This is a genomic window from Crenobacter caeni (assembly GCF_010435965.1).
GTDB lineage: Bacteria > Pseudomonadota > Gammaproteobacteria > Burkholderiales > Chromobacteriaceae > Craterilacuibacter > Craterilacuibacter caeni.
In genome coordinates this window covers 1-55941 of the sequence record NZ_JAAGAA010000013.1, presented here as the reverse complement: position 1 = coordinate 55941, position 55941 = coordinate 1, and the positions used below count along the sequence as shown (strand labels likewise).

The window sequence follows — 55941 nt, the reverse complement described above, 5'->3', positions numbered from 1 at the left end:
TGGTGTGCCTGTGCGCGCTGATGGGGTGGCCGCTGGCGGCCACGGCGGACGACGCGCCGCTGGCCTTGGTGGTGCTATCGCGGCACGGGGTGCGCGCGCCGACCCAGGGCGCGGACACGCTGGCGCGGTGGAGCGCGCGGCCGTGGCCTGTGTGGACGGTCGGGCGGGGCGAGCTCTCCGCGCGCGGCGCGGCGCTTGCCGAGACGATGGGCCGCGCCTACGGCGCGCGGCTTGGGCTTGGTTTGTGTCCGAAGCCTGGCGAAATATCGCTGTACGCGGACGTGGACGAGCGCACGCGAGCGACCGCTGCCGCGCTCGCACGCGGGCTGTCCGCCGCGTGCCCGCCGCGGGTGGTGTCGGCAAGTGGCAAGCTTGACGCACTGTTCCACCCGGTGAAGGCCGGCGTGTGCGCGCTGGATGTCGGCAAGGCCCGCGCCGCGATGCTGGCGACGGCAGGGGGTGACCTCGCGCGCTACGTAGACCGGCAGGCGGCGTCGCTCGTGCTGGTCCAGCAGGCGCTGGGGCCGACGCCCGACGCGCTGTGCGCGCGGGAAGGCGCCCGCGCGCCGTGCACGCTGACGCGGCTGTCGACGCACATCGCGCCGCGCCGCGACGACGGCCACGCCAATATCGCGCTCGCTGGCGGCCTCGCACTGGCGTCGGACGCGGCCGAGGTGCTGATGCTGGACGCGGTGGAGCGGCCGGGCTACTCGAGTGCCGGCGCGCCGGTGCTCTCGCGCATGCTGGACGCGCATGTGGCCGCCTTCGGGCTCACGCAATGGACGCCTTACCTCGCGCAAAGGCGCGGCTCGGCGTTGCTGTCGCGGCTCTTTGTAGAGCTTGCGCGCGCGGGCACACCCGGTGCACCGCGCCTGAGCGTGCTCGTCGGCCACGACACCAACCTCGCCAACGTCGGCGCCTTGCTCGGCGCACGCTGGCAGGCGGCTGACTGGCCGGTGCGCGCGACGCCGCCGGCCGGCGCGCTGGTGTTCGCGGTGTACCGCGGCGAGGGAGGCGCGCGCGAGGTAAGGGCCGAGTATTGGGCGCAGCCCCTGTCCGGCCTGCTCGCCGGCGGCAGCGATATTGCGCCCGAGCGCGCGCGCGTCACGCTAAACGCCTGCCCACACGGCGCATGTGACCTGGCCGCGCTGCTCGGCTCGATGCGGCGCGCGGCCGACCCGGCCTGCGTACCCTAGTGGGCTGAAAGCGCGGCGAAGAGCGCCGCCTCGTCGCAGAGGCAGCGCAGGTCGAGCCACAACCTACCGTCGCCCAGCCGGACGATTACCGGGGTGGCCTTGGCGCGCCAGCCGTCGGCCAGTTGCCTGAGCGTGCGGTCCTGATGGTCGGCGGCGCGCACGGAGACCGCCCAGCTCGGCAGCCGGTTCACCGGCAGCGAGCCGCTGCCGATCTGCGACGCGCAAGGCTCGGCCGCGACGATAAACGCGTCTCCCAGCAGCGACTGCAGCGCGGGGGCGACGCGCTCGGCCTGCGCACGCAGTTCGGCCTCGTTACGGGTGAGCAGGCGCAAGGTCGGCAGGCGTTCGGGGAGCAACTCGGGTTCGAGGTAGAGCCTGAGCGTCGCCTCCAGCGCGGCGAGCGTCATCTTGTCGCAGCGCAGCGCGCGCTTGAGCGGGTGCGACTGGATGCGCTCGATCAGTTCGCGCCGCCCGATGATCAGCCCGGCCTGCGGGCCGCCCAGTAGCTTGTCGCCGGAGAAAGTGACCAGATCCACCCCCGCGGCAATCATCGCCTGCGGCATCGGCTCGGCCGGCAGCCCGTAGGCGGCGAGGTCCACCAGCGCGCCCGCGCCCAGGTCGGTGATCAGCGGCAGCCCCTTTTCATGTGCGAGCGGCGCAAGTTCTGCCTCGGAGACGCTCTTGGTAAAGCCCTCGATCGAGTAATTGCTGGTGTGCACCTTCATCATCAGCGCGGTGCGCTCGTTGACGGCGCCCGCGTAATCTTTCGGATGGGTGCGGTTGGTGGTGCCGACCTCGGCCAGCGTGCAGCCGGCTTGCCGCATCACGTCGGGCATGCGGAACGCGCCGCCGATCTCGACCAGCTCGCCGCGCGAGACGATCACCTCGCGCCCGGCGGCGAGCGCGGACAGTGCGATCAGCACTGCCGCCGCGTTGTTGTTGACCACGCACGCCGCTTCGGCGCCGGTCAGCGTGCACAGCAGTTCCGCCACCGCCGTGTCGCGGTGGCCGCGCCCGGCACCGTCCAGGTCGTATTCGAGGTTGACCGCGCCCTGCATCGTGGCGACCACCGCGGCTATCGCCGCGTCGGCCTGCCAGGCGCGGCCAAGGTTGGTGTGCAGCACGGTGCCGGTCAGGTTGATGACCGGGCGCAGGCTGGGGCGCCGCTGCGCGGCAAGCTGCGCGGCGACGCGTTCGGCCAGCTGTTCGGGCGTTTGCGCCCACGCGGGCAGCGCCCCGCTTGTGCGGATTTCGGCACGCGCCGTATCCAGCGAGTCGCGGGCGGCGGAGATGACTGCGCTGCGGCCATGGCGTTCTATCAGTTGCGCGAAAGCGGGGTCGGCGAGCAGGCGGTCGGTTTGCGGCAGGGCGCGGAAGAGGTCGGCAAGCGGCATGGTCAGGTCAGATCGAGTAGCCAGAACACAGGCATCAACAGGAAGAGGACGATCAGCACCGCCAGCGCGGCGTGCAGGAACAGCCACAGGGGCGGCGCGACCAGCCGGTAGAACAGGCGATCTGGCAGCGGCAGCCGTGCGCGGCGGCGCGCAGCGCGATGGCGCAGGCGCGGGTTCTGGGCGAGGCGCCAGCCGGCGCGCATGAAGCTGCCGGGGTCGAGCAGACGGTGGTGCATGTAAAGGCGATCGTCCGATAGCAAAACATGCGAGGATGCCAGCGCAGGGCAGGCGCAGCAAGCACGCCGGCGCTTATAATCGGCGCATGACCGAATCCCTGCACCCCTTCGCCCGGCTGACGCCGGACTTCCTGCTCGACGCCGTCGAAAGCGTCGGCGTGCGCGCCAGCGGCAGCCTGATGGCGCTTGGTAGCTACGAGAACCGCGTCTACCAGGTCGGCCTCGACGATGCGCCGCCGCTGGTCGCCAAGTTCTACCGCCCCGGGCGCTGGCGCCGCGAGGCCATCCTCGAGGAGCACGCGTTCTCGCTGGAGCTCGCCGAGGCGGAAATCCCGGTGGTGCCGCCGTTGGTCTTCGGCGGGCAGACGCTGTTCGAGCACGACGGCTTCCTGTTTGCGCTGTTCGAACGGCGCGGCGGCCGCCCGCCCGAGCTGGGTGACGCCGACGTGCTCGAGTGGCTGGGCCGCTTTCTTGGCCGCATCCACGCGGTCGGCGCCTGCCGCCCCTACCAGGCGCGCGGCACGCTTAACGCCGACAGCTTCGGCGACGCGGCAGTTGAAACGGTGCTTGCAAGCGGCCTGCTGCCGCCCGAGCTTGTCGAGCCGTGGCAGACGATCGCGCGCCAGTGCGTGGACGCGGTGCGCGCGGCGTACGCGCGCTCAGGGGACGTGCGCCTGTTGCGCGTGCACGGCGACTGCCACGCCGGCAACCTGATGTGGACCGACGCCGGCCCGCACTTCGTGGATCTGGACGACAGCCGGATGGCGCCGGCGATGCAGGATATCTGGATGCTGCTCTCGGGCAGCCGCAGCGAGCAGCAGGCGCAACTGGCCGCCGTGCTCGCCGGCTACGAAGACTTCGCAGAATTCGACGAGCGCGAGCTGCATCTCGTCGAGCCGCTGCGCACGCTGCGCCTGATCCACTACTCGGCGTGGCTCGCCGCGCGTGTGGACGACCCGGCCTTCGGCAGTGCATTCCCGTGGTTCGGCAGCCAGCGCTACTGGGAAGAACAGGTGCTCACCCTGCGCGAACAACTGGGCGCGCTGTCCGAGCCGCCGCTGTGGGGCGTGTGAGGTAGGGTGGGTTAGTGAGGTAGGGTGGGTTAGGCCGCAGGCCGTAACCCACCACCCGGTCACCCCCCGGCCACCACCGGCACCCACCAACACCCCGCCGTCCGCCAAAGGCCACCCGGCCCGGCCGCTCCCGGCTGCGCCCGATGGTGGGTTACGGCGCCTGCCGGCGCCTAACCCACCCTACCCGATACGCGAGCAGCTCGGCGTGCTGTCCAGGCGGCCGCTGTGGGAGGCGTGGGTTAGGCCGCAGGCCGTAACCCACCATCCGGTACTCGCTCAGGGGGAAACCTTGCGCTTTTCAAGTGGCCAATTGCGCGAGCTTGAAGAGTGCGAAGGCTGCCAACAGCAGGCCGGCGGCACGGTTGATCCGCACCCGTAGCGACACATCCAGCTGCCGGCCAAGCACCGAGCAGCCTGCGCTCAGCAGCGCCCACCACAAGGCCGAGCCGGCGAACACGCCAAGCGCGAAAAGCAGGCTGCCTGTGCCCGTTTCCTGCCGCACGCCAAGCGTCGCGAAGATGGCGATAAACGAGGACACCGTCAGCGGGTTGGTCGCTGTCAGCGCGAGCACCGATGTGTAGGCGGCCAACAGTCCGCCACCATCGCGCGCTCCGGCCGCTTTGACCGTAGAGGGCGCGCGTAGCATGCCCAGCGCCAGCCACAGCATGAAGGCGGCACCGGCCGCAGCAAGCCAGTTCTCCCAACCCACGAACACCCGCACCAGCGCACCGGCACCCAGTGCGCCCAGCAGCGCGTACAGCATGTCGGCGCTGGCCGCGCCCAGCCCGCTGACGAAGCCGCGGCGCGCGCCGGACTCGAGCGAGCGTTGCATGCACAACAGGCCGATCGGCCCCAGCGGCGCGGCGACCGACAGCCCGACCAACGCCGATTGCCAGAACAATGTAGCCGACGACATCGTTTGCTCCTTTTCTTGTGGAGTTTTTATTTTCAGGGTGCGCGCCTGCTGCGGGAATGCGATTATTCCGGTGATTTTTTTATTTGCCTGAAAAAACGTTGGTCAATGCAGAGGTAGCCTAAAAATGGAAATAGATGGCAAGGCGTGGGCGTTGCTGCAGGCGATCCAGCAGGATGGCCGGCTCTCGTTGACCGAACTGGCCGCACGGGTCGGGCTTTCGGTGCCGGCGACCTCGGAGCGACTCAAGCGGCTGGAAGAGGCTGGCGTGATCCGCGGCTACCGGGCGGTCGTCGACCCGGTTGCGGTCGGTTATGGGGTGCAGGCGCTGATCGGCATGACGACGCCGCAGCCGGGCAAGCAGAAGCTGCTCGCGAAACTGCGTGAAATGCCGGAGGTGATCGAGTGCGTGCACGTGACCGGGCAGGACTCGTACATGTTGAGGGTGGTGACCCGCGACATCGCCCACCTCGAGGCGCTGGTCGGCGCGATCAACCACTTCGGCGAGACGCGTACCTCGATCGTGATGTCGACGCCAATCCCGCTGCGGCCGCTGTCGCCGCCGGTTAAGTGATGGTGGTTGGGTCGGGTGGGGGGAAGACCGCAGGCTGTAACCCACCATCCGGCGCTCGCCCGGTTCCCCTGCGGTGAGTTACGCCGCTTTGCAGCGGCTGACCCACCCTACTATGCGCTTACTTACTTGACGTTGCTCAATACGATTTTGTAATCATTTTCAAAGCTTGAAAGCCACTTAGGGTCATCTCTGAACTTGATTCTGAAATCGGCTGGACCTTCGCTTTTTATCTCGAATGTTTTGTGAAATGTTGATTTTTTGTTGACAAAGACTGGGTCAATTTTATAGCTAGTGAATTGGTCTGCTGTGATGTCGATGATGAAGCCTGAGCACAGTAGCCATACATGACTTCTCAATTCTTTATGTTTGCCGCCATTTACGCCGCTGACTCTTGTGCTTCCAATAACCCCATTGTCGTTGAGGTACGCTGCAAGTAATAGCGATGCATCATCGCAGCAAGCACTTGGAAAATCCGTGCAGCCGAGAGTTGTGCGTAGACCGTTTCGTGGAGTGCTTTCTAAGGCTGCTCTAAATTTTTTGACCAGTTGCTCAGTTTGTCGTTGCACACAGGCTTTCTGCCGTTAGAAACACCGGCCCCCCCTTTCAGGTAGCCGGCGTTTTGTTTAACTACTGGGGAACAGGAACGGGTTGATCGCGCTGCGCGCGTAGCCCTGTTCCTCGACCGCGGCGTCGAGCGCGAGGGTGGCCAGGTCGTCGGCGACCGGCTCGAGCGTATGGTCGATGTCGAGCGCCATCAGCTTGAGGTAGCTGTTGCACTCGCCGCAGGTCTCGGCGCGCACCGCGGCGCGCGCGTCGTCCAGCGTCCACAGGCCGATGTCGCGGCTTGACTCGCACGCGCTGCACTGCGCGCGCACGTAGTGCCACTCGCTCTCGCACAAGGTGCAGTGCAGGTAGCGCAGGCCGGCCTTATCTCCAATACGCACCACGCTGGCAACCGGCGCCTGCTGGCAGACCGGGCACAGTTCGCGCGCGTCGCCCGGCTCGGGCTTGGCGGTCACCTTGAGCTGGCTTGCCTGCGTGCTGTAGTAGACCGACAGCGCAGCCCAGATGAGCGGTGCGGCGGCCGGGTCGGCGTCGACAAAGCGGCCTGCCTGCAGCGCGTCGGCCATCGTTTCCACTTCGGCGTGGTCCATCGCCTGCAAGCGGGCGACGGCGTCGGCGGCAGGGCCTTGGCAGACGGGGGCGATGTCGGCGAGCAAGGCGGCGAGGCCGTCCTGCCAGCGCGCGTCACGCGCCCAGCCGGGCGGGGCGAGCGGCGGCAGCGCGTGTTCGGCGCATTGCGCAAGGTAGGTGTCGCGCGCGGGCAAGGGCAGCGGCTTGGCGGCGAGCGCGTGCTGCGCGCGTGCGATGCGGGCGCAGAAACGCAGGTAGTCGGCCATGGCGTGGCCGTCGGCCAGCGTATCGAAGCGCTCGGCGCGTTTGAGGTACAGCGTTTTCGGGTCGGGCAACAAAAGCGGCGGGATGTCTCCCGCCGCCGATTTGAGCTCGCCCTCGGGGACGATGCGGATGCTCATTTACTTTTCCTGCTCCTGACGGGCTTTCACTTCACGGAACCAGCGCGGGTGGTGCTTCTTCGCCCACGCCTCGGTGACCACGCCTTCGACCATCGCGCGGATGGTGCCGCGCACCCAGATCGCCGCGTAGACGTGGATGATGATGCCCGCGATCAGCGCCAGCGCCGCCCAGGCGTGCACGAACAGTGCGACGCGGATCAGCTCGATCGGGAAGTACTGGGCAAAGTACGGGCGCCAGATGACGATGCCGGTGGAGATCAGCCCCAGCATGCACAACGTCATCATCCAGAACATGCCTTTCTGGCCGCCGTTGTACTTGCCGGTGTCGCCGACTTCGTGGCCGCTCAGCACTTCCTTCACCGACTTCATCCACTTCACGTCCTCGCGGTCGATGAAGTTGTGGTGCCAGTAGCGCAAGAACTGCACGAAGAAGCCGACGAACATCACCACACCGACGAAGGGGTGGACGATGCGCGCGAGCTGTGGCGTGCCGAATACGCCGGTCAGCCAGAAGAACGCCGGGTAGAAGAAGGCCAGCCCCGAGATCGCCAGCACGATGAAGCACACCGCGACGATCCAGTGGTTGACGCGCTCGGCCGCGTTATAGCGGCGGATCAGCTTTTCCTTCATGCCTTGTCCTCCTTGCTGTCCGGCTTATCCTTGCCCGCACTTGCCGGCTTGGCTTCGTCTTCGTCGTCATCGGCCTTGTTCGGACCGACGCCGATGTAGTGGAAGAAGCCGAACAGCACCGATACCGCCAGACCAATGGTCGACAGCGGCTTGAGCACGCCCTTCCACAGGCCGACCGTGGTGCTGATCGCCGGGTCCTTCTTCAGGCCGGCGTACAGCTCGGGGCGGTCTGCGTGGTGCAGCACGTACATCACGTGGGTGCCGCCTACGCCTTGCGGGTCGTACAGGCCCGCTTGCTCGAAACCGCGCGTCTTCAGCTCGGCGACACGTTCGGCCGCATGGACCTTCATGTCTTCCTTGCTGCCGAAGCGGATCGCACCGGTGGGGCAGGTCTTCACGCAGGCCGGCTCCTGGCCGACCGTCACGCGGTCGGAACACAGGGTGCACTTGTACGCCTTGTTGTCGCGTGCGTTGATGCGCGGCACGTTGAACGGGCAGCCGGCGATGCAGTAGCCACAGCCGATGCAGTGCTCGGACTGGAAGTCGACGATCCCGTTGGCGTACTGGATGATCGCGCCCGGCGACGGGCACGCCTTCAGGCAACCCGGGTCGGTGCAATGCATGCAGCCGTCCTTGCGGATCAGCCACTCGAGCTTGTCGCCTTCCTCGTGCTCGCTAAAGCGCATCACCGTCCAGCTCTGCGCGGAGAGGTCGGTCGGGTTGTCGTAGGTGCCGTTGCAGCTGCCCACTTCGTCCCTGAGGTCGTTCCATTCCGAACACGCGACCTGGCAGGCCTTGCAGCCGATGCAGGTGGTCACGTCGATCAGCTTGGCGACCTCGGTCTGGTGTGCGCGTGCGATCGGCGGCTGGGTCGGGCTCGCGGAGCGGCGCAGGATGTCTTGCGATTGCATATGCGTCTCTCCTTAGGCTTTCTCGATGTTGACGAGGAAGGACTTGAACTCCGGCGTCTGCGTGTTCGCGTCCCCGACAAACGGCGTCAGCGTGTTGGCAAGGAAACCCTTCTTCGCCACGCCTTCGTAGCCCCAGTGGATCGGGATGCCGACGTGGTGGACGTCCTGGCCGTTCACCTTCAGCGTGCGGATCCGCTTGGTCACCACCGCGCGCGCCTTGATGTAGCCGCGCTTGCTCGACACCTTGACCATGTCGCCGTGGGCGATGCCCTTCTCCTTGGCCAGACCCTCGCCGATTTCGACGAACTGTTCGGGCTGCGCGATCGCGTTGAGCAGTACGTTCTTGGTCCAGTAGTGGAAGTGCTCGGTCAGGCGGTAGGTCGTCGCCGCGTACGGGAAGTCGGCCTTGCTGCCCAACTGCTCGGCATCCTTCTTGAAGATGCGTGCGGCCGGGTTGTGGACCACCTTCGGGTGCAGCGGGTTGGTGCCGATCGGGCTCTCGAACGGCTCGTAGTGCTCGGGGAACGGGCCTTCGGCCATCTTGTCCAGCGCGAACAGGCGGCCCAGACCCTCGGCTTGCATGATGAACGGTGCCATCTTGCTGCCCGGCGGCTCGTCGGCCTTGAAGTCGGGCACGTCGATGCCAGCCCACTTCTCGCCGTTCCACTTGATCAGCGTGCGCTTGGCATCCCACGGCGTGCCGTCCGGCTTGTTCGACGCGCGGTTGTACAGGATGCGGCGGTTGGCCGGCCACGCCCACGACCAGCCCGGCGTGTTGCCGAGGCCCGACGGGTCGGCGTTGTCGCGGCGCCCCATCTGGTTGCCCGCCTGCGTCCAGCTGCCGGCGAAGATCCAGCACGCGCTCATGGTGCTGCCATCGTCCTGCAGCGCGGCAAAGCCCGGCAGCTGCTCGCCCTTCTTGGCCAGGAATTCGCCCGGCTTTTTCGGGTCGGGGATGTCGGCCAGTGCCTTGCCGTTGAGCTCCTTGGCCAGTTCCTCGGCCTTCGGGTCGTGCGCGTCGCGGTACGCCCACGACAGCTTCATGATCGGCTCGGGGTAGGCGCCGCCTTCCTTGGCATACAGCGCCTTGAGCTTGCTGAAGATGCCGGCGACGATCTCGACGTCGGTCACCGCCTCGCCCGGCGCGTCGGCGCCTTTCCAGTGCCACTGCAGCCAGCGGCCGGAGTTGACGATCGCGCCTTCCTCTTCGGCGAAGCAGGTGGTCGGCAGGCGGAACACCTCGGTCTGGATGCTCGCGCTGTCGACGTCGTTGTGCTCGCCGTGGTTCTTCCAGAAGGTCGAGGTGTCGGTGACCAGCGGGTCCATCACCACCAGGAACTTGAGCTTGGAGAGCGAGGCGACGACCTTGTTCTTGTTCGGGAACGACGCGACCGGGTTGAAGCCCTGGCAGAAGTAGCCGTTGACCTTGCCGTCGTTCATCATCTCGAAGTACTGCAGGACGTCGTAGCCCTTGTCCCACTTGGGCAGCCAGTCAAAGCCCCAGCTGTTTTCCGCCGTGGCGTTGTCGCCCCAGAACGCCTTCATCAGCGACACGTGGAACTTCGGCGTGTTCTGCCAGTAGTTCATCTGGCCGTCGGCCAGCGCCTTGGGCGTGGTGGCTTCGAGGAAGGTTTCTAGCGTGGTTTCCTTCTCCGACGGCAGACGCAGATAGCCCGGCAGGCTCTGCGACAACAGGCCGACGTCGGTGAGGCCCTGGATGTTCGAGTGTCCGCGCAGCGCGTTGACGCCGCCGCCGGCCATGCCCATGTTGCCGAGCAACAGCTGGATCATCGCCATGGTGCGGATGTTCTGCGAACCGATCGAGTGCTGGGTCCAGCCCAGCGCGTACAGGAACGAAGTCGTCTTGTCGTGCGCGCCGGTCTCGGCAATGTACTCGCACACCTTGAGGAAGGCGTCCTTCGGCGTGCCGCAGATCGTCTCGACCATCTCGGGCGTGTAGCGCGAGACGTGGGTCTTGAGCAGGTTGATGACGCAGCGCGGGTCTACGAGCGTGTCGTCACGCTTGGCAAAACCGTCCTCGCCCAACTGGTAGCTCCAGCTTGCCTTGTCGTACTTGCGCTTCTCGGCGTCGTAGCCGGAGAACAGGCCGTCGTTGAAGGCAAAGTCCGGGTTTACCAGAAGCGCGGCGTTGGTGTACGCGAGCGTGTATTCCTTGTTGTACGCACCCTTTTCCAGCAGGTAGCGGATCACCCCAGACAGGAAGGTGATGTCGGTGCCGGTACGGATAGGTGCGTAATAGTCGGCCACCGACGCCGTGCGCGTGAAGCGCGGGTCGATGACGAGGATCTTCGCCTTGTTGCGGGTCTTCGCTTCGAGCGCCCAGCGGAAACCCACCGGGTGTGCTTCGGCTGCGTTGCCGCCCATGACGACGATCAGGTTCGCGTTCTTGATGTCAACCCAATGGTTGGTCATCGCGCCACGGCCAAATGAAGGGGCAAGACTTGCCACCGTCGGGCCGTGTCAGACGCGCGCCTGGTTGTCGACTGCCAGCATGCCCAGCGAGCGCACGAATTTCTGCGTGAGCCAGCCGGTTTCGTTGCTCGAGGCCGACGCGGCGAGGAAGCCCGTGGTCAGCCAGCGGTTGACGGTCACGCCGTCGGCGTTCTTCTGGACAAAGTTGGCGTCGCGGTCCGCCTTGATATGGCGGGCGATGCGGCTATACGCCTCATCCCACGAGATGCGCTTGAACTCGTTGCTGCCCGCCTCGCGTACCTCGGGGTACTTCAGGCGGTTCGGGCTATGGATGAAGTCGACGAGGCCGGCGCCTTTCGGGCACAGCGCGCCGCGGTTGACCGGATGGTCGGCGTCACCTTCGATATGGAAGATCTCGGACTTGGCGTTTTTCGCGCCGTCGCCGAGGCTGTACATCAGGATGCCGCAGCCTACCGAACAGTAGGGGCAGGTGTTCCGTGTCTCGCTGGCGCGCAGAAGCTTGTAGCTTCGCGTATCGGCCAGCGCCACGCCCGGTGTGAAGCCGAGCGCCGCCACGGTCGTCCCTGCCATGCCGCCGCCGCACAGTTTGAAAAACTGTCGTCTGCTCACTTGCATGGTCGATCTCCGGGGGAGGGTGTCTAAACTGCAGTTGTTGTTATGCATTGGCCTTCGATATTTTGATAGATACCGATTGCAGTATGGGTATTATGACAGCCTCCATAGGCTTGCTCAAACCGGTTGCGCTCAGGATTTCCCTTATGTCAGATATATTGGCTGTGTCGCGCATCTTGCGACTGCCCGAGGACCAGTCGTGCGACGACACGCTCGCGGTCGAGACGCCCGTCGCGCTGGTGTACAACGGGCTGTCGCACGCGGTGATGATGGCCTCGCCGCAGGACCTCACGCATTTCGCGCTCGGCTTTACCCTCAGCGAAGGCATCGCCGCCGACGCGGCCGAGGTGTACGACGTCGACGTTCAGCCGGCCTGCCGGGGGCTGGAGGTGCGGGTCGAGCTGTCGGCCCGCCGTTTTGCCGAGCTCAAGGCGCGCCGCCGCCAGCTGGCCGGACGCACCGGCTGCGGCTTGTGCGGCGTCGAGCAGCTTGACGCCCTGTTCCAGCCCTTGCCGACGCTTGCGCTCACGCAGCGCTTTTCGCGCGCCGTGTTCGACCCGGCGCTGTCGGCCCTGCACGGCGCGCAGCCGATGGCGCGCGCGTGCGGCGCGACGCACGCGGCGGCCTGGGTCGGCGTGGACGGAGGGCTTGAAGCCTGCTTCGAGGACGTCGGCCGCCATGTGGCGCTCGACAAGCTGCTGGGCTGGCGCGCGCGCGCCGGCGTGCGTGCAGGCTTCGCGCTGGTGACCAGCCGCGCGAGCTACGAGATGGTCGACAAGTGCGTGCGCTGCGGGGTCGAGCTGCTCGCGGCCGTGTCGGCGCCGACTTCGCTCGCCGTCGAGCTGGCGACCCGGCACGGGCTGACGCTGGCGGGCTTTGTACGCCCGGGGCGTACCAACGTCTACAGCCACCCCGAGCGGCTGCTGTGATCCAGTCAGGGAAAACCCTGCTGCTGCGCCGCGAAAAAAAGCCTGTGCGCGGGCGGCTGTGGCCTTGCTTTTAGGACAAATATATGGACAGAATCGAAGCTCGACATTTAACCCTAAATACATAAATCAGCATGGCACTTATCGTACAAAAGTACGGCGGCACCTCGGTGGGCTCGGCCGAGCGCATCAAGAACGTCGCCCGACGTGTCGCCAAGTGGAAGGCACAGGGGCACGACGTGGTCGTCGTGGTCTCCGCGATGAGCGGAGAGACCAACCGCCTGATCGCGCTGGCCAAGGAAATCCAGGCAGAGCCCGATCCGCGCGAGCTCGACGTCGTCATCGCCACCGGCGAACAGGTGACCATCGGCCTCTTGGCGATGGCGCTCAAGGAAATCGGCCTGGACGCCAAGAGCTACTGCGGCTGGCAGGTCAAGGTCGAGACCGACAGCGCGCACGGCAAGGCGCGTATCGCCGCCATCGACGACGGTCCGATGCGCGAAGACCTCGCAGCCGGCCGCGTGGTCATCGTCGCCGGCTTCCAGGGCATCGGCGCGGACGGCGCGGTCACCACGCTGGGCCGCGGCGGCTCGGACACCTCGGCCGTCGCGCTCGCCGCGGCGCTCAAGGCCGACGAGTGCCAGATCTACACCGACGTGGACGGCGTGTACACGACCGACCCGCGCGTGGTGCCCGAGGCGCGCCGCCTGAAGACGATCACCTTCGAGGAGATGATCGAGATGGCGAGCCTGGGCTCCAAGGTATTGCAGATCCGTTCGGTGGAGTTTGCCGGCAAATACAAGGTAAGACTGCGTGTGCTCTCCAGCTTCGAGGACGAAGGTGAGGGCACGCTGATCACGTTTGAGGAAGACGAAAGCATGGAACAGGCCGTAGTGGCGGGGATCGCCTTTGACCGTAACGAAGCACGCATCAACGTCAAGGGCGTGCCGGACCGCCCGGGCATCGCCTACCAGATCCTGGGCCCGGTCGCCGACGCCAATATCGAAGTCGACATGATCATCCAGAATGTCGGCGACCACGGCGCGACCGACTTCTCGTTCACCGTGCCGCGCGGCGAGTACAACAAGGCGCTGTCCATCCTGCGCGACGTGCAGACCCATATCGGCGCAGCCAAGGTGGAAGGCGACGACAAGGTCGCCAAGATCTCCATCGTCGGCGTCGGCATGCGCTCGCACTGCGGCGTCGCCTCGACCATGTTCCGCACGCTGGCCGAAGAGGGCATCAACATCCAGCTGATCTCGACTTCCGAGATCAAGGTGTCGGTGCTCGTCGACGAAAAGTACCTGGAATTGGCTGTTCGCGTATTGCACAAGGCTTTTGGCCTCGATCAGAAAATTTCTGATTAATTCCGCTTGACGGATCAGAGGGTCGCCTGTAATATTGCGGCTCTCTGAACGGAGAAATGGCCGAGTGGTCGAAGGCACTTCCCTGCTAAGGAAGCATACGGGCTTAAACCTGTATCGAGGGTTCGAATCCCTCTTTCTCCGCCAGAAACGCACCCGTAGCTCAGTTGGATAGAGTATCTGGCTACGAACCAGAGGGTCGGGCGTTCGAATCGCTCCGGGTGCACCAAAGTCCCTATAGTTTAGCGGTTAGAACACTGCCCTTTCACGGCGGCGGCCGGGGTTCGATTCCCCGTGGGGACGCCAGATTAAGAAAAACCCAGCCTTTGGCTGGGTTTTTTGTTTTTACGCGTTTTGCAGCGATGTACCCGCTGTCTAAACTGTACGGATAAAAACGAATCTGCCGGAGCGCTCCTCATGCCGTTCAATATCCGTGTTTCGGGCCGTGCCGCCGAAAACGGCTACCTGCCGTACCACCGTCTCGCGCTGGTGTGCGAGGGCGGGGGCCAGCGCGGCATCTTCACCGCAGGCGTGCTAGACGCCTTCCTCGAACAGGACTACTTCCCCTTCCAGCTGATGATCGGCACTTCGGCCGGCGCGCAGAACCTGACCGCGTACGCGGCCGCCCAGCGTGGCTACGCGCGCACGCTGATCACGCGTTTTTCCACCAGCAAGGAATTCTTCAGCCCGGTGCGCTTCATCCGCGGCGGGCACCTGCTCGACCTGGACTGGCTGATGGAAGTCGCGAAGAGCGAGTTGCCGCTGGAGCTCAAGCGGGCCGAGCAGCGGTTGGAGGGGCGGCAACTGCTGATGTGCGCGAGCCGGGTCGACACCCTGCAGGCGGAATACCTGCCGCCGCGCCAGCGCGGCTGGATGCCGGCGATCAAGGCGTCCAGCGCGATCCCCATGTTTTACCGCGGCGGGGTCGAGCTGGACGGGCGGCGCTACTGGGACGGCGGCGTCGCCGACGCGGTGCCGGTGCGCGCGGCGTACGAGCAGGGGGCCGACCTGATCGTGGTGATCCGTACGGTGCCGTACACGCACCGCGAAAAGCCGATGCGCGGCGAGGGACGCCTGCCGGAGAGCGGCCGTCTGGGCGAGATGGCGCAGGTGATGATCCGCCACAAGAAGGGGTATTGCGACGCCGAGGCGTTTATCGACGCGCCACCGCCGCAGGTGTGCGTGGTCGAACTCGCGCCGCGCGTGCCGTTGGCGAGCAACGTGCTGGGCAGCTCGCAGGACGCGCTGGAGAATGATTACCGGATGGGCCTCGCCTGCGGCCGCCATTTCGTTGACCGCATGGCGCACCGCCTGCAGCGCGTCGCCGCGTAGGCGGCGCTCAGGAGAAGAGCCAGGCGCCGCCGAACACGAGCAGCATGGCCAGCGCGCAGCCGACCTTGGCCGCAGTGCCGATCAAAAAGCCGACGAAGGTCGCGACGCCGACCTTGCCGGCCTGCAATGCGTCGCGGCGCGCGATGAACTCGCCGACGCTGGCGCCGACAAGCGGCCCCAGGATCAGCCCGGGCAGGCCGAGGAACAGCCCGATCACGCTGCCGGCGAACGCGCCCCACAGGGCCTGCCGGCTGGCGCCAAAGGCCTTGGCGCCCAGCAAGCCTGCAACGAAGTCGGCGGCCATGCCCGCCGCCGTAAGGGCCGCGAGGATCACCAGCGTGATCGTGCCAGCGTGCTGGAACTGGTCGAACCACGCGGCGAGCACGAAGCCTGCGAGCATCAGCGGCAGGCCGGGCAGGGCGGGCAGGACCACCCCGGCGAGCCCGATAAGTACGAGCAGGGCCGCGCCCAGATAGCCTATCGTCGTCATGTCCATGGCGGCGTTCCTGTTCAGCCCTGGCGCACGTATTCGGCGAGCAGCGTCTGCTGCGCGCACATGGCCTTGCCGCGCCCGCTCCTGCGCCGGTAACTGCCGTCAGGTTGCATCTCCCACGCGTTCACGTTGTCGGTCAGCCCAAGGCGCAGCGCTTCCTTGATGATGCGGCGCTTGATGCGGGCATCCAGAATCGGCACGCAGGTCTCGATGCGGCGGAAGAAGTTGCGTCCCATCCAGTCGGCGCTGGCGATGTAGAGGTCCTCGGCGCGGTCGTTGTAGAAGTAGAACACGCGCGGGTGTTCGAGGAAGCGGCCGACCAGCGAGCGCACGGTGATGTTGTCGGACAGGCCGGGTACCCCGGGCCTGAGCGCGCACACGCCGCGCACGATCAGCTGGATCTTGACGCCTGCCTGGCTCGCCCGGTACAGCGCGTGGATGATCTGCGGCTCAAGCAGCGCGTTCATCTTGGCGATGATGCGTGCCGGCCGTCCTTCCTTGGCGTGCTCGGCCTCCCGCGCGATCGCCGCCATCATGGTGCCGTGCAGGGAAAACGGGCTTTGCACCAGTTGCTTGAGCTTGCTCGCACGGCCGAGGCCGGTGAGCTGCACGAAGATGTCGTTGACGTCGCTGGCGATATCCTCGTTGCAGGTGAGCAGCCCCAGGTCGGTGTAGAGGCGGGCGGTACGCGGATGGTAGTTGCCGGTGCCTAGGTGCACGTAGCGGCGCAGCAGGCCGTCTTCGCGGCGTACCACCATCAGCATCTTGGCGTGCACCTTGTAGCCGAACACGCCGTACACGACGTGCGCGCCAGCGTCTTCCAGCCGGCTTGCCCAGCCGATATTGGCTTCTTCGTCAAAGCGCGCCATCAGTTCGAGCACCACCGTCACCTGCTTGCCGGCACGCGCGGCGGCGATCAGCGAGTCCATCAGCACCGAGTCGGTGCCGGTGCGGTACACCGTCATCTTGATCGCGACCACCTGCGGGTCGATCGCGGCGAGGTTCAACAGGTCGATCACCGGCTGGAAGCTCTGGTAGGGGTGGTGCAGCAGCAAATCGCCCTGGCGCACCGCCTCGAACAGGTTGGCCTTGTTCTGCAGCGCCAGCGGCAGCGACGGTACGAAGGCGGGGAACTTGAGGTCCGGCCGCTCGACAAGGTCGGGGACCTGCATCAGGCGTACCAGGTTGACCGGCCCGTTCACGCGGAACACGTCCTGCGGCTGCAGGTTGAACTGGGTGAGCAGGAACTCTTCCATATGCGCAGGGCAGGTGTCGGCGATCTCGAGGCGGACCGCCTGGCCGAACTGGCGGTGGCGCAATTCGCCCTGCAAGGCGGTGCGCAGGTTCTTCAGGTCCTCTTCCTCGACCGTCAGCTCGCTGTTGCGCGTCACGCGGAACTGGTAGCAGCCCTTCACCGTCATGCCGAGGAACAGTTCGTGCACATGCGCGTGCAGGATGGACGACAGGAACACGAAGGTGTTCGGGTTGCCGTCGCACACCTCGGCCGGCAGGCGGATCACCCGCGGCAGGATGCGCGGCGCCTGCACGATGGCGATGCCCGAGGCGCGCCCGAACGCGTCGCGTCCTTCGAGTTCGACGGCAAAGTTCAGGCTCTTGTTGAGCACCTTGGGGAAGGGATGCGCCGGGTCGAGGCCGATCGGCGTCAGGATGGGCATCAGCTCGCGGAAGAAGAAGGCCTGGATCCAAGCCTGCTGCGCGGCCGTCCACTCGCGGCGGCGCAGGAACACGATGCCTTCCTCGCGAAGCAGGGGCAGGATCACGTCGGTCAACAGCGCGTACTGTCCGGCGACCAGCTTGTGCGCGGCGTCGGTGACGCGCTCGAGCGTGCTGCCCGGCGTGTTGCCGTCGGCGAGGATGCGCCCGGGGTTGTGCTGGGCGTTGTCCTTCAGCCAGGCGACGCGTACCTCGAAGAACTCGTCGAGGTTGGACGAGACGATGCACAAGAACTTCAGCCGCTCGAGCAGCGGCAGGGTTTCGTCCTCGCCTTGCGCGAGCACGCGGCGGTTGAATTCGATCAGTCCCAGTTCGCGGTTGAGCAGCAGGTCTTGTGCAGGGGTGTTCATGGTCTCTTCTTTGTCTTTTGCGGGCGCAGGCGAAGGGAGGGGCGCGCCGGGCAAGCCGGCGCGCGGCAGGATCAGGCCTGCGGGGTGAAGCCGGCGGGTACTTCGGCGCCCTGGCCGAAGAAATATGCTTCCATCTGCTGCGCGAGATACTGGCGCGCGCGCGGGTCGGCTAGGCTCAGGCGGTTCTCGTTGATCAGCATGGTCTGGTAGCGCAGCCAGCCTTGCCACGCTTCCTTGGAGACGTTTTCGAACACGCGCTTGCCAAGCTCGCCCGGCAGCGGCGGGAAGTCCATGCCTTCCGCCTCGCGGCCGAGTTTCACGCAGTTGACCATTCTTGCCATGACAAATCCTTGTTTCGGGGTATCGGAGGGTAACACCGGTATTGTGTCACAGCCGCAAGCCGCGTCCAACCATGCCCGCCCTGCATCTACAGGGGTTTGACGAGCACCTTGGAGCGGCGCTGGCCGTTGTAGAGTTCGCGCTTGCGCCGCGGCAGGATGGCCGGCGGCTTTTCCTCGAAGCCGCGCTCGACGAACCAGTGCGCGGTACGTGTGGTCAGCACGAACAGGGTGTCGATGCCCGACGCGCGGCAACGCTTCTCGACATGCGCAAGCAGCTTGTCGCCGAAGCCGCTGGCGCGCCGCTCGGGGGCGACCACCAGGCAGGCGAGCTCGCCCATGCGCTCGTCCGGGAAGGGGTAGAGCGCCACGCAGCCGAACACCTTGCCGTCATGTTCGAGCAGCGTGAAGTGGTCGACGTCCATCTCCAGGTGTTCGCGGCTGCGCCGCACCAGCACGCCTTGTTCCTCGAGCGGGCCGATCAGCGCCAGCAGGTCGCCGATGTCGTCGATGTTCGCCTCGCGCAATTTCACCAGCTCGTCGCGCACGATCATGGTGCCGCTGCCGTAATGGGTGAACAGTTCGACCAGCAAGGCGCCGTCCTCGTTGCCGTCGACCAGGTGGGCGCGGCGCACGCCGTCTTCGGTCGCGCGGATCGCCCACGGCAGGCAGGTGGCGACCTCGTCGCTCCTGAGTCCTTCCTCGAGCAGCGCGCGCGCCTCGTCGGTCGTGATCGAGCCGTGGAACTGGCCGCCGCGGTCGATCAGCCCTGCCGAGCCGACCATGAAGATCAGCTTCTCGGCGCCCAGCGAGAGTGCGCTGTGGTAGGCGAGCTCTTCCATGGTCAGGTTGAAGGCCTCGCCGGTCGGCGAGTAGCCGATCGGCGAGAGCAGCACCAGTTCGCCGCCTTCGAGCTTGCTCGCGATCGCGCTGGCGTCGATGCGGCGCACCTGGCCCGAGTACTGCATGTCGACGCCGTCGAGCACGCCCAGCGGCTTGGCGATCACGAAGTTGCCGCTGGCGACGCGCAGGTGCGCGCCGTGCATCGGCGAGTTGGGCATGCCCATCGACAGCTGCGCCTCCAGCGTATGGCGTGCCTCGCCGATCGCTGCCTTCACGCAGGCGAGGGTCTGCGCGTCGGTGATGCGGCGGCGAGCGTGAAAGCGCCGCTCGACGCCCCTGAGCGCGAGTTGCGCGTCGATCTGCGGACGGATGCCGTGTACCAGTACGATGCGTACGCCCAGGCTTACCAGCAGGTTCAGGTCCTGCGCGAGGCGGGGGAAGTCACCGGCGGCAAGGCATTCACCGCTGACGGCGACGACGAAGGTCTTGCCGCGGAAGGCGTTGATATACGGTGCCGCCTCGCGGAAGGCCAGCACGAATTCGGGTTGCAGCATCCGGCTGTCCCCATGGGTCGACGGAAAACAGCAAGGTTAGCAGGAAGCCCGCCGTAATGTCATTGGGCTATCGCTCGCGGCGCAGCTCTTCGGGGGTGTCGTCGTGGTCGCCGTGCGGATGTTGCTGGTAGATCCGCGAAAACGCCTGCCGCCCCTTGGTGTCGGGGACAGGGGTGTCGAGGTTGGAGAGTTGCACGCCTTCGGCGAAGCGGATCAGCTTGAGGTGCCAGGCCTGCAGCGAGCCTGGCGGCGGCAGCAGGTCATGCGGCGCGATGAGTGCGAGGGCGCGTTCTAGGGTACGCTCGGGCAGCGCGTACGAGACGACCAGCCGGTGCATCGCGGGCAGGGCAAGGCAGGCGTAGCCATCGGCCGACAGCTGCGCGGCGGCGAGTTTCACCGCGCGTGCGTCGGCCAGGGCCAGCGTCCTGCACTTGTAGAGTCCGGTCGTATTCATGGCTGTGCCCTTCCGGGCGCACCCGGGCGCCCTCAGTTCTTGCCTTGCTTCTGCATCAATATCTGCTGAACCTTGAGGATGTTCAAGGCCTGCGAGAGCTGGTAGTCGTTGCCGGCCCCCTTGTCGTCCTTGGCGGGCGCGGCCGGCTTGTCCGGCTCCGTGCCGCCTGGGGCGGGCGCGGTGGCCGGCTGCGGCTTGCCGCCGACTGCGGCGCCGCCCTTGTCCTGCGGGTTGGCCAGGTGGTGGTCGAGGTCGGCCTCGCGCACGCGCAGCGGGTTGCTGACGCCGTTGACGGTGCTCTCCGCGACTTCGACGTCGGGGGTGATCCCCTTGGCCTGGATCGAGCGGCCGTTCGGCGTGAAGTAGCGGGCGGTGGTCAGCTTGATGCCGCCGCTGCCGGCCAGCGGCAGCACCGACTGCACCGAGCCCTTGCCGAAGGTCTGGGTGCCGACGACGACCGCGCGCTTGTGGTCCTGCAGGGCGCCGGCGACGATCTCGGACGCCGAGGCGCTGCCCGCGTTGACGAGTACGACCAGCGGCACTTCCTTCACGCCCGCGGGCAGGCGGGCCAGATAGTCGCGTTCGCCCTGGCGCAGGTAGTTTTCCGGCAGCGCGTTCAGGCGCATCTTGGCGTCTTCGGTGCGGCCTTCGGTGTAGACGACCAGGGTGTTCTTCGGCAGGAAGGCCGCCGCGACGCCGACCGCGCCGTTGAGCAGGCCGCCCGGGTCGTCGCGCAGGTCGAGCACCAGGCCCTTGAGCGGCGCCTTGTTGTCCTTGTAGAGGGTGTCTAGCGCCTGCGCGAGGTTCTCGGCGGTGCGCTCCTGGAACTGGGCGACGCGCACGTAGCCGTAGCCCGGCTCGAGCATGCGCGACTTGACGCTCCGGGTCTTGATGATCGCGCGGGTCAGCGTGAAAACGAGCGGCTTGGCCTCCGTCTTGCGCGCGACGGTCAGCGTGACCTTGCTGCCTGGCTTGCCGCGCATCTTCTTGACGGCGTCGGTCAGGCTCAGGCCGCGTACCGGGGTGTCGTCGATCTTGATGATCAAGTCGCCGCTCTTGATGCCGGCCTGCTGCGCTGGGGTGTCCTCGATCGGCGAGATCACCTTGACGAGGCCGTCTTCGGCGCCGATCTCGATGCCCAGGCCGCCGAACTCGCCCTGCGTGCCTTCGCGCAACTCCTTGAATTCCTCCTCGTCCATGAAGTCCGAGTGCGGGTCAAGGCCGGTGAGCATGCCGCGGATCGCGTCGTTGATCAGCTTCTTGTCTTCGACCGGTTCGACGTAGTCCTGCTTGATGCGGCCGAACACCTCGGCGAACGTGCGCAGCTCGTTCAGCGGCAGCGGCGAGGGCTGGCTCTTGTCCGCGACGGCCTGCAGGCTGACCGTCAGCATCGCGCCGGCGAAGGCGCCGGCGGTGACGAGGGCGATCTTGCTGAGGGAGAATTTTTTCATCTGTAATCTCGGTGCCGGACTTAACGCATCCAGCTTTGCGGATTGATCGGGCGACCCATATGGCGCAATTCGAAGTAAAGACCGGTTTCGCCGCTGTCGAGCGAGCCGGTCAGGCCGACCGGGTCACCTGCGCTCACCCGCTGGCCGCTGCTGCGGCCGATGCTGGAAAGACCCGTGTAGACGGTCATGTAGTTGCCGCCGTGATCGATGATCACAGCATTGCCGAAGCCGCGCAAGGCGTCCGCGTAGACGATGTTGCCGTCGGCCACCGCGCGTACGGCTTGTCCGGGCGTGGTGCGGATAAACAGGCCCTTCCAGCTGCTGCCTTCCTGGCGGGCCGAGCCGTATCGGCCGGCGAGCGAGCCTGCGACCGGCAGCTTCATCCTTCCTTGCAGGCTGCGGAAGGCCTTGCCCGACAGGCTGGCGTCGGCGACGCTGTCGACCGGCTCGGCCGCGATCTGGCGGGTCTGCTCGGCGGGCAGGGTCTTGCCCTGGCGCTTGGCCTCGGCGGCCAGTTCGCGGCGACGCGCGTTTTCCTGCTGGCGCGCAAGTTCGCGCGCCTTGCGTTCCTCGGCGCGCTTTCTCGCCGCCTCGCGGCGCTGCGCCTCGATCTGGCGGTTGATCTGCGCGATCAGGCTGCTCAGCCGGCGCTCGTCCTGCTGCAGCTTGGTCAGCGTGCCTTGCTTGCTGCGGATCTCGCTGGTCAGCGCCTGGGTTTCCTGCTGTTTCTCTTCGCGCGCCTGCTGCAGCTTGTCCTGCTGGCTCTCGGCGAGGTGGCTTTGCAAGCCTAGCCGCGCCAGCTCCCGGCCGATCTCGTCGGCGAGTTGGGCGAGTGCCTGTTCCTGTTCGAGCAGGCGTGCGACCAGCGCCTGCTGCGCGCGCGCGATATGGCGGTAGTAGGCGAGGTCGCGCGCGTTGCGGTTGGGGTCGCCCTCGTTCAGCGCGAGGCGCAGGGCGTCGTGGTGGCCGCCGCGGTACTGGCGGCGCAGGATGTCGGCGATGCGGGTCTTCAGGTCCAGCGTGCTGTCGCGGGTCGCCTCGAGTTCACGGGTCAGCTCGGCGAGGCGCGCGCCGGAATCCTTCCGCTTGCGCGCGAGTTCTCCCAGCGCCTGGTGGGTGGCCTTGAGCGCGCGCTCGGATTCGCGCAGCGCATCCTGCGCTTCCTTGCGGTCGGCTTCCTTCTGCGCGATGTCGCGCTTGAGCGAACGGATTTCCTTGCGGACCGAGCTCAGGTCCTGCTGGTGCGGCGTGAGCTGCGGCGTGTTGGCGCCGGCGGTGGCCGTCGCCAGCGCCAGCGCCAGCAGCACGACGTGCAGTCTGCCCGGGGTCTTCACTGCCATTCGATCAGCGAGCGGCCGGTCATTTCCGCGGGTTGGGATAGGCCCATCATCGCGAGCAGCGACGGCGCGATGTCGCGCAGCGAGCCGCCGGCGCTAATGCGCGCCTTGCGCCCGACGTAGAGGAAGGGCACCCGGTTGAGGGTATGCTGCGTGTGCAGCTGCTCGTGCGCGTGGTCGAACATTTCCTCGCAGTTGCCGTGATCCGCGGTGATCAACACTTCGCCGCCGGCTGCGAGCATGGCGTCGACGCACTGGCCGACGCAGATGTCGAGTGCCTCGACCGCCTTCACCGCCGCGTCGAAGTTGCCGCTGTGCCCGACCATGTCGCCGTTGGCGAAGTTGCAGACGATCGCGTCGAAACGGCCGCTGGCGATCGCGTCGACGATATGCGCGGCGACCTGCGGCGCGCTCATCTCGGGCTGCAGGTCGTAAGTGGCGACCTTGGGTGAGGGCACCAGGATGCGTTCTTCGCCCGGGTAGGGCGCTTCTTCGCCACCGTTGAAGAAATAGGTGACGTGCGGGTACTTCTCGGTCTCGGCGATGCGCAACTGGGCGAGGCCCTGCGCGGCCAGGTACTCGCCGAAGCCGTTGCGGATGGTCTGCGGCGGGTAGAGCACCGGGTTCGGGTAGGCTTCGCCGTAGCTGGTGAGCGTCGCGAAGAAGCCGAGCTTGGGCTGGCGGGCCTGGAAGCCGTCGAACGCCGGGTCGGTCAGCGCCTGGGTGAGCTGGCGGGCGCGGTCCGCTCGGAAGTTCATGAACAGCACGACGTCGCCGTCCATGACCGGGCAGGGCTCGCCGATACGCGTTGCCGCCACGAATTCGTCGTTCTCGCCGCGCGCGTACGCCGCGTCGAGTGCATCCAGCCCGCTGTTCGCGGTAAGCGCGGCCTCGCCGTCGACGATCAACCGGTACGCGGGTTCGACGCGCTCCCAGCGCTTGTCGCGGTCCATGCCCCAGTAGCGGCCGCTGACGGTGGCGAGCCGTGCCGCCGGGCAGCCGGCGAGCACCTTGTCCAGGCGCGCAAGGTAGGTTGCCGCGCTGCGCGGCGGGGTGTCGCGGCCGTCGAGGAAGGCGTGCAGCGCGACGCGCTCGACGCCGGCGGCCTGCGCCGCGCTCAGCAGCGCGAAGAGATGCGCCTCGTGGCTATGCACGCCGCCGTCGGAGAGCAGGCCCAGCACATGCAGCGTGTGCCCGCGGCTCTTGGCGAATGCTTCGCTCAGCACCGGGTTGAGTGCGAAGCGGCCTGCCTCGATGTCGGTGTCGATCCGGCTGATGTCCTGCTGGACGACGCGGCCGGCGCCGATATTCAGGTGGCCGACCTCGGAGTTGCCGAACTGGCCGCCGGGCAGGCCGACGTAACCTTCGGAGGCGTCGATGGTGCCGAAGGCGTAAGTTTTGCGCAGCCGGTCGAGGTTGGGGGTGTGGGCGTGATGGATCGCATTGTGCTCGCTGTCGGAGCGTTCGCCGAATCCGTCGAGAATCAGCAGAAGAACGGGAGTTTGTGCGCGCATGTCTGGTATACGTTCAGAATATTAGAGCTTCTTGATGCTAACTGCCGAGATCGGTATTATTGTAAACAAAATCGCTGTATCCAGATAAAAATACCGCTACCGGAGAAATACCTTGCTGTTTAACGACGATCAGATTGAGCAGACATCGCGTGCGATGAAAGCCATGTCCCATCCGCTGCGGCTCAAGATCATTTCCGTCCTCGAGGACCAGGAAGTGAGCGTGCAGGATATCGTGGACAAGGTGGGGACCTCGCAAAGCAATATTTCGCAGCACCTGGCGATCATGCGGGACAAGGGCGTCCTGCGTACCCGCAAGGACGCGAACCGCGTGTACTACCGGGTGGGCGACATCCGCACGCTCGAGGTGCTCAAGATGATGCGCGAAGTGTTCTGCGGTTTCGGCGACTAAGCCTTCTTCGCGTAAATTTCCGGGCGGCCTTTACGGTCGCCTGCATTCGGCCCGCCGCCACCGCCCGGGTCGTGCATGTCGTATAAACGCCTAATCCGGGCGGCCCTGTTTTTCCTTCTTTTCCTGCTTGCGCCTCACATAAAGCGTCTTGTGCACGCGGGCGACCACCTCGCCCTGCTCGTCCTTCACCTCCACGCTCAGTTGCGGCAGCGTCTTGTCGCCGTGCGCGGTCTCGGCCCTGATGCGCTCGATGAGCGCGTCGTCGATGCTGAACAATGCGCGCACGGTACCCTTGCCGGGCTTCAGGTAGTCGATGCTGCCGGCCTTGTCCCATACGATATAGTCGCGACCCAGCGCCTTCATCAGCATCAGCATGAAGAAGGGGTCGGTCATCGAGTACAGGCTGCCGCCGAAGTGGACGCCAACGTAGTTGCGGTTGGCGAGGCCGAGCTTCATCTTCACCTCGACCCGGCGCCAGTCGTGGCCGATATGGCCCACGCGGATGCCGGCACCAAGATAGGGCGGCCACAGGTTGATCAGGGTCTTGAAGAGTGATGGGGTGATACGCATGGTTCAAACGGCCGTTTTAACAAGCGGCCATCGTCGCCAAGCGCAATGCCAATGTCAAGCCTACTGACCGTCAGAACGGGAGCTGACCCTGCGCGCCGCGCGCCAGTTCGATCCGTGCACCAGCCTCGCCGTGGGCCAGTTGCAGCGTCACGTGCTCGCCGTTGCTCAGCTGTTCGACGCCGCGCACGGTCTCGCCGTGGTCGTTGCGCACGATCGCATAGCCGCGCGACAGCACGGCGTGCGGGTTCATCGCTTCCAGCGCGGCCTCGAGCCGGGCCAGCTGCAGTTGCCGCGCCGAGCCAGCTGCCGTGGCGTGCTGTGCCAGGTGCGTCTCCAGCGCCCGCAGGCGGGCGGCTCGGGCGGCCAGGTCGGGCCTGCGCAGGCGCTTGGCCAGTGCGTCGCTGCGCGAGCGGGCAAGCGTGAGCCTCGCGTGGATCAGGTAGCGCAGCCGGCTGTTGGCCTGTTCGAGTTGGCGGTGCTGGGCGCGGATGCGCTCGCCCGGGTGGGCGAGGCGGCGGGCGCAGAAGTCCAGCCGCTGCTGCTTGTCGGTGATCAGGCGGGAGAGCGCGCGGATCAGCGCGCGGCGGCTGCGCTCCAACTGGAACTGCATCGCGTCACGGCTGGGCGAGACTAGTTCGGCCGCCGCGGTCGGCGTGGGCGCGCGGCGGTCGGCGGCAAAGTCGGCGATGGTGGTGTCGGTCTCGTGGCCGACGCCGCTGACCACCGGGATCCGGCAGGCGACGATCGCGCGCGCGACGGCCTCTTCGTTGAAGGCCCACAAGTCCTCGATGCTGCCGCCGCCGCGGCAGACGATCAGCACGTCCACTTCGCCGCGCCGGCTGGCCGTGGCGATCGCCTGCGCGATCTGGCGGCCGGCGTCGCTGCCCTGCACTGGCGTGGGGTAAAGCACCAGCGGAATCGACGGCATGCGCCGGCGCAAGGTGGTGACGACGTCGCGCAGCGCGGCGGCGGCCGGCGAGGTAACGATGCCGATCGCCCTGGGGTGAGACGGCAGTGCACGCTTGCGTGCCTCGTCAAACAGCCCTTCCTCGGCGAGGCGGCGGCGCAGCCGGTCGTACGCTTCGAACAGGCGGCCGAGGCCTGCCTCGCGCATGGTGTCGACGGCGATCTGGTAGTCGCCGCGTGCCTCGTACAGGGTGACCGTCCCCCGTAACTCGACCTGCATGCCCTCGCGCGGGGTGAACGCGAGCCGCGACAAGCGCTGGCGGAACATCACGCAGCGCACCTGTGCGCTGGCGTCCTTCAGCGAAAAGTAAGCGTGGCCGGAGGCCGCGAGCGTCAGGTTGGAGATCTCGCCGCCTATCCACTGCGGCGGGAGGCCGTTTTCCAGCAGGCTGCGCGCCATGCGGTTGAGCGTGCTGACGCTGATGATGTCTGCGCTCTGGTCGGTAAAAAGCATGCTTGTCAAGTCATCCACAGGGGCGGGGTTGGCGGGTTTCAATTGTCGGACAAGACGTTTTTCGCTTGCCTGGACCGTCAGCGGGGGGGTTGGCCCAATAAAATCAATGGCTTGCCGGGTTGACGCAATTGTGTGCAAGGCAGCTGCAACGCTTGCTGCATCAGCCTTTACGCCGTTTTGTGCACATTGTTATCCACAGAATTTGTGGATGCATCGGAAAAATGCTTTTGCCACAGTGGCTTGCGGCGAATTCCTGCCGCCGATTCTGGCCGGTGCAAGCTCCGCATCTTTGGCCCTTATTCCCGTTTGTCCTTGCCGGCTTGCCGTTGTCGGCGTTCGCGGCTAGAGTCTAGCGCTTGGACAAGCGTTGGAGAACACTCTGTGTGGGCGATTATCGAGGCTGCCGGCTGGCCGATCTGGACCATTATCACCGCGTCGGTGATCTCTCTTGCCATCATCCTTGAGCGCCTGTTCACCTTGCGGGCTTCCCGTATCGCACCGGCGGGGCTTGCCGATGACGCGATTGCCGCCTGCCGCACGTCGGGTCCTAGCGAGGCGCTGGTGCAGCAACTGGCCGCGCATTCGCCGCTGGGGCGGGTGCTGTCCGCCGGTGTGCGTAACGCCTTGCGTTCGCGAGAAGTGATGAAGGAGGCGATCGAAGACGAAGGCCGTCTGGTCGGGCACGAACTCGAACGCTATTTGACCACGCTGGGCACCATTGCGGCGATGTCGCCCCTGCTCGGTCTGCTGGGGACGGTGATCGGCATGATCGAGATCTTCGGTTCGCAGTCGCCGACCGGCACCAACCCGCAGCAGTTAGCGCACGGCATCTCGGTCGCGCTCTACAACACGGCCTTCGGCCTGATCGTCGCGATTCCCAGCATGATCTTTTACCGCTACTTCCGCGCCCGTGTCGACAGCCTGCTGGTCGAGATGGAGGCGCAGGCAATCCGCTTGGTCGAGGCCGTGCAGGGGCTGAGGAGCGGCGGGTAAACGGCGATGAACTTCAGACGCGGACAGCAGCGGGACGAACCCGAGATCAACTTCATCCCCTTGATCGATTTGTTGCTGGTGATCCTGATTTTCCTGATGGTGACGACGACGTACTCGCGCTACTCGGAGATCGAGGTCAACCTGCCGACGGCCGACTCTGGCGCGGCCGAGCAAAAGAGCGCCGAGATGGACGTGCTGGTCAGCGCCGGCGGCGAAGTGGTCGTGGGCAAGACACGCCTTGCCAAGCCTTCGCTTGGACAGCTGACCGAGCTCTTGCAGGCGGACGCGAGCGGCAGGCAGAACCCGGTGGTGGTCATCAGCGCCGACGCGCGCGCCGAGCATCAGTGGGTCGTCAACGTGATGGAGGCCGCCCGACAGGCCGGGCTGACCCAGCTGACCTTCGCGACGCGTACCGACGCGGGAGGCTAGGTGGCGGGTGTGATCGAACGCCACTGGTACGCGCCGCGTCCGTGGTTGGCTGTCCTGCTGTGGCCGCTCTCGGCCTTGTTCGCTCTAGCGAGCGGCGTGCGCCGTATGGCCTACCGGGTCGGCTTCTTGAGTCAGGTGCGCCTGTCCTGCCCGGTGGTGGTGGTCGGCAATATCAACGTCGGTGGCGTCGGCAAGACGCCGCTGACCCTCTCCCTGATCGAATCCCTGCAGGCCATGGGTCTGCGCGTGGGCGTCGTCAGCCGCGGCTATGGCGGCTCGCGCCGCGAACCTTGCCTCGTGCGTGCGGGCGATACGGCCAGCGAAGTCGGCGACGAGCCGCTGCTGTTCGCGCAAAGCGGCGTGCCGGTTGCCACCGGGCGCGACCGCGTCGCGGCTGCCGCCTTATTGTTGGCTGCCCACCCCGGGCTTGACCTGATCCTGTCCGACGACGGGCTGCAGCATTACAGGCTTGCGCGTGACCTGGAGCTGGCCGTGCTGGATGGCGCGCGCGGCCTCGGTAACGGCTGCCTGTTGCCGGCCGGGCCGCTGCGCGAGCGCGCCTCGCGCCTGGGCCGGGTCGACGCGCTGGTGGTCAACGGCGAAGCGACGGGGCCGCTGCCTGAAGTGCAGGGCGTGCCGCGCTTCACGATGACGCTCGAGGCCGGCGAATTTTTCGAAGTGGGAGTGCCTGGCAACCGGCGCCGGGCGGCCGATTTTTCCGGCGAACGTGTCGTCGCCCTGGCCGGCATCGGCCACCCGGAGCGCTTTTTCTCGACGCTCGAATCGCTGGGCTTGCGTTGCGATGCGACGCTGGCCTTTCCGGATCACCATGCCTTCACTGCGGCGGACCTGCCACGCGCCGACGCCTTGGTGGTGACCACCAAGGATGCCGTCAAATTGCAGGGCATCAATCATGCTAGACTATGGGCTTTGCCGGTCAGGGCGAGGCTGTCGCCCGACCTTGCCCGGTGGATCGCCGCGCAACTGAAATTAAGAGACGCGAATGGACGCAAAATTTCTTGAAATCCTGGTCTGCCCGCTGTGCAAGGGGCCTCTGGTCTACGCCAAGGACGCGCAAGAGCTGATCTGCAAGCCTGATCGCCTGGCGTTCCCGATCCGCGACGGCATCCCGATGATGCTGGAGAGCGAGGCACGCGAGCTGCCGGCCGACGAAGAGGTCGGTCAATGAGTTTTACCGTGGTCATCCCGGCGCGCATGGCGTCCACCCGCCTGCCGCGCAAGCCGCTGGCCGACCTCGCCGGCAAGCCGATGGTCGTGCGGGTCGCCGAGCGTGCCGCGCAAAGCGGCGCCGCGCGGGTAGTGGTCGCGACCGATCATCAGGAAATTGTCGACGCTTGCGCGGCGCATGGCGTCGAGGCGATGCTGACCCGGGAAGATCACGCGAGCGGCACCGACCGGCTGGCCGAGGTAGTTGCCCGTCTTGGGCTGTCCGCCGACGCGGTCGTCGTCAACGTGCAGGGTGACGAGCCGCTGATCGAACCCGCCCTGATCGACCGCTTGGCCGGTGCGCTGGCTTCTGCGCAGCTGCCGATGGCGACCATGGCGCACCCGATCGACTCGGCGGCCGATTTCTTTAATCCGAATGTCGTGAAGGTTGTCCTCGATCAGGACGGCCTTGCCGCTTATTTCAGCCGGGCGCCCATTCCCTACGCCCGGGACGCGTTTGCCGAACGCACGGACATGCTGCCAGCCGGTCTGCCGGCGTTGCGGCATATCGGCATGTACGCCTACCAGGCGGGATTCTTGTCCGTCTACGCTACGCTGTCGCCGTCCCCGCTGGAGACTTTCGAAGCGCTCGAGCAGTTGCGCGTGCTCTGGCATGCCCACCGCATCGCGGTGGTGACCGTTGACGAGGCGCCTGCGGCGGGGGTCGACACGCCTGCCGACCTCGAGCGGGTGCGTGCCATCCTGACAAACTGAACACCCTTATCCAGACACGGAGTCACAGACCATGAAACTGATTTTGTTGGGCGCACCGGGCGCCGGCAAGGGCACCCAAGCCAAGTATGTTTGCGAAAAATTCGCCATCCCGCAGATCTCGACCGGCGATATGCTGCGTGCCGCGGTCAAGGCCGGCACCCCGCTGGGCCTCGAGGCGAAGGCGATCATGGACGCGGGCGGCCTGGTTCGTGACGACATCATCATCGGTCTCGTCAAGGAGCGCATCGCCGAGGCGGACTGCGCGAACGGCTTCCTGTTCGACGGCTTTCCGCGCACCATCCCGCAGGCCGAGGCGATGCAGGCCGCCGGTGTGACTATCGACTACGTGGTCGAGATCGACGTACCGGACGAGGCCATCATCGACCGCATGTCGGGCCGTCGCGTGCATGTGGCGTCCGGCCGCACCTACCACGTCAAGTACAACCCGCCCAAGGCCGAGGGCGTGGATGACGAGACCGGCGAAGCGCTGATCCAGCGCGAGGACGACAAGGCCGAAACCGTCAAGAAGCGTCTCGACGTCTACCATGAACAGACCGAAGTGCTGGTCGGCTTCTATTCGAAGATGGCCGCCGGCGGCGACGCGAGCGCGCCCAAGTATGTGCGTATCGACGGTACCCAGGCTGTCGACGCCGTGCGCGACGCGCTGATTGCCGCGCTGGTGTAAGGACGGGCCGGCCGTGCCGGAAGTGGCACGGTTACGTCCCATGCAAAAGCCCGGCCTGGCCGGGCTTTTGCAAGTGTGGTTGGCCTGCGCCTTGCGAGCCTGCCGTAGCGGGTTTCCCCTTATGCATGTTTGCCTTGCGATGTGGGAATGCATTTGAGCGCGATGCTTGCGCTGTATACAATCGTTGATTGTCGGAATCGGGGTGCGTCCCCATTGGCAGATCGTTCGAACTGATTTTGGAATCCATGCATACACATAGAGAAACACGACCCGAGCGCCAGTTGTCCCCGTCCCTGATCCGCAGGGCGACGGCGATCGTCGAGATGCCTGACGGCGTGCTGGTGACGGCGCCCTTGGGGGGGCGTTTTGCCTTGCCCGGCGGCCGTGCCGAGCGCGGCGAGCTGCGTTCGCAGGCCTTGCTGCGCCATATCCGTGACGAGACGGGTTTGCGTGTCAACTCCATGCTTTACCTGTTCGACCACATCACCGCGCACAACGCGCACAAGGTCTACCTGTGCATCGGTCAGGGCACCGCGCGTCCGCAGGGGGAAATGGCGCGCATGGCGTTGGTTGCCTCGCCGGACACGGAACAGGACCTGCATATCGAGACGCGCGCGATCCTGCGCCGTTATGCGAAGCTGCGTGGGGAAGAGGGGCCGAAGAGCGAGGCGGTTCGCGCCTTCCTCGCCCTGGCCCGCTATATCGCCAAGGTCGATTGACGCGCGTTGCAGACAAAAAAACGGCGCACCCCTTATCCGTTATGTGGAGTCACTGACCACTCATAATTGGGTCCCGAAAATGCCGCTTCCAAACATGGAGGCGGCATTTTTTTGCCTAGCATTTTTGTTGGTGTGGAGTATTGTTAAAAATACTATGAGTGCACTCAACAATCTCTCCGGCCAGCAAAAGGCCGACCTAAACCTCGCCACCTTCCTGTCTTGGGTCGCCAGCAAGACTGACGCCGACTATCGGGAAATGGTCTTGCGCGGCCAGCTCAGCCGTAAGGAGATTGCCAGAGAGTGCGGTTTCGCCAAGAGCGTTCTTCTGCAGAACCCCCGCGTCAAGGACGCCTTGCGTACACTCGAAGCCCAACTGCGCGAGCGCGACATCCTGCCCCCCGTTGCCGATCCCGCAGCCCCTGTACCAATCACCGACCCGCCCAATCCCCGCGCCGCTGCCGACAAAGCCCGCCTGAAGCGTCTTGAAGCAGAAAACGCCGCCCTGCGTGCCGAACTCATGGCGCTTCGAAGCCAGCTGGAGCGCTACCGCCTGATGGATGACGTGCTCGCCAGCACCGGACGACTGCCTAGATGAGCCTCCCGAGCCTCACCGTCCGTGTCAGTGCCATTCGCAGCCAATCCCCGCAAGGGCGTGGCGGCGCGATCTTCACCGGCATCGAGGTGGACGAGCGTGGCATGCGCCAAGATGCCAAGGCACATCTGGTCGTCAAGGCACCGCACTGGCTGCTCACGACCGCCGTCGAAGTCGGCCAACTCTGGATCATCACCGGCAAGGTCGAGGCTAGCACCATCGTCGTCAATGGCTACCGCCTGACCGAATCCACGCTGACCCCGGAGGCAATGGAACTGCTGCGCCCTTCCGGAGAGCACATCGTCACCCTGCTTGCCGAATGCGATGCCTTCGCCGGAATCGGTATGGTCAAGGCACGTCGCCTGTGGGGTCACTTCGGCCACGACCTTTACGCCATCCTCGACAACGGCGACGTGAAACGGCTCGAAGAAGTGATGACCACAGACGCCGCCGCGACCCTTGCCGACGCCTGGCACCGGTGGGGTGATACCTTTACCCTACAATGGCTGCAAGCCAAAGGGTTCCCCCTCGCCTTGGGCCGAAAGGTCATCGCCTATTTCAGTCCGCATCCGGCTATCCAGATCGAGCGCGACCCCTATCGCCTGATCAGCTTTGCCGCCGATTGGGCTACCACCGACCGACTCGCCCGAGACACCTTCGGCATTGCCGAGAACGATCCGCGGCGACTCGTTGGGGCGGTGGAGGAGGCCCTGTACGGGGCGTTCGACGCCGGACACACCTGTGCGACTCGCAGCGAGGTAGTGCAGCGGGTAGGCCGTTTATTGGGTTCCGACCACATCGTTGACCGTGCCCTCAGCGAAGCCGAGGCGAAGGGATGCTTCCTGCGCCGTGCCGGACGGCTGCATGCCGTTGGGCCCTATGTCATGGAGCGCGGCATTGCCGAGTCAATCGCCCAGCGCGCCGTTCAGCCCGACCCTCTGCTCAATCGCAGCGAACTGGCCGCCGCACTGACCGGCTACCAGGCCGAGTCCGGCGTCACCCTCGAAGCCAGCCAGTCCGACGCACTAGCGGTAGCGAATGCCAACCCCATCGGGGTCATCACCGGCGGGGCCGGCACCGGCAAGACCACCGTGCTGCGCGCCTTCTTTCGCATTTGCGCGGAGGCGGGGTGGCCGGTCTGCGCCATGGCACTCTCCGGGCGTGCCGCACGACGCATTAGTGAAGCGACCGGCCATCCAGCCACCACCATCGCCGGGTTTCTCGCCAGCGTTAATGCCGGCACCCTGCCTCCGCGTGCGGTTGTCGTCATCGATGAAGCCTCCATGCTCGATCTGCCGGCTGCGTATCGCCTGATCCGCCATCTGCCGGAAACCTACCGCTTCGTCCTTGTGGGCGACCCGCACCAACTGCCGCCGGTCGGACCGGGGCTGCTCCTGCATGAACTGGCCCACCATGACGGCATCCCGCGCGTCGAGTTGCAGCAGGTCAAGCGCTACGGCGGCAAGATTGCCGAAGCCGCCACCGCGATCCGGCGAGGCCAATGGCCCGACCTGCCGGAAGATCCACAGGCCGAGATGGCTTTCCTGCCCTGTGCGCTCAACGACATCAACGATGTGGTGCTGGACCTGCTGGCCGACGACCCGCAAAACGTCCAAATCCTCTGTGCAACTCGAACCGCTGCCGCCGGCGGCGTTAAGGCGATCAATGCCCTGTGTGCGGCAGCCCTGCATGCCGCAAATGAAGAGCTGCTGCGCTGGAACGCCGAATTCGAGATCGTGCAGGGCACCGGCTTCCGGGTCGGTTCGCCGGTGATCTGCCTGATCAACGATTGGAAAATGAACCTGCAAAACGGCTCGCTCGGGGTCATCGTGTCGGTCGAGCCGCCCGACCGTGATGCCCAGCCGGGGCAACGTCTTGGCGTCATCCGATGGGATGACGGGCAGCAGCGCGACCTGACGCCCGACCTGCTGCCTCACCTGGAACTGGCCTACGCCATCACCATCCACAAGGCGCAGGGCAGCCAGTTCCCCCGCATCATCGTGCCGGTGCGCCATGCCCGGCTGCTGGACCGTACGCTGCTCTATACCGCGATCACCCGTGCGCAGCAGCAAGTCATTCTGGTGGGCGATGTGGCCGCCGCCAGAAATGCGGTCGAAGCACCGCCCCATGCGTCGTTGCGTCAGGTGGCGCTCGGCGCGTTGCTCACCGAAATTCTGGAGGGTATGGCATGACCCATACCGTTGTTTATTACAAGGTCGTGCGCGACAACACCGGCATCCATGAGGAAATCCCGGTCATCCTCACCGAGTTCGGCCCGCTGCAGCCCCTGATCCACTACATCCTCAAACATCAGTACATGCTGTCGGAGAGCAGTACCATCAAGCTGGTGCAGGCGGTGGGTCTCCTGGTCGACTATATGGAAGCCAACCATGCGTTCTTCGACAGCCCTGCAGACCTGTTTACTACCTTCGTGCAGCGCCTCTACAGCGGTACGGTGGGCGTCGATGGCAGCGACCCCAGCGGTCTGTACTGGGATGCCCGCAAACCGCCTGTCGTACGCGTGCTGGTCAATCACCTGTCCAAGTTCAGCGACTGGATGGCACAGGAACAAGGCACCCAGCCACTCAATCCGTGGCGGCAGGCGACGCGCGCGGAAGAACAACTGGCGTGGGCAGCTTGGCAGCACCAGAAGAATCGCGCCTTCCTCGGTCACACCATGCGCATCGACGTCGCCGCGCTCAAGGTAAGCCAGGCGCGCAGTGTCCTGCTCAAGCGCAACCCCGTCATCGTCCACGAGCCGGTCAAATACTTTCCCGCGGATCGCATGGTCGATCTGCTATTCAAAGGTTTCATCGTGCCGGGCAAGCAGAAAAGTCCGCGCATCGAAGAGCGGCTGAACCTGCGCGACATCCTGATCACGATGCTGCTGCACTATGGCGGCTTGCGCATGAGCGAGCCGTTTCACCTTTACATCCATGATGTGATACCCGACGACACGGCCCCTGGCGAGGCGCTGGTCAAGGTCTATCACCCCAGTCTCGGTCTCGCCCCGCCGGATCTGCGCGATGCCAAGGGCAAGCCGGTGGCCTGCGATCGCGCCACCTACCTGCGCGACAAGTACGGCCTGCCGCCCCGCACGGACTACAAGAGTTCACACACCCTGCACGCCGGCTGGAAAGGCAATGCGCTCGACAGCAAGCAACACTTCATGCATGTGCATTGGGTTCCGCGCTGGGCGGGGGAACTGTTCTGGAAGTTGTGGGTGTTCTACATGGCGCAGCGCGACCGGCTCAATCCTGACCATCCCTATGCCTTTGTCACTCGTGAAGGCAAGCCCTACAGCATCGATGCCTTCGAGGATGCGCATGCCAAGGCGATCAAGCGCATCGGTCTCACCCCGGCCAAAGCGCTCGGCACCACGCCCCATGGACACCGACATGCCTACGGTCAGCGCCTGTCAGATTTGGGACTCGATGCGATTTATCTGCAGAAGGCACTGCATCACAAGTCGATGGAGTCCCAGCTCGTCTATACCGCGCCGGATCGCGTGAAGCTCAAACGAGCCATTGATGCTGCCCTGGCTAAAGCGGAAAAGGCCGACGACGGCGCGGCGCTGCCGCCGCCCGACTTCCTCGCCTATGGCTTCAGGGACGTTGATCCACTCGGTCTGTTCTCTGGCCCGAACCCGAAATTGTTGAGGAGACGCTGATGCGCAAAGGACAACAAAAATTAATCAAAAAATTTGACCCGAAATTCAGTTTCCTCCTCGATCTCGACCCGGCCATGGAAGGCTGGCGGGGGTGGGCTGCGGAGTATTGGGCGGGGCTGCCCAAGACTTACCACTACATGCAAACCAGCCTGGCTGCCTTTCTGGTCACCTACCTGCATGGTCAGGGGCTGCATTCCTTGCCGCCCGAAGCGTTCTTTGCACGGGATCGCAGCCTGCCCGCGCTGGATGCGGCACTGCAACTGTCGCTGGTGAGCGAAACGGCCGCCAAGGCAAAGCATGACGCTGTCAGCGACTTCCTCGACTGGATCTTGCGCGAAAAATTCGCTGTGCCCGACGCTGACGGTCTTCGCGTGGTGCCGCCCCACCTCGGCAACCCTTTCCCGAGACGGCGGCCCAAGCAGCACGGCAAAACCTTAGACCTGAGCTTCATCCACGTACTGAAACTCGATCCCAGGCTGGAGGATTGGTGCAGCCTCGCCGCCGAATGGATGCAGGATCAGAAAAGCGCCGTCAATGCTCGCCGTGGAGCCATCGACAAGTTCCTGATCAACTACCTGCACGGCCAGAACCTGGAGCGCAACTACAGGCGTTTCCTGCTGCGGGAGACGAAGAAGCCAGATTTTGCTCAAGTGATTGTGGACGCTAAACGCAGGGGTTCGCAGGCGCTTCAAGCAGAAGATGTAAAGTACAACAACATCGTTGCCGAGTTCCTTGACTGGGTGCTTGCGACCACGTTTGGCGACCCAGACTCCGGCGAATGGAACCGCTCCCGTTTCCACAACCCCGTCCAGCGGCTGACGACATCTGGCCTGACCACCAACACCCAATCGGACAAGGCGGCACTCTCTATCCGCTACATCCGCGAGTTGCGCGGGATGCTGGCAGAGGGCCGGAGCTTTCGAGACTGGACCTGGGCGCAGCAGGCGATGGACCAAGGAGCATATGGCGGCGACTGGTTTATTGCCAATCCTAAGCTCGTCAATCCCAACGACCCCGACTGCGTGGCGCGCAAGCGTGCGGCGTCCGCGTATGAAATGAAGACCAAGGGCTATCCGGCCGAAGTGTGGGAGCTTTGGTCGCCCGTGCGCGCGGTGGCGCTGTATCTCAAGCTGCAACTGCCGCTGCGCACCTTTCAGGTGCGCATGCTCGACTCGGGTGAGGCCGATACCTGGCGCTACGTCCATGCGCCTGGCGGAGGTGGGTTCGTACTCAACCCTGGCCCGCTCGCCACCGGCAGCGAGAAGAGGCCCTGCCAACGGGGGGTGTTCCATCGCAGCGCGAACGAGAAGGAGGCGGGCATTTACATCAACACTAATAAGACCGCCGACATCAACAAGGGCGAGAACGAGAGGGGCTACGTGATTCCCTGGGCCCACGACGAAGTGTTGTACTGGCTGGAGAAGCTGCGCAACTGGCAGGAGAGGTACAACCCGATTAACGCGCCGACGCCGTGGACGGAACTAGAAAATAGGCACTTTAACAGAACACCGCCCCACCCCGAGGTGCTGGCACAGCGGGGTGCAGCCTGCTTCCTGTTTCGTGACCCCGCCGCTAGCGCGGGCGACAAACCGCTTGACGCTTCGGCTTTGAAGTCGCTTTGGTATAAATTACTCTCAAAACTGGAGCGGCGCTGCGCCGAACGGGGCGAGACCCTGAACGACGGCACCCCGCTGCGCTTTGTCGATCCGGACTCCGACAGCGCCACTTATTTTCCCCTGCATGCCCTGCGGGTGTCGCTGATTTCTTACTTCATCCTCGACCTCAGGTTGCCGATTGCGGTGGTGTCCAAGATGATCGCCGGGCACGCGACCATCATCATGACCCTTTACTACACCAAGTTCGGCAAGGCATACATGCGGGAGGTGCTGAACGAGGCTGAAAAGAACGAACTGGAAGCGGAACAATCCAACCACCGTCGCTTCCTTCAGGATGCCAGTTTCGAGCAGGTGAGCCAGCGCTTCGCCTATGTGTCGGAGGATGCAGTGCGTGCGGCCATCACGAACCGGGGCGCAGTCGCTGCCTTCGTCTTCGACGACAAGGGCATCTGCCCCAATGGCGCGACGCTGTGCGATGTGGGTGGCGAACGACTCACTAATCGTCAGTCTGAACAGATTTATGGACCTGTCCCCGGCTTCCCGCAAGAGCGCAACTGCGCCTGTTGCCGCTTCTTCCTGACCGGCCCCGCATTCCTGCCCGGCCTGATCGCGCACTTCAATACCGTGAGCGAAAAAATCCACCGCCAGAGCGACCGCTACAACACCTTACAGGACAGGCTGACCTTTCTTGAGGATCAGCAGCTTGAGGCCGAACGGGCGGATCGGCCCTTCCTGCGCACGCGCGAACTGGATCAGCTCAACAAGTACATCGAGGCCGAGGCGCTGATTCTCAACAAGTTTATGAACGACCTGCATGCGACCAACCACCTGATCCAGCGCTCGATCCAGATCGCCGAGGACACATCGACGGAGGGCGTGAAGCTTGTGGCCAAGGGCACTATGGCCGACCTAGAGGTCGGCTTCATCGAGTCACAGTCGGTACTGCACCAGTTGGAAGTCGTCTGCGAGAATGCGGTGATCTACCCCGACATCGATGCCGGTTTTGCTACCCTCCGGCGTGCACAAATGCTCGATGCCATGCTGCGCTACAACGGCATGGAGCCGGTGATGATGTACCTCGACCAGGAACATCAGCTGTTGATCGGCAATGCCGTGATGCAGTTGATCCAAGCGCGTACCGGCTCGATCGAGGGAGCGCTACCCTATGCCGAATGCCGCCTCAAGCTCAAGGAAATCGGCCTGTTCAAGGAGCAGGTGCTCAACGAGATTACCGAGGTCAAGGCAAAGATTCTGATCGACCACGTCAAGGCCAAGCGGACCCTGTCGCCGCCCAAGGAGGATACGCTATGACCATGCATCCTGACGACCTGCTCGATCAGCTCAAGAAAACCGCTACACCACGCAAGCAAAAGACCCTCGAGGTCATCTACGAGGTCTGCAAGGAACAGTACGAGCGTGGCAGCCGCGACTTCTCTGTTGCAACGATTGCCCGCATTGCGGCGGATCGTGGTGGCCCGGGCAAGGGCGCGATCCACAACAAGACCGGCGATGACTACAAGGGCTTGATCAAGGCCTGGGCCGAGCATACAGGGGGCGTCACCCGCAAGGTGCGCCAGGTCAGCGAGAACCCCTACGCGGCGCTGATCGACAAGATCGAAAACCCGGCACTGCGCTCGATGATGTCGGGCATCCTGGCCGAAAACAGGCAGATGCGCCGGGAAATCACCCTCCTCAAGGCCGAGGGGAATCGGGTCATCGACATGCGCCCCAAAGCCGCCGAACGCAGTGATTCGGTGCAGATACTGCCCGCATCGACCGGGTTGCTTCCCACCGAGATTGAGGCACTACGCCATGCTGTCAGCGACCGCTTGTTGAACGACGAAGGCTGGACCGCCGACGCTGAAGGGCGTGTCATCAACGAGGCTGGCCGAGTAGTCTTCAAGCCGGGGTATATAACGGCGATCAGGAAAATTATTGGTGAAGGTGAGGCAAGTACAAGCAACACGGCGAAGAGGGCCGGCGTCGCTAAGGCATTGGCGCTCATTCCTAATGGCGGAGAGGGTGCCGACTGTGCCCGGGGTGACGGCATCCGGTAGAAGCTGGTTTTGACCAAAAGCCAGTGGTGAGGTGATGAAATGAGCGAAGGCGGGTCAAGGGACCGTGGAATAAATGGGAGGGGCCCGCGGCGGCTTCTTGCCGTGGGAGGGCCCCCGTTTATGCCGCGAAAGCCCTTGACGCCGCTGTAGCGACCACACTCCCGGCCGCTGGGGTGGGTGAGTTTTTAACCCACCCCGGCTGCCTCACGGCGAGTGCGGGGTCTGGGGCAGCACCCCAGGGTGTTCGGCTTGCATGAAACGCCGACGTTGCCGTCAGCACTTTGGGGACATGGTTTGCGAAGAACTTCAACGCTGCGCAGGCAGGGTTGGATTCTTGCGATGATGCGTATCCCGGCCGTTGACCGTTTTCATCGCGTGGCGGCCGTCTACCGCGCAAAGGGCCGCATGTTATTTCGGCTGGCCTGCGCTTTCGGTACCGTCGCAAAGCCTTCACGATCCGACTCGTTGAAGTAGTGGCGGACGGTCTGCCGGAGGACGGAATTTTCCTGCTCCAAGCGCTGAATCCGCTGCAGCAATGCACGCGCATCCTGATTTCGGGCATCCACTAGCAGGTTCGCCTGCTCTCGTTGCAGGAAGGTCTCTAACCCGATTTGTTGCCAGGAGGCCAGGGTGGACATGTGCACGTCGAACTTGCGGGCTGCCTTGCTGATGCTTTTCACGTTCCGTAAGTAGCGTAGCGCCTCGATCTTGAACTGGTTCTGGTAGCGTCGCTTCATGATGCGGTTGAAATCTAAGAAATACTTAGTATATCTTAGCTTCGGTAGCTAAGAAAATCTTAGGCATCGCGCACCCACGAACTTTGCGACATGCCCAAGTACTCCCCACTCCCTGAGCGGCTCAAGGCTGCCCGCCTCGACAGAGGCCTGACCCAGCAGCAACTGGGCATCCTGCTAGACATGGATCCCAACAGCGCGAGTGCACGGATGAGCCAATACGAAACCGGCAAGCACATGCCCGACTACGACACCATGAAACGCATGGCCGATGAGCTCGGCGTGCCGGTGGCGTACTTCTTCTGCGAAAACGAGCTGGACGCGCAGATCATCAAGCAACTCGGCGCTCTGGACGACGAGCAAAAGCAGGCCCTGCTCGCCCAGTTGGCCAGCTTGAAAGCGCGGACGCCAGTAATCCGCTGAAGACGCGTGCTCACACCGCCTGCGCTATCTGGCTTGGCAAGGACGCCACACCGAGCCGTTCAACCAGTTCAATCTAATCAAAATGATGATATTTGTGCCGTCGCATGGCACAATGCCCTTGTATTGACTGACTGGCAACTGCCATGGACACCATCCCCGCCAACCTGGGGCAACTCACCCACAATCAGCGTCAGCGGCTGAGTTTTCTCGAGTTCTGCCTGTACTTTCTCGGCGAAGTGCGGCGCGCCGACCTGATGGCGCGTTTCGATGTCGCGCCGGCGGTAGCCACCCGCGACTTTGCCTTGTACCGGCAGCTTGCGCCGGACAACCTCTTGCTTGACCCGTCGAGCAAAGCCTATTTCATCCAGCCGGGTTTCGCGCCGCTGTTCGGGCACCGGCTGGAGCAAGTGCTAGCCGCGCTGATGCAGGGCGAGCCGTACAGCATCGAGGCGGTCGGCGCTGCCTTGCTGCCGGGCGACTACCCGGCACTGCTCAACCGGCCGCAGCTACCCATCCTCGCCGCGGTCAGCCGCGCGATCCGCCAGCAGCGCCTCATGCGCATCCGTTACCACTCGGAAAGCAGCGGCGAGCAGGAGCGCTTGATCGCCCCGCACGCGCTGGTCGACAGCGGCCTGCGCTGGCATGTGCGCGCCTTCGACCGGCTGCGCGGTGCGTTTATCGACCTGGTGCTCACCCGCATCCTGAGTGCCGAGCTGCTGGCCGAAACCCCGGCACCGCACGAACAGCCGGCAGCCGATCGCCAGTGGCAGACCCTGCTCACCCTTGAGCTGGTGCCGCACCCGCGCCTGGGACACCCCGCCGTTGCCGCGCTCGACTACGCGCTGGCAGACGGCCGGCTCTCGCTGCCGGTACGCGCCGTCAGTGCGGGCTATTTGCTGCGCCGCTGGAACGTCGACGCTTCGCCCGATGCCGCAAGCAAAGACCCGGCCTGCCGGCTGTGGCTGGCCAACCCTGACGTGCTGGCCGGCGTCGACAGCGCCGTACTCGCTCCCGGCTGGCCGGCTGCTGCCGCCGAACACCCCGAATTCCGATAGAAAGACCACCATGCTCGACGACATCCAGAAAACCCTGTGGGCCGCCGCCGACAAGCTGCGCGCCAACGTGGACGCGGCCGAATACAAGCACCTGGTGCTCGGCCTGATCTTCCTCAAGTTCGTGTCCGACACCTTCCAGGCGCGGCGCGACGAGCTGACCCGCCGCTTTACCGACGAGCAGGACGAATACTTCCTGCACGACGCGGACGCCGAACTGATCGCCGAAGAGCTGGAAGAGCGCGACTACTACCGCGAGGTGAACGTGTTCTGGGTGCCGGAGGCCGCGCGCTGGGAGGCGCTGCGCGCCAACGCCAAGCAGGCCGACATCGGCAAACGTATCGACGACGCGCTGGCGCTGATCGAAGCGGACAACCCGCGCCTGAAGGGCATCCTCGACAAACGCTACGCGCGCGCACCACTGCCGGACGGCAAGCTGGGCGAGCTGGTCGATCTGATCTCCACCATCGGCTTCGGGCAGGACCAGAGCCAGGCACGCGATATTCTAGGGCAGGTGTACGAATACTTCCTCGGCCAGTTCGCCAGCGCCGAAGGCAAGAAGGGCGGCCAGTTCTACACCCCGCAGTCCATCGTGAAAACACTGGTGGCGGTGCTCGACCCGCACCAGGGCAAGGTGTACGACCCGTGCTGCGGCTCCGGCGGCATGTTCGTGCAATCCGAAAAATTCATCGAAGCACACGGCGGCAAGCTGGGCGATGTGGCCATCTACGGCCAGGAATCCAACCCCACCACCTGGCGTCTGGCGGCGATGAACCTTGCCATCCGCGGCATCGACTTCAACCTCGGCCGCGAACCGGGCGACACTTTCACCCGCAACCAGCACCCGGACCTGCGCGCCGACTTCATCCTCGCCAACCCGCCGTTCAATATCAGCGACTGGTGGCATGGTTCGCTGGAAGGCGACCCGCGCTGGGTGTACGGCACCCCGCCGCAAGGCAACGCCAACTACGCCTGGCTGCAGCACATGCTGTACCACCTGAAAGCAGGTGGCCGCGCCGGCATCGTGCTCGCCAACGGCAGCATGAGTTCGACGCAAAACAGCGAGGGCGACATCCGCCGCGCCATGGTCGACGCCGACGTGGTCGAAGTGATGGTCGCGCTGCCCGGCCAGCTGTTCTTCAACACCCAGATCCCGGCCTGCCTGTGGTTCCTCGCCAAGGGCAAGGCTACCCGCCAGGGCGAAGTGCTGTTCATCGACGCGAGGAAGCTCGGCAGCATGATCAGCCGCGTGCAGGCGGAACTGGCCGACGACGCCATCGAACGCATCGCCGCCACCGTCAAGGCGTGGCGCGGTGAAGGTGAGGCGGCGTACGAGGACATCCCCGGCTACTGCAAGAGCGTTACCCTCGCCGAGATCGCCGAACACGGCCATGTGCTCACCCCCGGCCGCTACGTCGGCGCAGAAGCGGTAGAGGATGACGACGAGGCGTTCGAGGAGAAGATGGCGGCGCTGACCGCGAAGCTGGCCGAGCAGATGGCCAAGGGCGCGGAGCTGGATCAGCTGATCCGCCACAAGCTGGGGGGGATTGGGTATGAGTTTTGAGTGGCGTCGTCTCGGAGATCATTGCCTAAAGATTGGAAGCGGTGCGACGCCCAAAGGTGGCAAAGACGCTTACCTCGACTCAGGCCCATTTACGCTAATTCGCAGCCAAAACGTCTATAACGACGGGTTTAAACCAGCCGGATTAGCCTTCATTAGTACCGATCAAGCGAAAAAGCTTGATGGTGTTTCTGTTGAGGCTGGAGATGTCTTGCTGAACATAACTGGTGATTCGGTTGCCCGTGTCTGCTTAGCACATTCGCAATACCTGCCTGCTCGTGTTAACCAACACGTTGCAATCGTCCGGCCAAATCCATCCGTTTTCGATAGTCGTTTCCTGCGCTATTTTTTGGCTTCGCCGTATCAGCAAGATTTGATGCTCGGCTTAGCTGCAGCTGGGGCAACTAGAAACGCTTTGACAAAAGGGATGATTGAGGACTTTAAAGTCCCATGTCCTCCAATCAGAGAGCAAAAGGCATCTGCTGACGTTCTGTCAGCCCTCGACGACCGCATCGCTCTGCTGCGCGAAACCAACGCCACGCTGGAAGCCATCGCGCAGGCGCTGTTCAAGTCGTGGTTCGTCGACTTCGACCCCATCCACGCCAACGCCGGCACCCGCCCCGCCACCCTGCCGCCGGAGCTGCAGGCGCTGTTCCCGTCCACCTTCACCGAGACCGCGCAGGGGTTGGTGCCGGAGGGGTGGGAGGCCTCCGTCCTTGGTGATATTTGCAGAAGATATGGAGGGTTAATTCAAACTGGCCCATTCGGGAGCCAGTTGCATGCCTCTGATTATGTGGCCGAGGGTATTCCAGTTGTGATGCCAAGAGACATTGTTAGCCGCAGGGTGGAGCAGTCGACAACGGCAAAAATCGGAAAAGGCGATGCCTTAAGGCTGGCTAAACATTATTTGAAAAATGGCGACATCGTGTTTAGTCGTCGTGGTGATGTAGAAAAGCATGCATTGATTGGAGGTAAGGAATCCGGCTGGCTATGTGGGACAGGTTGTCTGTTGGTACGGCCTGGTAAAGGCTTCCCATCCTCTTCATTCCTGTCAAGATCGTTAGATCAGGCGGCTAGCCGAGAATGGCTTGTTAGACATGCTGTTGGCGCTACTATGCCAAATTTGAATACAAGCATTCTAGAAGCTGTGCCGGTGTTGCAGCCAAGTACGGCTGTACTGATTGCATTCGAGAAATTGGTGGGACATTTTGAGTGCTCAATTTCGCACAACATAGATCAAGCCCAAACCCTCTCCACCCTGCGCGACACCCTGCTGCCGCGCCTGATCTCCGGCCAGTTGCGGCTGTCGGAGGCCGAGACGCTGATCGAGGAGGCCGGCGCATGAACAAACCCAAAGTGCCACCCGCGCCGGTGGGTTACGCCGCTGCGCGGCTCACCCACCCGACCGCACGCCTGCTCTCCGGCCATTTGTGGCTGCCGGATGTCGAAGTCAAACTTTGCAAGGAACTGCCATGACCTCGCCAGACAAGAGCGGCTATCAGCACTACCTGAAAGCTCAGCGCAACCTGCAACCCAATACCATCAATAGCTATTGCTCCGGCTTGAACCATCTGTCCAAGCATTGCGGCCAGGATCTGTTCACGCTCACCCAACTGGATGAGCTGGACGCGTTGTTGGTCCGTTATGCTCAAGGAGGGGTTGATCAGGCGCAGGGAAACTATGGCAGTTGGGCTGCCAGCAACGCCTTGCGACACTGGCGGGATTACGTTGCCCTGATACAGGGAGGCGGTAGCGTTTTAGCCCAAGGCCCAACGCTGGAAAGCTTCTTTTCCGACCCGGCAGAGGCGGGGCTACCTCTTCCCTTGAACCAGATCCTGTACGGACCGCCAGGCACTGGCAAGACCTACGAAACCATCCGTGCTTCTCTGAAGATTCTCGACCCGGCAGTAGTGGGGGATTACGACGCGGCGCTGGCTACAGCGGTTTCGCTGGAAGAAAAGTCGCAGGCACGTGAAACGCTGAAGGATCGCTTCGACCAGTTGTGCGCCGAAGACCGCATCCGCTTTGTCACCTTCCACCAGAGCTTCAGTTACGAGGATTTTGTCGAGGGGCTGCGGGCGGAGACGGACGAAACCAGCGGACAGATCCGCTACCAGGTGGTCGACGGCGTATTCAAGAGTCTGTGCGAACTGGCAGACGTAAAAGTCACCCGCCAGACGGATGCGCCTCTAGACGTTGCGGGACGGACAGTCTGGAAAATGTCACTCGGTAACACTCAGGGCAGCGACGCAGGGGTCTTCGACGAGTGCATCGAGAATGGTTATGTACTGCTGGGCTACGGTGGAGGCCTCGACTTCACCGGCTGTACTGACCGCCAAGCGATCCGGCAACGATTCGAGGCAGCAGGCATACCGCTGACCGGCAACACCGATTACAACCTGACCAGCGTGACGGCCTTTGCCACCCGAATGAAGACCGGCGATTTGGTGGTGGTCAGCGATGGCAACTTCAAGTTGCGCGCCATCGGCGAGATAACCGGCGACTACAGCCACAAGAGCAATCCAGGGCAGGACAGTGATTATGTGCAGATGAGGCCAGTCAAGTGGTTGCGCCAGTACAGTCCGTCCTTGCCGTATACGGCACTGCTGAACGGCCAGTTCAGCCAGATGACCTTGTACGAATTGCGCAGCCCTTCTCTGGACGCGTTCAAGCTGGAAAAGCTGTTGCAGCCACAGGCTATGGATGCGGCAGCCACCAGCCAGGACGCACGCGTACTGGTGATCGACGAGATCAACCGTGGCAATATCTCGCGCATCTTTGGCGAGCTGATCACCCTGATCGAGCCGTCCAAGCGTGCCGGCGCGGCCGAGGCGCTGGAGGTGACGCTGCCGTATTCGAAACAAGCATTCAAGGTGCCGGACAACGTCTACCTGATCGGCACCATGAATACCGCCGACCGCTCACTCGCCGGGCTGGATCTGGCGCTGCGCCGCCGCTTCACCTTCATCGAAATGCCGCCAAAGCCCGAGCTGCTGGACGGGGTGGAGGTGGAAGGCGTGAACATCGGCCAGATGCTTCGGGTGATGAACCAGCGCATTACCTTACTGCTCAACGCTGATCACTGTCTCGGCCACGCCTACTTCATGCCGCTGCAGGATGACCCGACACTCTCGCGGCTTTCTGCGATCTTCCGCCAATCCATCCTGCCGCTGCTGCAGGAATATTTCTTCGAGGACTGGGAGCGCATTCGCTGGGTTTTGAACGATCAGAGCAAGACCGATGATGTAGCATTCATCGTGGAAGACAAGGCGCTGGGGCTGGCCGGCCTGTTCCCCGGCGTGCAAGACAAGCTGCGCCAGACGCCACAATGGCAACTCAACGAGAGTGCTTTTGATAAGCGCGCGGCGTACGCGGGGATTGCCGGTGGGCAATCTGAGGCACAGCAAGACACGGCTGTCGCGGCAGCCTCGCCCGAGATGGCCACAGCTGGATGAGTTCACTCATCGTAGTTCGTGAGTATGCCCGGCTGACCACAGCTCCGCTGCCGCGTAACACGCTGGACGAAGCCCAGGTCAGCCCATCAGCCTTCGCCTGGCTATGCGAGCTGATGGCGGGCTTCCGCCGCTCGGGTGCCCAGTTGATGCAACTGGAAGGCCGGCAGTGCCTGCGGCTGGACAGCTACGTCGGCGTGTTGGAAAGCCCGTGTGGTCAGGTGATCGAGATCCTGCCCAAGCACCACGACGAAGGCGACTGCGAGACGTCATCCCGCCGGCTGCTTTGCAAGCTGATCGCCAGCGCGCTGGATCTGTCGCCGCGCGAAGCACAAGAGGCGGGATTGCAGCTGTTCGATACTCCGCTGTCCGAGTGGGTGATGCGAGAGTTCCTGCGGGCGCTGGAACAACTGGTCAAGCGCGGCCTGCGTTTTGATTACCAGCGCATCGAGGAAGAACAGCGCTACCTGCGCGGCCAGCTCGATGTGGTGCGGCAGATGCGCCAGCCGCCCGGGCGTGACCATTACTTCCAGATCCGCCACGATGTCTTTCTGCCGGATCGTCCGGAAAACCGCTTGCTGCAAAGTGCGCTGGCGCTGGTTTGCAAGGCGACCCAGGACCCCGACAACTGGCGGCTGGCCCACGAACTGGCCGGCATGCTGCACGAGCTGCCGGCCAGCCGGAATACCGAAGCGGACTTCAGGCAATGGCGGGATGACCGGCTGATGGCGCACTATCAGGCAGTGAAGCCTTGGTGCGAGCTGATTCTGTACCGCCACATGCCGCAGGCGGTAGCGGGAGACTATCGCGGCATCAGCCTGCTGTTTCCGATGGAGAAGCTGTTCGAGGACTACGTCGCCCGCCATGTGCGCAGCCGCTTGCTGCCGGGGGCGCGGCTAACCACGCAAGCAAGCAGCGACGCACTGTGTACTCATCTGGGCAAAAAGATGTTCCAGCTGCAGCCGGATTTGCTGATCGAACAGGGCAGCATGCGCTGGGTGCTCGATACAAAGTGGAAGCGGCTGGATAGCAGCGACCGGGATGGCAAGTACGGTTTGAGTCAGGCCGACTTCTACCAGCTCTTTGCCTATGGCCAGCGCTATCTGGACGGAAAAGGCGAGCTGGCGCTGATCTACCCGGCATACCGGAAATTTGCGCGTCCCTTGCATCCCTTCGACTTTGGCGGCGGACTGCGCTTGCATGTGGTGCCGTTCGACCTGGAGCGGGACGAGTTGTTGCTGCCAGTGGGGTGCGGGTTTCCGCTCTTGGCCAAGTCTGTAGCAACCGACTTGGAGCCTATTCATTGATCAAGGATATTGTTTGAAGTGTCCATACACGAGAGCGTGATTGGCTCTGCCTGGTCCAGGTTAGCCGACCGATTGCGGTATTTTGACTGGCTGTTCTGGCTGTGCCTGATCGGCGCGATGTTGCTGCCGAAGCTGTACGAAATCCACCGCGTCTGGCAGGTCGGTGATCTGCCTCCCGAGGTGCTGGCGGCGGTCGAGCAGTTTCGTTTTGCCGAACTGGCGCTAGAAGTGATTTTGGAATCGGTGCCGTTCGCGGTGCTAGCAGCCTGTGCCCGCCTGAAACGCAAGGAACGTGCTGCTGGGTTTTCGGTGGCAGCCATCATCTGGACGGGGGGCGCAGCTTGTGTGCTGATGCTGGCTATCCAACTGGGTGCAACCTACTGGATGTCGACAGCCAGCAAATTGCCCGAGGCATGGCTGGCTCCGACTGTGCAGTACCTGCAGTTTCGCAGCGTAGGCATGCCATTCGAAGTGATGGCAATGACCCTGATGATGGCGCTCAAGGGAATGGGGCACGGACGACGGGTGGTTGGGGTGACCGCTTTGACCTTGGCCTGCGGCATGGCCGTGGATGCCTTGCTGTATGGCCGTTTTTCCTGGTCGCTCGATCTGGGGCTGGACGGGATCGCTTTGGGCTATGTACTGACCCGCATGGCCGGTTTCGCTTGTGCACTGTGGGCCTTATGGTCGATCGCAGGGTGGCCCCGCTGGCGATTTACCCGTTGTTTCATGCCCTTACGCAACTTTTTGCGCGTAGGCGGCATGACGGGGCTCGACTGTTTGATCCGCAATGCCGGATATAGCTACCTACTGGTGCTGATTAACCTGATGGGGGTGCTGCCCTACGCCGCGTATGGGCTGGCCATGCAGCTCATCTGGACCGCGCTGATTCCGGTATTGGCCCTGTCAGAAACGACCATGGTAGCCGTCGGCAAGTCGGATGACCTGATCCGGCGGCGGCAGGCCATTGTTTCCAGCTTGTCGGTGCTGCTGTTGCTGAACCTATTCCTGCTACTTGCCCTGTCGTGGTGGCAAGGTTGGGCCTTGATGCTGAACACGGACAGTGCGCTGGTGGCCTTGTCCGGCGAGATGGCCCTTTGGTTAGTATTGCCGTATGTGCTGTTTACGTTCTCGCAGACGGCCCGCGGCATGTTGATCGGCGCCCGTGTGGCCTGGCCGATTCCATTGTCGACAACGGTAGTGACGCTGCTGACGACGGTGCCCGCCGCTGTGGCTGTTCAGGCATGGGGCTGGGCGCCGACTGTGCGCGAGGTGATTGCAGTCATGAGTGCGGGGTTCGTGATCGACGCTCTCATTACGTGGCCTCTGTGCTGGTGCTATGTCTGGGTGGGGCGGGCATTGCCGGCATCGGTGCAGCATGACACTCCATCCCTTCCTGCCGTATCGGATGGCGACAGGCAATTGGCAACTGGATAGCGCCAGAACAAACGGGCCGGGAAAATCATCCTGACAACAGATCAGGTCCGGAACACGCAACACAGAATTGCAAAGACTCAGGCCGCCGTGCGGCCACAAAGGGGTAAGCATGACCGAAGACCAACTGGAACAGGAAGCGCTGAGCTATCTGGTGGAGACCGGCTACAGCCATGTGTCCGGCTACGACATCGCGCCGGAGGCCGAGTACGCTGAACGCGCCGACTACCGCCAGCCCCTGCTACTGGAACGGCTGCGCACGGCGATTGCCCGCCTCAACCCGCGCCTGCCGCTGGCCGCCCGCGAAGATGCACTGGCGCAGGTGATGGATCTGGGCGTGCCGTCGCTGCTGGCAGCCAACCGCCACTTCCACGGTCTGTTGGTGAACGGCGTGCCGGTGCAGTACCAGCAGGACGGCGAGACGCGCGGTGACTTCGCCCGCCTGATCGACTGGGAAAACGCGCCCGGCGCCAACGAGTTCCTGGCGGTCAACCAGTACACGCTGAAGGGGCCCAAGCATGCGCGGCGGCCGGATATCCTGCTGTTCGTGAACGGCCTGCCGCTGGTGCTGATGGAGCTGAAGAACCCGGCCGACGAGAATGCGGATATCTGGAAGGCGTTCGAGCAGGTACAGACCTACAAGGAACAGATCCCGGACGTGTTCCAGTACAACGAGGTGCTGGTGATCTCGGACGGCAGCCAGGCGCGCATGGGTTCGCTGTCGGCCAACGCCGAGCGCTACATGCAGTGGCGCACCATCGACGGGGTGACGCTCGACCCGCTGGGCCAGTTCAACGAGCTGGAAACCATGATCCGCGGCGTGTTCGCGCCGGCCTGCCTGCTCGACTACCTGCGCTTTTTCGTACTGTTCGAGGACGACGGCCGGCTGATCAAGAAGATCGCCGGCTACCACCAGTTCCACGCGGTGCGCAGCGCGATCGGGCAGGTGGTCGCCGCGTCGCGGCCGGAGGTGGCCGGCAGCCGCAAGGGCAAGGGCGGCGTGGTGTGGCACACCCAGGGCAGCGGCAAGAGCATCACCATGACCTGTTTTGCCGCGCGGGTGATGCGCGAGGCTGCGATGGAGAATCCGACCATCGTGGTGATCACTGACCGCAACGACCTGGACGGCCAGCTGTTCGGCGTGTTCTCGCTGGCACAGGGTCTGCTGCGCGAACAGCCGGTGCAGGCGGACACCCGGCAGGACTTGCGTGCCCGGCTGGCGGGGCGGCCATCCGGCGGCATCATCTTCGCCACCATCCAGAAGTTCGCACCGGGCGCGGACGAGGACAGCTTCCCGATGTTGTCCGACCGCCACAACATCGTGGTGATCGCCGACGAGGCGCACCGCACCCAGTACGGCTTCGAGGCCAAACTGAAGACCCGGCAGGCGACCGGCACGCTCGCCGCCGAGCCGGCCGCACACTATCAGGTCGGTTTCGCCCAGCACTTGCGCGACGCACTGCCCAACGCGACCTTCGTCGCCTTTACCGGCACCCCGGTCTCCAGCGAAGACCGCGACACCCGCGCCGTGTTCGGCGACTACATCCACGTCTACGACATGCAGCAGGCCAAGGAAGACGGCGCGACGGTGGCCATCTACTACGAGTCGCGGCTGGCCAAGCTGCGCCTGGTTGACGCTGTGTTGCCGCTGATCGACGACGAGGTGGACGAACTGGCCGAGGACGAGGAGGAAGACCAGCAGTCTCGCCTGAAGTCAAAGTGGGCGGCACTGGAAAAGGTGGTCGGCGCCGAGCCGCGTGTCCGGCAAGTGGCGGCGGATCTGGTCGCGCATTTCGAGGCGCGGCAGACCGCGCAACGCGGCAAGGCGATGGTGGTGGCGATGAGCCGCGAGATCTGCGTGCATCTGTATGACGCGATCTGCGCGCTGCGCCCCGACTGGCACGACGAAGACCCGGACAAGGGCGCGATCAAGATCGTGATGACCGGCTCGGCCTCGGACAAGGCCTTGCTGCGCCCGCACGTCTACCCCAAGCAGGTGAAGAAGCGGCTGGAGCAGCGCTTCAAGGACCCGGACGACCCGCTGCAGCTGGTGATCGTGCGCGACATGTGGCTGACCGGCTTTGACGCGCCGTGCGTGCATACGCTGTACGTCGACAAGCCGATGAAGGGTCACAACCTGATGCAGGCGATCGCCCGCGTCAACCGTGTGTTCCGCGACAAGCAAGGCGGGCTGGTGGTCGACTACATCGGCATCGCCAACGAACTGAAAGCTGCGCTGAAGGAGTACACCGCCAGCAACGGTCGCGGCCGGCCGACGGTGGACGCGGCCGAGGCCTGGTCGCTGCTCGAAGAAAAGCTCGACATCCTGCGCGGCCTCTTGCACGGCTTTGACTACAGCGACTTCACCCAGGGCGGCCACAAGCTGTTGGCCGGCGCCGCCAACCATGTGCTGGGGCAGCCGGACGGCAAGAAGCGCTTCGCCGACACTGCCTTGCAGATGAGCAAGGCGTTCAGCTTGTGCTGCACGCTGGACGAGGCCCGCGCGGTACGCGACGAGGTAGCCTTTCTGCAGGCGGTGAAGGTGCTGCTGACCAAGCGTGACCTGTCCGAGAAGAAGCGCAGCGACGAGGAAAAGGAACTGGCGATCCGCCAGATCATCGGCCAGGCGCTGGTCAGCGACGAGGTGGTCGACATCTTCGACGCGGTCGGCCTCGACAAGCCGAATATCGGCCTGCTCGACGACGAATTCCTCGCCGAAGTGCGCAACCTGCCGGAGAAGAACCTGGCGGTGGAACTGTTGGAACGCCTGCTTGAAGGCGAGATCCGCAGCAAGTTCGCCAGCAACGTGATCCAGCAGAAGAAGTTTTCCGAACTCCTGGCCTCGGTGGTCAAGCGTTACCAGAACCGCAGCATCGAGACCGCACAGGTGATGGAAGAGCTGGTCGAGATGGCCAGGAAATTCCGCGAGGCGGCCGGCCGCGGCGAGGCGCTGGGGCTGAGTGACGACGAGGTGAAGTTCTACGACGCGCTGGCCAACAACGCCGCAGCGGTGCTCGAACTGGGCGACGAGACGCTGAAAAAGATCGCCCACGAACTCACCAGTAACCTGCGCGAGAACATCAGCGTCGACTGGTCGCAGCGCGAGAGCGTGCGCGCCAGGCTGCGGCTGATGGTCAAACGCATCCTGCGCAAGTACAAGTACCCGCCGGACGGGCAGGACGAGGCCGTGCAGACGGTGTTGCAACAGGCCGAGGCGCTGGGGGAGGCGTGGGTGTGACGCAGCTAGTTGGGGGCGGTGGGGCTGGTGACCTGCAGTCCTCGCCGGATCGCGCTCCAGCGTCCAGACGTAGATAAGGCGCCGACGGTTACGTCGGCGCCTTGAGATATACAGGGCATAGCGACTATGCCTTGCCTACACCAAGTCGCTCACTCACGAAAAATGTAGCAGTGAGGTACAAGTCCCAAGGGCTGGCAAAATATTACTGTTAACAATGTACCAAACCCTGATGCCACTCACTCACGCGCTAATGTGAGTGAATTTACTCCACATAGTGTTTGGGTGCGCCGTTTGTGTTTGTGCAGACGTCTTCAGCCGCCGGTTGCTGCTTTCACCGGCAGGATGATCCAGCCCAGCGACTCGCCCGCCGAGAAGGCCAGCATCATCAGTAGCGCGGCGATCGGGCTGAACAGCAGCGTGCCCAGTAGCACGCGCACGCGGGTATTGCCGCTGACCGCAGCGAGCGCGTTGATCATCACCAACATGCCGAACAGGGCGATCACCATGGTGACCGCGTCGGCGACGTCGCCGGGCAGCCAGCTGGCCAGCGGACTCAGCAACTGCACCGCGCCGACCGCGACGATGATGCCGAACAGCGGGCGTTGCGCGCCAGTATCGGCAAACTTCAGCCAGCGGCGCATGAAGCCGGCGAGCAGGATGCTCTCGGCGGTGCCCAGCAGGGTGAACAGCATCAGCCGGCCGGCGATGTCGTCGCCAAGGTCGGTCGCGCCAGCCGCGCCGAGCAGGCCGCTGAGCAGCAGCAGGATCGCCGGTTGCCAGGGCGGGTAGTTGTAATGGGCGAGCGGCTGGACCCGCCCGCGGATCAGGTCGATCGCGTCGTGGAAGATGGCCTGCATGCTCAGTCGAACACGACGGTCTTGTTGCTGTACGACAGGACCCGGTTGTCGATGTGCCAGCGTACGGCACGGGACAGCACCACTTTCTCCAGGTCGCGCCCCTTCTCGACCAGGTCTTCCACGCTGTCGCGGTGCGAGATGCGGGTCACCTCCTGCTCGATGATCGGGCCTTCGTCGAGGTCTTCGGTCACGTAGTGGCTGGTCGCGCCGATCAGCTTCACGCCGCGCGCGAACGCGCGGTGGTAGGGTTTGGCGCCGTCGAAAGCCGGCAGGAAACTGTGGTGGATGTTGATCACCCGATTCGGGTAGCGCTCGACGAAGCGCTCGGACAGCACCTGCATGTAGCGGGCCAGTACGATGAAGTCGACACCGGCTTCTTCCATCAGCCGCCACTGTTCGGCTTCGGCCTCGGCCTTGTTGTCCTTGTTGACCGGCAGTACGTGAAAGGGGATGCCGTTGAATTCGACGATGCGCCGGCAGTCCTCGTGGTTGGAGATCACCAGCGGAATCTCGCAGTCAAGCTCGCCGATGCGCCAGCGGTGCAGCAGGTCGACCAGGCAGTGTTCGTACTTGGAGACGAAGATCGCCATGCGCGGTTTGCGGGCCGACAGCGAAACATGCCATTGCATCTGGTGTTCGGCGGCGATCGGCGCGAAGGCGGCGCCGAAGCTTTCCATCGGCAGGGTGAAGCCGTCGAGTTCCCACTGTACGCGCATCAGGAACAGTTTTTCGCTGAGGTCCTGATGCTGATCAGCGTGCATGATGTTCGCGTTGTAAGTCATCAGGAAGTTGGCAATGGCAGCGACCAGCCCCTTGCGGTCGGGGCAACTCACCAGCAAGGTGGCGGTGGCGGGTTTCGAGTTCATCGTATGGGGTGTCCGTGAGGTATCCATAGAAAGCAAAACGCCACGCACCCGTGGGCGGTGGCGTTGTGTCGGCTATTCAGAAAGTCATGCGTGCAGGTTCGCGCAATCGAGCGTGTTCTGCAAGAGGGTCGCGATGGTCATCGGGCCGACGCCGCCGGGAACCGGTGTGATGAAGGCCGCGCGTTCGCAGGCTGGGGAAAACTCCACGTCGCCGGCGAGCGAGCCGTCCGCCAACCGGTTGATGCCGACGTCGATCACTACCGCGCCGGGCTTGATCCACTCGCCCTTGACGAAGCCAGGCTTGCCGATCGCAGCAACGACGATGTCGGCACCCGCGACTTCCGCGGCCAGGTTTTCGGTCGCGCTGTGGCAGACTGTCACCGTCGCACGCGCCAACAGCATTTCCAGCGCCTGCGGGCGGCCGACAATATTGGACGCACCGACGATCACCGCCTTCTTGCCCTTCGGATCGATACCGTATTTTTCCAGCAGCGTCATCACGCCGCGCGGCGTGCACGGTCGCAGCAGCGGCATCTTGATCGCCAGGCGGCCCATGTTGTAGGGGTGGAAACCGTCCACGTCCTTGTGCGGGGCGATGCGCTCGATCACGGCCTGCGGGTCGATATGCTTGGGCAGCGGTAGCTGGACCAAGATGCCGTCCACCTCGTCGTCGGCATTCAACTGGTCGACGATGGCCAGCAGTTCTGCCTGCGTGGTCGACGCCGGCAGGTCCCAGGCCAGCGAACGGATGCCGGCCTTCTCGCAGCTCTTTTTCTTGTTGCGCACGTAAACCGCCGATGCAGGGTCATCGCCGATTAGGATCACGGCGAGGGCAGGGGCGCGCTTGCCTGCGGCGAGACGGGCGTCAACGCCAGTGCGGACTTCTTCGATCAGTGCTGCTGCGACGGCCTTGCCGTCGATGATTTGTGCCGACATGTGTGTAAGGCTTCCGGAGTGGGGGGCGGGATATCAAGCTGTATATTTTCGCATTTATATGCCAGCCTGCTCAATGGGGATTGACGAGGTGGCTGCCCGCAGGTATAGTCCACGCCTCTGATGTCGGAGTGTAGCGCAGCCCGGTAGCGCACCTGCTTTGGGAGCAGGGGGTCCAAGGTTCGAATCCTTGTACTCCGACCAAGAATTCAAGCGTCTGAGTTCAGACTTGCGCCCGTAGCTCAACCGGATAGAGCACCGGCCTTCTAAGCCGGGGGTTACAGGTTCGAGTCCTGTCGGGCGCGCCAGGTTCGTTGGTGGATGTAGCTCAGTTGGTAGAGTCCCGGATTGTGATTCCGGTTGTCGTGGGTTCGAGTCCCATCATCCACCCCATATCAAGCTAAAACCCTGATTTTCCAAGGAAATCAGGGTTTTTTGCGTAGATAAAACGATTTGCTGCACGAGCTGTTGCGCATGCGGGGAGTGAAAGTCGGCCAGTCACTGAAGGTGGGTGGACATGAAGACGTGTTTTATCTTAAAGAGTAGATCAGGTGTTTCGGTGTTTGTTCGAAAAACACTTGACCCTGCCGTAACGGTTTGATAAATTCACTTTCCTCGATGCAACGCACACAACGCGGAACGTCACTGCTCTTTAACAGAACGAACAACCGATAGGTGTGAGTGCTTGGCGCAGCCAACACTTGCACTGCAAGAAGAAGGAAACGAAAGTTTCTTTGGACTTGCGTGCCAGAAGTACGAAAAAGT

The 55941-nt window shown here is 64.2% G+C and carries 51 protein-coding genes and 6 tRNA genes (1 of these 57 only partly in view); 34 read left to right on the top strand and 23 right to left on the bottom strand.

Features of this window, described 5'->3' with window-relative positions; translation table 11 throughout:
• Positions 1-1196: the 3' portion of a histidine-type phosphatase gene (locus tag GZH52_RS13785; protein ID WP_163317180.1), read on the top strand. The gene continues 25 nt to the left of window position 1, outside the view; 1196 of the gene's 1221 nt are visible here — the last part of the coding sequence; its start codon lies off the left edge, out of view; it ends in the stop codon at positions 1194-1196.
• On the opposite strand, the gene selA is transcribed toward GZH52_RS13785, so the two are convergent.
• Entirely contained in the window at positions 1193-2590 is a 1398-nt protein-coding gene (gene selA, locus GZH52_RS13780) for an L-seryl-tRNA(Sec) selenium transferase (protein WP_163317178.1), read from the bottom strand. The genes GZH52_RS13785 and selA overlap by 4 nt on opposite strands.
• Before the next feature lie 2 nt (positions 2591-2592).
• The gene (locus GZH52_RS13775) at positions 2593-2826 is read right to left on the bottom strand and encodes a hypothetical protein (RefSeq protein WP_163317176.1); all 234 of its coding nucleotides are present in this window, start codon (positions 2824-2826) and stop codon (positions 2593-2595) included.
• Positions 2827-2912: 86 nt separating this feature from the next.
• Here GZH52_RS13775 and GZH52_RS13770 point away from each other — a divergent pair, with 86 nt between their 5' ends.
• The gene (locus GZH52_RS13770) at positions 2913-3899 is read left to right on the top strand and encodes a serine/threonine protein kinase (protein ID WP_163317174.1); all 987 of its coding nucleotides are present in this window, start codon (positions 2913-2915) and stop codon (positions 3897-3899) included.
• Positions 3900-4197: 298 nt separating this feature from the next.
• On the opposite strand, the gene GZH52_RS13765 is transcribed toward GZH52_RS13770, so the two are convergent.
• Complete coding sequence (locus GZH52_RS13765) at positions 4198-4815, bottom strand: LysE family translocator (protein WP_163317172.1); 618 nt, start codon at positions 4813-4815, stop codon at positions 4198-4200.
• Positions 4816-4939: 124 nt separating this feature from the next.
• Between GZH52_RS13765 and GZH52_RS13760 the strand changes: the two genes are divergently transcribed.
• Complete coding sequence (locus GZH52_RS13760; RefSeq protein WP_163317170.1) at positions 4940-5386, top strand: Lrp/AsnC family transcriptional regulator; 447 nt, start codon at positions 4940-4942, stop codon at positions 5384-5386.
• Positions 5387-5508: 122 nt separating this feature from the next.
• Here the strand turns inward: GZH52_RS13760 and GZH52_RS13755 are convergent, their stop codons facing one another.
• Genes GZH52_RS13755 through fdnG form a run of 5 tightly spaced genes read right to left on the bottom strand, consistent with a single transcriptional unit; the run spans position 5509 to position 11531 of the window.
• Positions 5509-5952: a hypothetical protein gene (locus GZH52_RS13755; RefSeq protein ID WP_163317168.1), complete on the bottom strand. Its 444-nt coding sequence runs from the start codon at positions 5950-5952 to the stop codon at positions 5509-5511.
• Between the two features lie 57 nt (positions 5953-6009).
• Entirely contained in the window at positions 6010-6921 is a 912-nt protein-coding gene (gene fdhE / locus GZH52_RS13750; RefSeq protein ID WP_163317166.1) for a formate dehydrogenase accessory protein FdhE, read from the bottom strand.
• Entirely contained in the window at positions 6922-7551 is a 630-nt protein-coding gene (locus GZH52_RS13745) for a formate dehydrogenase subunit gamma (RefSeq protein ID WP_163317164.1), read from the bottom strand.
• On the bottom strand, positions 7548-8462 hold the full coding sequence (fdxH, locus tag GZH52_RS13740; RefSeq protein WP_163317162.1) for a formate dehydrogenase subunit beta: 915 nt from the start codon (positions 8460-8462) through the stop codon (positions 7548-7550). Before fdxH ends, GZH52_RS13745 begins: the two co-directional genes overlap by 4 nt.
• Positions 8463-8474: 12 nt before the next feature.
• Positions 8475-11531, bottom strand: a complete 3057-nt coding sequence (fdnG, locus tag GZH52_RS13735; RefSeq protein ID WP_163317160.1) for a formate dehydrogenase-N subunit alpha — start codon at positions 11529-11531, stop codon at positions 8475-8477.
• A gap of 143 nt (positions 11532-11674) precedes the next feature.
• Between fdnG and fdhD the strand changes: the two genes are divergently transcribed.
• From fdhD to GZH52_RS13705, 6 genes are all read left to right on the top strand, one after another.
• Positions 11675-12457, top strand: coding sequence for a formate dehydrogenase accessory sulfurtransferase FdhD (fdhD, locus tag GZH52_RS13730; protein WP_163317158.1), 783 nt, complete (start codon positions 11675-11677; stop codon positions 12455-12457).
• A 131-nt stretch (positions 12458-12588) separates the two neighbouring features.
• Complete coding sequence (locus GZH52_RS13725; RefSeq protein WP_163317156.1) at positions 12589-13821, top strand: aspartate kinase; 1233 nt, start codon at positions 12589-12591, stop codon at positions 13819-13821.
• A 50-nt stretch (positions 13822-13871) separates the two neighbouring features.
• Positions 13872-13965 (top strand) — tRNA-Ser (locus GZH52_RS13720).
• Positions 13966-13970: 5 nt separating this feature from the next.
• Positions 13971-14047, top strand: a tRNA-Arg gene (locus GZH52_RS13715).
• Between the two features lie 2 nt (positions 14048-14049).
• Positions 14050-14124, top strand: a tRNA-Glu gene (locus GZH52_RS13710).
• A gap of 111 nt (positions 14125-14235) precedes the next feature.
• Complete coding sequence (locus tag GZH52_RS13705) at positions 14236-15150, top strand: patatin-like phospholipase family protein (RefSeq protein WP_163317154.1); 915 nt, start codon at positions 14236-14238, stop codon at positions 15148-15150.
• Between the two features lie 7 nt (positions 15151-15157).
• Here GZH52_RS13705 and GZH52_RS13700 read toward each other — a convergent pair whose 3' ends face one another.
• The 8 genes from GZH52_RS13700 to gpmI form a co-directional block, all read right to left on the bottom strand.
• Positions 15158-15640 (bottom strand): DUF456 domain-containing protein, encoded by a 483-nt coding sequence (locus tag GZH52_RS13700; protein ID WP_163317297.1) that lies wholly within the window; start codon positions 15638-15640, stop codon positions 15158-15160.
• Between the two features lie 20 nt (positions 15641-15660).
• Complete coding sequence (ppk1, locus tag GZH52_RS13695; protein WP_275405080.1) at positions 15661-17781, bottom strand: polyphosphate kinase 1; 2121 nt, start codon at positions 17779-17781, stop codon at positions 15661-15663.
• Positions 17782-17798: 17 nt separating this feature from the next.
• Positions 17799-18068 (bottom strand): oxidative damage protection protein, encoded by a 270-nt coding sequence (locus GZH52_RS13690; RefSeq protein ID WP_163317150.1) that lies wholly within the window; start codon positions 18066-18068, stop codon positions 17799-17801.
• Between the two features lie 86 nt (positions 18069-18154).
• Positions 18155-19462: an amino-acid N-acetyltransferase gene (gene argA / locus GZH52_RS13685; protein ID WP_163317149.1), complete on the bottom strand. Its 1308-nt coding sequence runs from the start codon at positions 19460-19462 to the stop codon at positions 18155-18157.
• 67 nt (positions 19463-19529) lie between these two features.
• Positions 19530-19916 carry a hypothetical protein gene (locus GZH52_RS13680; RefSeq protein ID WP_163317147.1) on the bottom strand — a complete coding sequence of 129 codons (387 nt, stop codon included), beginning with the start codon at positions 19914-19916 and terminating at the stop codon, positions 19530-19532.
• Positions 19917-19948: 32 nt separating this feature from the next.
• A complete protein-coding gene (locus GZH52_RS13675) occupies positions 19949-21367 on the bottom strand; it encodes a S41 family peptidase (protein WP_163317145.1) in 1419 nt (472 codons plus the stop codon).
• Between the two features lie 20 nt (positions 21368-21387).
• Positions 21388-22707, bottom strand: a complete 1320-nt coding sequence (locus GZH52_RS13670) for a murein hydrolase activator EnvC family protein (protein ID WP_163317143.1) — start codon at positions 22705-22707, stop codon at positions 21388-21390.
• Positions 22698-24218, bottom strand: a complete 1521-nt coding sequence (gene gpmI, locus GZH52_RS13665) for a 2,3-bisphosphoglycerate-independent phosphoglycerate mutase (RefSeq protein WP_163317141.1) — start codon at positions 24216-24218, stop codon at positions 22698-22700. Before gpmI ends, GZH52_RS13670 begins: the two co-directional genes overlap by 10 nt.
• Before the next feature lie 154 nt (positions 24219-24372).
• On the opposite strand from gpmI, the gene GZH52_RS13660 reads away from it, so the two are divergent.
• The gene (locus GZH52_RS13660) at positions 24373-24627 is read left to right on the top strand and encodes an ArsR/SmtB family transcription factor (protein WP_203525769.1); all 255 of its coding nucleotides are present in this window, start codon (positions 24373-24375) and stop codon (positions 24625-24627) included.
• A gap of 90 nt (positions 24628-24717) precedes the next feature.
• On the opposite strand, the gene GZH52_RS13655 is transcribed toward GZH52_RS13660, so the two are convergent.
• Positions 24718-25197, bottom strand: coding sequence for a DUF4442 domain-containing protein (locus GZH52_RS13655; protein ID WP_163317139.1), 480 nt, complete (start codon positions 25195-25197; stop codon positions 24718-24720).
• Between the two features lie 70 nt (positions 25198-25267).
• The gene (gene xseA, locus GZH52_RS13650) at positions 25268-26617 is read right to left on the bottom strand and encodes an exodeoxyribonuclease VII large subunit (protein ID WP_163317137.1); all 1350 of its coding nucleotides are present in this window, start codon (positions 26615-26617) and stop codon (positions 25268-25270) included.
• Between the two features lie 381 nt (positions 26618-26998).
• On the opposite strand from xseA, the gene GZH52_RS13645 reads away from it, so the two are divergent.
• From GZH52_RS13645 to gmtX, 12 genes are all read left to right on the top strand, one after another.
• Positions 26999-27610, top strand: a complete 612-nt coding sequence (locus GZH52_RS13645) for a MotA/TolQ/ExbB proton channel family protein (RefSeq protein WP_163317135.1) — start codon at positions 26999-27001, stop codon at positions 27608-27610.
• Positions 27611-27616: 6 nt separating this feature from the next.
• The gene (locus tag GZH52_RS13640; RefSeq protein WP_136553461.1) at positions 27617-28039 is read left to right on the top strand and encodes an ExbD/TolR family protein; all 423 of its coding nucleotides are present in this window, start codon (positions 27617-27619) and stop codon (positions 28037-28039) included.
• Positions 28040-28048: 9 nt separating this feature from the next.
• Positions 28049-29062, top strand: a complete 1014-nt coding sequence (lpxK, locus tag GZH52_RS13635) for a tetraacyldisaccharide 4'-kinase (protein WP_163317295.1) — start codon at positions 28049-28051, stop codon at positions 29060-29062.
• Entirely contained in the window at positions 29043-29228 is a 186-nt protein-coding gene (locus GZH52_RS13630) for a Trm112 family protein (protein ID WP_163317132.1), read from the top strand. Before lpxK ends, GZH52_RS13630 begins: the two co-directional genes overlap by 20 nt.
• Positions 29225-29980, top strand: coding sequence for a 3-deoxy-manno-octulosonate cytidylyltransferase (gene kdsB / locus GZH52_RS13625; protein ID WP_163317130.1), 756 nt, complete (start codon positions 29225-29227; stop codon positions 29978-29980). Before GZH52_RS13630 ends, kdsB begins: the two co-directional genes overlap by 4 nt.
• Before the next feature lie 31 nt (positions 29981-30011).
• The gene (gene adk / locus GZH52_RS13620) at positions 30012-30665 is read left to right on the top strand and encodes an adenylate kinase (RefSeq protein ID WP_163317128.1); all 654 of its coding nucleotides are present in this window, start codon (positions 30012-30014) and stop codon (positions 30663-30665) included.
• A gap of 245 nt (positions 30666-30910) precedes the next feature.
• Positions 30911-31384, top strand: a complete 474-nt coding sequence (locus tag GZH52_RS13615) for an NUDIX domain-containing protein (protein WP_235844324.1) — start codon at positions 30911-30913, stop codon at positions 31382-31384.
• A 79-nt stretch (positions 31385-31463) separates the two neighbouring features.
• On the top strand, positions 31464-31979 hold the full coding sequence (locus GZH52_RS13610; RefSeq protein ID WP_203525767.1) for a VPA1267 family protein: 516 nt from the start codon (positions 31464-31466) through the stop codon (positions 31977-31979).
• The gene (locus GZH52_RS13605; protein WP_163317126.1) at positions 31976-34168 is read left to right on the top strand and encodes an ATP-dependent DNA helicase; all 2193 of its coding nucleotides are present in this window, start codon (positions 31976-31978) and stop codon (positions 34166-34168) included. Before GZH52_RS13610 ends, GZH52_RS13605 begins: the two co-directional genes overlap by 4 nt.
• On the top strand, positions 34165-35646 hold the full coding sequence (gene gmtY, locus GZH52_RS13600) for a gamma-mobile-trio recombinase GmtY (protein WP_163317124.1): 1482 nt from the start codon (positions 34165-34167) through the stop codon (positions 35644-35646). Before GZH52_RS13605 ends, gmtY begins: the two co-directional genes overlap by 4 nt.
• Complete coding sequence (gmtZ, locus tag GZH52_RS13595) at positions 35646-38573, top strand: gamma-mobile-trio integrase GmtZ (protein WP_163317122.1); 2928 nt, start codon at positions 35646-35648, stop codon at positions 38571-38573. The genes gmtY and gmtZ overlap by 1 nt, the downstream gene beginning before the upstream one ends.
• Positions 38570-39319, top strand: coding sequence for a gamma-mobile-trio protein GmtX (gene gmtX, locus GZH52_RS13590; protein WP_203525766.1), 750 nt, complete (start codon positions 38570-38572; stop codon positions 39317-39319). The genes gmtZ and gmtX overlap by 4 nt, the downstream gene beginning before the upstream one ends.
• Positions 39320-39705: 386 nt before the next feature.
• Here gmtX and GZH52_RS13585 read toward each other — a convergent pair whose 3' ends face one another.
• A complete protein-coding gene (locus tag GZH52_RS13585; protein WP_163317120.1) occupies positions 39706-40056 on the bottom strand; it encodes a transposase in 351 nt (116 codons plus the stop codon).
• A gap of 90 nt (positions 40057-40146) precedes the next feature.
• Between GZH52_RS13585 and GZH52_RS13580 the strand changes: the two genes are divergently transcribed.
• The 9 genes from GZH52_RS13580 (at position 40147) to GZH52_RS13545 (ending at position 52520) form a co-directional block, all read left to right on the top strand.
• The gene (locus tag GZH52_RS13580) at positions 40147-40476 is read left to right on the top strand and encodes a helix-turn-helix domain-containing protein (protein ID WP_163317118.1); all 330 of its coding nucleotides are present in this window, start codon (positions 40147-40149) and stop codon (positions 40474-40476) included.
• Positions 40477-40619: 143 nt separating this feature from the next.
• Positions 40620-41531 carry a helix-turn-helix transcriptional regulator gene (locus tag GZH52_RS13575; RefSeq protein ID WP_163317116.1) on the top strand — a complete coding sequence of 304 codons (912 nt, stop codon included), beginning with the start codon at positions 40620-40622 and terminating at the stop codon, positions 41529-41531.
• Positions 41532-41541: 10 nt separating this feature from the next.
• A complete protein-coding gene (locus GZH52_RS13570) occupies positions 41542-43092 on the top strand; it encodes a class I SAM-dependent DNA methyltransferase (protein ID WP_163317114.1) in 1551 nt (516 codons plus the stop codon).
• Positions 43082-44434: a restriction endonuclease subunit S gene (locus GZH52_RS13565; RefSeq protein ID WP_163317112.1), complete on the top strand. Its 1353-nt coding sequence runs from the start codon at positions 43082-43084 to the stop codon at positions 44432-44434. Before GZH52_RS13570 ends, GZH52_RS13565 begins: the two co-directional genes overlap by 11 nt.
• Positions 44431-44565 carry a hypothetical protein gene (locus tag GZH52_RS17025; RefSeq protein WP_275405079.1) on the top strand — a complete coding sequence of 45 codons (135 nt, stop codon included), beginning with the start codon at positions 44431-44433 and terminating at the stop codon, positions 44563-44565. Before GZH52_RS13565 ends, GZH52_RS17025 begins: the two co-directional genes overlap by 4 nt.
• A complete protein-coding gene (locus tag GZH52_RS13560; protein ID WP_203525765.1) occupies positions 44562-46544 on the top strand; it encodes an AAA family ATPase in 1983 nt (660 codons plus the stop codon). Before GZH52_RS17025 ends, GZH52_RS13560 begins: the two co-directional genes overlap by 4 nt.
• Positions 46541-47848: an McrC family protein gene (locus GZH52_RS13555; protein WP_163317110.1), complete on the top strand. Its 1308-nt coding sequence runs from the start codon at positions 46541-46543 to the stop codon at positions 47846-47848. Before GZH52_RS13560 ends, GZH52_RS13555 begins: the two co-directional genes overlap by 4 nt.
• Before the next feature lie 18 nt (positions 47849-47866).
• Positions 47867-49285, top strand: a complete 1419-nt coding sequence (locus GZH52_RS13550; RefSeq protein WP_163317108.1) for an MATE family efflux transporter — start codon at positions 47867-47869, stop codon at positions 49283-49285.
• Between the two features lie 109 nt (positions 49286-49394).
• Entirely contained in the window at positions 49395-52520 is a 3126-nt protein-coding gene (locus tag GZH52_RS13545; protein WP_163317106.1) for a type I restriction endonuclease subunit R, read from the top strand.
• Positions 52521-52831: 311 nt separating this feature from the next.
• Here GZH52_RS13545 and GZH52_RS13540 read toward each other — a convergent pair whose 3' ends face one another.
• The 3 genes from GZH52_RS13540 to folD all read right to left on the bottom strand — a co-directional run bounded on the left by GZH52_RS13540 (position 52832) and on the right by folD (position 55179).
• Positions 52832-53377: a hypothetical protein gene (locus GZH52_RS13540; protein WP_163317104.1), complete on the bottom strand. Its 546-nt coding sequence runs from the start codon at positions 53375-53377 to the stop codon at positions 52832-52834.
• Positions 53378-53379: 2 nt separating this feature from the next.
• The gene (gene purU / locus GZH52_RS13535; protein WP_163317102.1) at positions 53380-54243 is read right to left on the bottom strand and encodes a formyltetrahydrofolate deformylase; all 864 of its coding nucleotides are present in this window, start codon (positions 54241-54243) and stop codon (positions 53380-53382) included.
• Between the two features lie 84 nt (positions 54244-54327).
• Positions 54328-55179, bottom strand: a complete 852-nt coding sequence (folD, locus tag GZH52_RS13530) for a bifunctional methylenetetrahydrofolate dehydrogenase/methenyltetrahydrofolate cyclohydrolase FolD (protein ID WP_163317100.1) — start codon at positions 55177-55179, stop codon at positions 54328-54330.
• A gap of 124 nt (positions 55180-55303) precedes the next feature.
• Between folD and GZH52_RS13525 the strand changes: the two genes are divergently transcribed.
• The 3 genes from GZH52_RS13525 to GZH52_RS13515 all read left to right on the top strand — a co-directional run bounded on the left by GZH52_RS13525 (position 55304) and on the right by GZH52_RS13515 (position 55569).
• Positions 55304-55380 (top strand) — tRNA-Pro (locus tag GZH52_RS13525).
• Between the two features lie 27 nt (positions 55381-55407).
• Positions 55408-55484 (top strand) — tRNA-Arg (locus GZH52_RS13520).
• Between the two features lie 9 nt (positions 55485-55493).
• Positions 55494-55569: transfer RNA gene (locus GZH52_RS13515), tRNA-His, on the top strand.
• A gap of 137 nt (positions 55570-55706) precedes the next feature.
• On the opposite strand, the gene GZH52_RS16695 is transcribed toward GZH52_RS13515, so the two are convergent.
• The coding region (locus GZH52_RS16695) for a hypothetical protein (protein ID WP_203525764.1) at positions 55707-55941 on the bottom strand (235 nt) is incomplete at its 5' end.

What these genes read in the sequence shown, in the direction of transcription:
- xseA (WP_163317137.1), bottom strand. Translation starts at nt 26,617, where the DNA reads ATGCTTTTTACCGACCAGAGCGCAGACATCATCAGCGTCAGCACGCTC.
- GZH52_RS13745 (WP_163317164.1), bottom strand. Translation starts at nt 7,551, where the DNA reads ATGAAGGAAAAGCTGATCCGCCGCTATAACGCGGCCGAGCGCGTCAAC.
- GZH52_RS13545 (WP_163317106.1), top strand. Translation starts at nt 49,395, where the DNA reads ATGACCGAAGACCAACTGGAACAGGAAGCGCTGAGCTATCTGGTGGAG.
- GZH52_RS13725 (WP_163317156.1), top strand. Translation starts at nt 12,589, where the DNA reads ATGGCACTTATCGTACAAAAGTACGGCGGCACCTCGGTGGGCTCGGCC.
- gmtX (WP_203525766.1), top strand. Translation starts at nt 38,570, where the DNA reads ATGACCATGCATCCTGACGACCTGCTCGATCAGCTCAAGAAAACCGCT.
- GZH52_RS13560 (WP_203525765.1), top strand. Translation starts at nt 44,562, where the DNA reads ATGACCTCGCCAGACAAGAGCGGCTATCAGCACTACCTGAAAGCTCAG.
- GZH52_RS13575 (WP_163317116.1), top strand. Translation starts at nt 40,620, where the DNA reads ATGGACACCATCCCCGCCAACCTGGGGCAACTCACCCACAATCAGCGT.
- fdhD (WP_163317158.1), top strand. Translation starts at nt 11,675, where the DNA reads ATGTCAGATATATTGGCTGTGTCGCGCATCTTGCGACTGCCCGAGGAC.
- GZH52_RS13705 (WP_163317154.1), top strand. Translation starts at nt 14,236, where the DNA reads ATGCCGTTCAATATCCGTGTTTCGGGCCGTGCCGCCGAAAACGGCTAC.
- adk (WP_163317128.1), top strand. Translation starts at nt 30,012, where the DNA reads ATGAAACTGATTTTGTTGGGCGCACCGGGCGCCGGCAAGGGCACCCAA.
- selA (WP_163317178.1), bottom strand. Translation starts at nt 2,590, where the DNA reads ATGCCGCTTGCCGACCTCTTCCGCGCCCTGCCGCAAACCGACCGCCTG.
- gmtZ (WP_163317122.1), top strand. Translation starts at nt 35,646, where the DNA reads ATGCGCAAAGGACAACAAAAATTAATCAAAAAATTTGACCCGAAATTC.
- GZH52_RS13700 (WP_163317297.1), bottom strand. Translation starts at nt 15,640, where the DNA reads ATGACGACGATAGGCTATCTGGGCGCGGCCCTGCTCGTACTTATCGGG.
- GZH52_RS13680 (WP_163317147.1), bottom strand. Translation starts at nt 19,916, where the DNA reads ATGAATACGACCGGACTCTACAAGTGCAGGACGCTGGCCCTGGCCGAC.
- GZH52_RS13580 (WP_163317118.1), top strand. Translation starts at nt 40,147, where the DNA reads ATGCCCAAGTACTCCCCACTCCCTGAGCGGCTCAAGGCTGCCCGCCTC.
- GZH52_RS13630 (WP_163317132.1), top strand. Translation starts at nt 29,043, where the DNA reads ATGGACGCAAAATTTCTTGAAATCCTGGTCTGCCCGCTGTGCAAGGGG.
- purU (WP_163317102.1), bottom strand. Translation starts at nt 54,243, where the DNA reads ATGAACTCGAAACCCGCCACCGCCACCTTGCTGGTGAGTTGCCCCGAC.
- GZH52_RS13555 (WP_163317110.1), top strand. Translation starts at nt 46,541, where the DNA reads ATGAGTTCACTCATCGTAGTTCGTGAGTATGCCCGGCTGACCACAGCT.
- fdhE (WP_163317166.1), bottom strand. Translation starts at nt 6,921, where the DNA reads ATGAGCATCCGCATCGTCCCCGAGGGCGAGCTCAAATCGGCGGCGGGA.
- GZH52_RS13565 (WP_163317112.1), top strand. Translation starts at nt 43,082, where the DNA reads ATGAGTTTTGAGTGGCGTCGTCTCGGAGATCATTGCCTAAAGATTGGA.
- gpmI (WP_163317141.1), bottom strand. Translation starts at nt 24,218, where the DNA reads ATGCGCGCACAAACTCCCGTTCTTCTGCTGATTCTCGACGGATTCGGC.
- GZH52_RS13760 (WP_163317170.1), top strand. Translation starts at nt 4,940, where the DNA reads ATGGAAATAGATGGCAAGGCGTGGGCGTTGCTGCAGGCGATCCAGCAG.
- GZH52_RS13610 (WP_203525767.1), top strand. Translation starts at nt 31,464, where the DNA reads ATGCCGCTTCCAAACATGGAGGCGGCATTTTTTTGCCTAGCATTTTTG.
- gmtY (WP_163317124.1), top strand. Translation starts at nt 34,165, where the DNA reads ATGACCCATACCGTTGTTTATTACAAGGTCGTGCGCGACAACACCGGC.
- argA (WP_163317149.1), bottom strand. Translation starts at nt 19,462, where the DNA reads ATGCTGCAACCCGAATTCGTGCTGGCCTTCCGCGAGGCGGCACCGTAT.
- folD (WP_163317100.1), bottom strand. Translation starts at nt 55,179, where the DNA reads ATGTCGGCACAAATCATCGACGGCAAGGCCGTCGCAGCAGCACTGATC.
- GZH52_RS13570 (WP_163317114.1), top strand. Translation starts at nt 41,542, where the DNA reads ATGCTCGACGACATCCAGAAAACCCTGTGGGCCGCCGCCGACAAGCTG.
- GZH52_RS13765 (WP_163317172.1), bottom strand. Translation starts at nt 4,815, where the DNA reads ATGTCGTCGGCTACATTGTTCTGGCAATCGGCGTTGGTCGGGCTGTCG.
- fdxH (WP_163317162.1), bottom strand. Translation starts at nt 8,462, where the DNA reads ATGCAATCGCAAGACATCCTGCGCCGCTCCGCGAGCCCGACCCAGCCG.
- GZH52_RS17025 (WP_275405079.1), top strand. Translation starts at nt 44,431, where the DNA reads ATGAACAAACCCAAAGTGCCACCCGCGCCGGTGGGTTACGCCGCTGCG.
- GZH52_RS13690 (WP_163317150.1), bottom strand. Translation starts at nt 18,068, where the DNA reads ATGGCAAGAATGGTCAACTGCGTGAAACTCGGCCGCGAGGCGGAAGGC.
- GZH52_RS13605 (WP_163317126.1), top strand. Translation starts at nt 31,976, where the DNA reads ATGAGCCTCCCGAGCCTCACCGTCCGTGTCAGTGCCATTCGCAGCCAA.
- GZH52_RS13770 (WP_163317174.1), top strand. Translation starts at nt 2,913, where the DNA reads ATGACCGAATCCCTGCACCCCTTCGCCCGGCTGACGCCGGACTTCCTG.
- GZH52_RS13540 (WP_163317104.1), bottom strand. Translation starts at nt 53,377, where the DNA reads ATGCAGGCCATCTTCCACGACGCGATCGACCTGATCCGCGGGCGGGTC.
- GZH52_RS13615 (WP_235844324.1), top strand. Translation starts at nt 30,911, where the DNA reads ATGCATACACATAGAGAAACACGACCCGAGCGCCAGTTGTCCCCGTCC.
- GZH52_RS13655 (WP_163317139.1), bottom strand. Translation starts at nt 25,197, where the DNA reads ATGCGTATCACCCCATCACTCTTCAAGACCCTGATCAACCTGTGGCCG.
- kdsB (WP_163317130.1), top strand. Translation starts at nt 29,225, where the DNA reads ATGAGTTTTACCGTGGTCATCCCGGCGCGCATGGCGTCCACCCGCCTG.
- GZH52_RS13640 (WP_136553461.1), top strand. Translation starts at nt 27,617, where the DNA reads ATGAACTTCAGACGCGGACAGCAGCGGGACGAACCCGAGATCAACTTC.
- GZH52_RS13660 (WP_203525769.1), top strand. Translation starts at nt 24,373, where the DNA reads ATGAAAGCCATGTCCCATCCGCTGCGGCTCAAGATCATTTCCGTCCTC.
- GZH52_RS13585 (WP_163317120.1), bottom strand. Translation starts at nt 40,056, where the DNA reads ATGAAGCGACGCTACCAGAACCAGTTCAAGATCGAGGCGCTACGCTAC.
- GZH52_RS13775 (WP_163317176.1), bottom strand. Translation starts at nt 2,826, where the DNA reads ATGCACCACCGTCTGCTCGACCCCGGCAGCTTCATGCGCGCCGGCTGG.
- GZH52_RS13670 (WP_163317143.1), bottom strand. Translation starts at nt 22,707, where the DNA reads ATGGCAGTGAAGACCCCGGGCAGACTGCACGTCGTGCTGCTGGCGCTG.
- GZH52_RS13675 (WP_163317145.1), bottom strand. Translation starts at nt 21,367, where the DNA reads ATGAAAAAATTCTCCCTCAGCAAGATCGCCCTCGTCACCGCCGGCGCC.